Raw genomic sequence first — 40,758 nt, 5'->3', positions numbered from 1 at the left:
CCCACCCCCCCCCCCCCCCCCACCCCCCCCCCCCCCCCCCCCCCCCCCCCCCCCCCCCCCCCCCCCCCCCCCCCCCCCCCGGGCCGGCACGGCGTCTTCCCCCGCCGCGCCGGCCCCGCGAGACGCTGGGTGACCAGCCACGGAGCGCCTGACCGGTCCACCGGTCAGGCGCTCCGTCGCGTTCTGGGCCTGTTGTGGGACCCGTTCTCCCCCACTCCCGGAACTGCGGCGCGGTCCGATGGAAATGCTGCCCGGAGGAGTCGAGAAGGCGCCGAGTCGATTCGGTCGAAATGGTCGCCGAGCTGTGAGGGACACCGCTCGACCGGCTTCCGCGTGCACTTCCGGAATGGCTGCGGGAAGGGCCTAACGTCCCTTTCCGCACAGCAGTCGACCGATGGCTGCGTGGAACCGGAAGGCACCTCCTACACCGTGAACGACAGCACTCCCCACCCGCCCGTGCGGACGACGCGGAGATTCCGCGACCTCCGTGTCATGACGAAGATCAGCATCGCGGTCGGCCTCGCCGTCCTCGTCGCCGTGGTGCTCGGGGTGACCGGCATGCGCGCGCTCGCCGCCTCGGCCGACCGCACCGCTGCCCTCTACGCGCACAACACGGTCGGCTCCGCGCTGGCCCAGGAGATGCGGTACCAGTACACGGCCTACCGCCTCGCCTCGACGAGTCGGGCCAGCGCACCCGTGGAGGCGAAGGCCTCCTACGACTCCCAGCGGGACGCCGCCCGCACCGGGCTGCTGGACGCCGGTGAGCGCATGCGCGACGAGACCGCGCCGACCGACGCCGTCCTCACCGCGCTCGACGCGGTCATGACGAGCATCGACGACTACTTCGCCCTCGCCGACCAGCTCGACTCGCTGTCCGCCGCCGGCCGGGTGGCCGAGTACAACGACCTGCGCGAGACGCGGGTGGGGCCGCTGAGCGGCGAGATCGTCGACCAGCTCGCCGCCCTGTCCGACCTGCAGCAGCAGGCGGCGCGGGCCGGCGCGGACGACGCCGCGGACTCCTACACCTCCACCACCACCGTCCAGGTCGTCCTGCTCGTCGTCGGCAGCCTGCTCGCGCTGCTGGTGGGCGTCGTCGTGGCGCGGTCCACCACCCGCGCGCTGGGGCGCGTCCGTGGGTCCCTCGAGGGCCTGGCCGAGGGTGACCTCACCCGGCCGACCGGCGTCGACCAGCGGGACGACGTCGGGCAGATGGCCGCCGCGCTGGACGCTGCGCGGGAGAACCTGCGTTCCCTCATGGCCTCCGTGGTGGGTTCCGCGGACGCGGTGGCGGCGTCCTCGGAGGAGCTGAGCGCGTCGTCGGCGCAGATCTCGGCGTCGGCGGAGGAGACCTCGGCGCAGTCCGGTGTCGTGGCCGGCGCGGCGGAGGAGGTGTCCCGGAACGTGCAGACGGTGGCGGCCGGTGCCGAGCAGATGGGCGCCTCGATCCGGGAGATCGCGACCAATGCGGCGGAGGCCTCCGACGTGGCGGCGCGGGCGGTGACCGCGGCGGAGACGACCACGGCGACGGTGGCCAAGCTGGGCGAGTCCTCGATCGAGATCGGCAACGTCGTCAAGGTCATCACCAGCATCGCCGAGCAGACCAACCTGCTGGCCCTGAACGCGACCATCGAGGCGGCGCGGGCCGGGGAGGCCGGCAAGGGCTTCGCGGTGGTGGCCAACGAGGTCAAGGAGCTGGCCCAGGAGACGGCCAAGGCGACCGAGGACATCGCCAAGCGGGTGCAGGCCATCCAGGGCGACACGACGGCGGCGGTGGCCGCGATCGGGGAGATCAGCTCGATCGTCGCGCAGATCTCCGACCGGCAGACCACCATCGCCAGCGCGGTGGAGGAGCAGACCGCCACGACCAACGAGATGAGCCGGTCGGTGGTCGAGGCCGCCGGCGGGTCGGGGCAGATCGCGGAGAACATCACCGGGGTCTCCGAGGCCGCCGGGGCCACCACCCAGGCGCTGACCCAGACCCGCACCGCGGTGGACGAGCTCTCGCGCATGGCCGCGGGCCTGCGCACCAGCGTCGCCCGCTTCACCTACTGAGGCAACTCACGGCGACCGGCCCCGGTCGCGCGGCTCCTCCCCGGACCGCGCGACCAGGGCCTTCCCGTGCGCACCCAGACGCGGGTGTCGACATTCTCGGAACGGTCACCGTCGACTCGGCGTCGACAATTCGACAGGCTTCAAGACCGTGCATATCGGAATGGTTTCGACACGGGTCACAAGCGTTGTCGAGCGGGTTCTTGCACCTACTTTTCCGGCTGTAGCGACCGCGGCCGAGGAATGGTGGCGGGCTGCTCGCTCCACTCCCCCACCGTGACAGCAGGAGTCCCCGCCATGTCCCACAGCACGACCTCCGGCCGCCGCGGCGGCTGGTTCGCCGACCGACCCCTCGGCGTGAAGATCGGGGCGGTCGTCGCCCTGCTGGCCGCGGTCGTCCTGGCCACCAACCTGCTGGCCGTCCTGCGCATCTCGGAGCTGCGGCAGAGCCAGGAGACGATCTACGAGGAGAACCTCCTCCCGCTGAACGCGCTCTCCGAGGTCCAGCGGGCGCACGCGGCGTACCGCGCCCGGACGCTGGAGTACGCGGTCTCCTCCCCCGAGCGTCGCGCCGAGCTCCGGGACGAGATGGCGGACAAGGACGCCGACGTGGTCGCCGGCCTGACCGCCTACGAGCCCTACGTCGTCGACGAGGACGCGATGGCGAGCTTCTCCGAAGCCCGGGACGAGTTCGTGGCGCTGGCGACGAGCGACCTCTTCCCTGCCGCCGACCGGGGTGATCTGGCCCGCTTCTCCGCCGTCCAGACCGAGCTGCTGCAGCCGCTGCTGCAGGTCATCGCCGACGAGCTCGAGGCGGAGGGCGTGGCCCAGTCCGCCGAGGCGGCGGCGCGCAACGCCGAGGCGGCCGACGCGGCCGAGTCCGCCGTGACCCTGCTGGTGGTCACCGCTCTGGCGTCGGTGGGCGCCGCGGCGGCGCTGACCGTCTTCGTCGTGCGCCGCATGACCCGGACCGTCCGCTCCGTGCAGCGGACCGCCGAGGCGATGGCCGCCGGTGACCTGACCGTCGCCACCGGCGTGGAGTCCGCCGACGAGCTGGGCCGGATGGCCGCGGCGCTCGACTCCACCCGGGCCGGCCTGAGCGAGGTCCTGGCGGGCGTGGTGGCGTCGGCTGACGCGGTGGCGGCGAGCTCCGAGGAGCTGTCGGCGTCGTCGGCGCAGATCGCCGCGTCGGCGGGGGAGACCTCGGCGCAGTCCGGCGTGGTCGCGAGCGCGGCCGGTGAGGTCTCGCGCAGCGTGGAGACGGTGGCCGCGGGTGCCGAGCAGATGGGCGCCTCCATCCGGGAGATCAGCCAGAACGCGAACGAGGCGGCGAAGGTCGCCGCGGCCGCGGTGAGCGAGGCCGAGGCCACCACCGCGACGATCACCAAGCTCGGCGACTCCTCGCGGGAGATCGGCGACGTGGTGAAGGTGATCACCAGCATCGCCGAGCAGACCAACCTGCTGGCCCTGAACGCGACCATCGAGGCGGCGCGGGCCGGTGAGGCGGGCAAGGGCTTCGCGGTGGTGGCCAACGAGGTCAAGGAGCTGGCCCAGGAGACGGCCAAGGCGACCGAGGACATCGCCAAGCGGGTGGAGGCCATCCAGGGCGACACGACCGGGGCGGTGGCCGCGATCGGGCGGATCAGCGAGGTGATCGGCCGGATCAACGACTTCCAGCTGACCATCGCCAGCGCGGTGGAGGAGCAGACCGCCACGACCAGTGAGATGTCGCGGTCGGTGGCCGAGGCCGCCGGCGGGTCGGGGCAGATCGCGGAGAACATCGGCAGCGTCTCCAGCGCGGCCGAGGCGACCACGCAGGCGCTGACCCAGACCCGCACCGCCGTCGACGAGCTCTCCCGCATGGCCGCCGACCTGCGCACCGGTGTCAGCCGCTTCACCTACTGACCGCACCGCCCACGCGACGAGCGCCCGGCCGGGATCCCCGGTCGGGCGCTCCTCTCGTCTCGAGGGACGGTCGCGCCCGGGCCGTCGGGGAATGGCCGTGAGGAGCCCGACCGAAATGGCGCCGAGTCGACACGGGGAAGACGCCGACCGACCTTTCTCGCGCCATTTCCGGGACACGTGCGGAATTGCTGTACGGGCCGGTGGTGCACCGCCCTACATTCCCGCGCGGCACCATCCGCACCACGCGCCCCGCACGCCACGTCCGTCGTACCGCCCCGAGAAGAGGTCCACCCCGATGACCGCGACCGCACCTCCCGGCCCGCTCGCACCGCCCGGCGAGCCGGCCCGCGCCTGGTGGGGGGACCGCAGCGTCCGGACGAAGATCCTCGCCGCCGTCGCGACCTCGGCCGCGGTCACCGCCGTGGTCGCGGCCATGGGCATCGGGAGCCTGACGGAGGCCGCGGAGAAGGCCCACTCGATGTACGCGGTGAACCTGCGGGGCGTGGAGGCGGCGGCCGACATGGACGCGCTGCTCAACGAGATGCGGGTGGGCGCGCGGGACGCGGTCGTGGCCGCCGACCTGCGCGCCGGAGTCGGTCGCTTCAGCTTCTGAAGAAGGACCCTCCTGCCCCCACCGCCCCGGCGGCGTTCGCCGTCGACATCGCCGAGAGAATGGCATCGATCGGCCATTGTCGACATGTGTCCGAGTTTCTCTCCGAACGACGGTCGTGTGCCTTTTTCGGAGGTGCGACCGAGAATTCGTTGGAATCGGGACCAAGGTCCCTCAAATGGCTCTGAGCGCTGCCGAAAAACGCAAGGCGGGTCGACGGAGACTCGATCCCCCCGACCCCCCGATCCCCCCGACCCCCCCAGCCCCCGCCAGCCCAGGAGACCCCGCATGAGCACCCCCGCCCCGCCCGTTGCCGACCGCCGGTCCGGCGGCTGGTTCGCCGACCGCCCGATCGGCGTCAAGATCGGCGCGGCTCTGGCCGTGCTCGCCGCGGTCGCGGTCGGCATGACCGTCCTCGCGGTCAGCCGGATCAACACCCTCGACGCCGCGTCGACCCGGATCAACGAGAACGTCGTCACCCTGGCGGACCTGTCGAACATCCAGCGCTCCTGGCAGGGCGACCGGTCCCGCTACAACACCTATCCGCTGGCCGACCCGCAGACCCGCGCCGCGCTGCTGGCCGACCTGGCCGAGCGGCGGACGACGATCGACGGGCAGCTGGACGACTACGCCGAGGTGACCGTCAACCGGCAGGCGTTCGAGGTCTTCCGTGGCTACGTCGAGGACTACTACGAGATCGCCGAGAACCAACTGGTCCCGGCCTCGGACGCCGGCGACCTGCGGTCCGCCTCCGCGCTGATCACCGGTCCGCTGCAGGACGCCTCCGACGTGCTGATGGACGAGTACAACGCCATGCAGGAGCGGCGGGTCGCGGCCGGCCAGGCCGACACCGACGAGGCCAGCGCCATCGCCTCGTCCGCCGTCCTCACCCTGTGGCTCGCCCTGGCCGCGGGCGTCGCCGTCTCGGGTGCGCTGACCGTCTTCGTCGTCCGCCGCATCGTGTCCACCGTCGCGTCGGTGCAGCGGTCGGTGGAGGCCCTCGCCGAGGGTGACCTCACCGTCGCACCGGAGGTCAACGGCCGCGACGAGCTGGGCCGGATGGCCGGCGCGCTCACCAGCGCGCAGGCGAACCTGCGAGGGGTGCTGGAGGCGGTGGCCGCCTCGGCGGACGCGGTGGCGGCGTCCTCGGAGGAGCTGAGCGCGTCGTCGGCGCAGATCTCGGCGTCGGCGGAGGAGACCTCGGCGCAGTCCGGTGTCGTGGCCGGCGCGGCGGAGGAGGTGTCCCGGAACGTGCAGACGGTGGCGGCCGGTGCTGAGCAGATGGGCGCCTCGATCCGGGAGATCGCGACCAATGCGGCGGAGGCCTCCGACGTGGCGGCGCGGGCGGTGACCGCGGCGGAGACGACCACGGCGACGGTGGCCAAGCTGGGCGAGTCCTCGATCGAGATCGGCAACGTCGTCAAGGTCATCACCAGCATCGCCGAGCAGACCAACCTGCTGGCCCTGAACGCGACCATCGAGGCGGCGCGGGCCGGGGAGGCGGGCAAGGGCTTCGCGGTGGTGGCCAACGAGGTCAAGGAGCTGGCCCAGGAGACGGCCAAGGCGACCGAGGACATCGCCAAGCGGGTGCAGGCGATCCAGGGCGACACGACCGCGGCGGTGGCCGCGATCGGGGAGATCAGCTCGATCGTCGCGCAGATCTCCGACCGGCAGACCACCATCGCCTCGGCGGTGGAGGAGCAGACCGCCACGACCAACGAGATGAGCCGGTCGGTGGTCGAGGCCGCCGGCGGTGCCGGCGAGATCGCCCAGAACATCACCGGCGTCTCGGGCGCGGCGGAGTCGACCACCCAGGCGCTCACGCAGACCCGCACCGCGGTGGACGAGCTGTCCCGGATGGCGGCCGACCTGCGCACCAGCGTCGCCCGCTTCACCTACTGAGGAGGACCCTCCTGCCCCACCCGCGCGGGCTCGCGGCGGGACCCGGCAGGAGGGCCGAGGGGAGCAACGGAGCGCCCGATCCGTGCACGGTCGGGCGCTCCGCCCCGTCCGGGACCGGCAAGTCGACACCCGGGAGAACGGTCGCCGACCCTTCTCGCGGCCGTCGCGCGACACGGTCCCCGACACGGCTGCCGATGCCACAGGAACTCCTGGGTTCCCTGTGCCCGTACCGGTCCGCGCCGGTCGGAACGGGTTCTCCCGGGCCGTTCCCGGCCGGCGCCTCCTCCCGCTGAGGCGGGAGGGCGCTGCCGGTCTCCGGCGGGCCCGCGCGACGACAGAACAGACGACGGCCGGCGCGTGGGTTCGCCTTGATACCGACCCCATCCGGCCGATGACCCCTCCGAAGCGCCCGCAGCGCCGGAGACGAGAGAGAAGAGCAACGTGGACGGTCTGGACGACATCGTCGAGGAGTTCCTGGTCGAGAGCCACGAGAACCTCGACCAGCTGGACACCGACCTGGTCGCCCTCGAGCAGGAGCCCGACTCCCGCGAGCGGCTGTCGAGCATCTTCCGCACGATCCACACGATCAAGGGGACCAGCGGCTTCCTGGCGTTCCACCGCCTCGAGGAGGTCACCCACGTCGGGGAGAACATGCTCTCCCGGCTGCGGGACGGCGCGCTGGAGCTGACCCCCCAGCGGACCAGCGTCCTGCTCCAGATGGTCGACACCGTGCGCTCCCTGCTGGCGTCGATCGAGGCGACCGGCGGCGAGGGATCGGTCGACGTCTCCGCCGTCGTGGCGGCCATCAGCGCCGCCATGGAGGACGGGCCCGCGCCCGAGCCGGCCCCCGAGGTCGCGGCCGAGTCCGCCCCGGTGGCCGCGGCCGAGGCCGGCGGGACCGAGCGAGCCGCCACCAAGAAGGCCCGCGCGGCGAAGAGCGCGGCGACCGCCGCGGCTCCGGTCGCCGAGGTCGAGCCCGCCGCCGAGGTCGAGCCCGCCGCCGACGTCGCAACCGCCGAGCCCACCGAGGCCGCCGTCCCCGCCCCCGTCGTGGAGGTGCCCGCCCCCGTGGCCCAGACGCCCGTCCCCGCGCCCCGCCCCGCGCCCGAGGCGACCGCCCCGGAGCGGGACGCCGAGGGCGACGCCGCCCCCGCCGCCGACAACGGTGGCGGCCAGGCCCGGCGGGCCGTCGCCGACAGCACCATCCGCGTGGACGTCGACCTGCTCGACGAGCTGATGCTGCTCGTCGGTGAGCTGGTGCTGACCCGCAACCAGATCGTCCAGTACGTCGGCCGCTCCAACGACACCGACCTGGTGCGCGCCTCGCAGCGGCTCAACCTGATCGCCAGCGAGCTGCAGGAGGGCGTCATGAAGACGCGCATGCAGCCGATCGACCACATCTGGTCGAAGCTGCCGCGCGTCGTCCGCGACCTGGGCCTGCAGCTGGAGAAGACCATCCGGCTGGAGATGGAGGGCCGCGAGACCGAGCTGGACAAGACCCTGCTCGAGGCGGTCAAGGACCCGCTGACCCACCTGGTCCGCAACTCCGTCGACCACGGCATCGAGGACGCCGACACCCGGCTCCGGGTCGGCAAGCCGGCCGAGGGCGTGCTCACCCTGCGTGCCCGGCACGAGAGCGGCCAGGTCGTGGTGGAGGTCGCCGACGACGGTGCCGGCATCGACCCGGTCAAGCTCGGCGCCAAGGCCGTCGAGCGCGGGCTGGTCACCCAGGAGGCCCTCAACCGGATGGGCCCGCAGGACGTCCTGCAGCTGATCTTCCTGCCGGGCTTCTCGACGGCGGCGAAGGTCACCAACGTCTCCGGCCGCGGCGTCGGCATGGACGTCGTCAAGACCAACATCGAGGCGATCGGCGGCACCATCGAGGTCGAGTCGGTCCCCGGCAAGGGCACCGTCTGCCGGCTGCGGATCCCGCTGACGCTGGCGATCGTCCCGGCGCTGACCGTCGAGTGCGCGGGGGACCGGTACGCGATCCCGCAGATCAGCCTGCAGGAGCTCGTCTCCCTCGACGCCGAGAAGGCGGCCAACGCCGTCGAGGAGGTCGGCGGCGCCCCGGTCTACCGGCTGCGCGGCGAGCTGCTCCCGCTGGTCCGGCTCACCGACGTCCTCGGGCTGACCTCCGACCGGCACGACGGCCACGTCGTTATCGCCGTCCTCCGCTCCGAGGGCCGGCGCTTCGGCCTCGTCGTCGACCGCGTGATCAACACCGAGGAGATCGTGGTCAAGGCCGTCGGCGGCCAGCTCAAGGCGATCGGCCTCTACTCCGGCGCGACCGTCCTCGGCGACGGCACCGTGGCGCTGATCCTCGACGTCCAGGCCCTCGCCCGCCGGGCGCTGCGCACCGAGACCACCGAGCGCCAGGAGTCCCGCGAGGCGGCGCTGCAGGCCGCGGCGGCCGACTCCGAGCGGCAGCGGATGCTGCTGGCCGCCATCGGCGGTGGCCGCCGGGTGGCGATCCCGCTGGACACGGTCACCCGCCTGGAGCAGGTCCGCCTCGAGTCGGTGGAGCGCGTCGGCAACCGCGAGGTCGTGCAGTACCGCGGCGCGATCCTGCCGATCGTCCGGCTCGACCGGCACCTGGGCGCCTACGGCGAGACCGACAGCGAGGTGCTCGAGGTGATCGTCTACTCCGACCACGGCCGCAGCGTGGCCATCGTGGTCGAGGAGATCCTCGACATCGTCGACGGCGAGGCCGCGGTGCGCAGCGACATCGACGACCTGGGCCTGCTCGGCTCCGCCGTCCTCGGCGACAAGGTCACCGAGCTGCTCGACGTCCGCGCGGCGATCCTCGCCGCCGACCCCGCCTTCTACACCGCGAACGCGACGCCGGACGGCGTCCCCGCGTCCCTCCTGGAGGTCTGAGATGCCCACCGACACCCGGCGCGTCGACACCGCGGCCCCGGCCATCGGCGGCCAGCTGGCCACCTTCTGGCTCGACGGCGACCTCTACGGCGTCGAGGTGGCGCACGTGCAGGAGGTGCTGAAGAGCCAGGGCCTGACCCGCGTCCCGCTGGCGCCGGCCGCCGTCGCCGGCCTGATCAACCTGCGCGGCCAGGTGGTCACCGCCATCGAGCTGCGCGAGCGGCTCGGTCGTCCGCCGCGGCCGGCCGACACCGACGCCGTCGTCATCGTCGTCCGGCTGCACGGCGAGGCGGTCAGCCTGCTCGTCGACGCCATCGCCGACGTCGTGGACGTCGACCCGGCCGACTTCGAGGCCCCGCCGGACACCCTCGACGGGTCCGCGCGGGAGCTGATCCGCGGGGCGTTCAAGCTCGACGGGCAGCTGCTCCTGGCACTCGACGTCCACAAGGCGGTCAGCGCCTGAGAAGGGACCCCGTTCTCCCGTCGGTCTCCGCGGAAACCGACGCACGGCCCGGGCACGGCCGGACTTCCCCGGCGGCCGACGCCTGATCACCCCCGACCCCCGGTCGGGCGGCCCCTCTCCGGAGGGCCGTCCGGCCGGGGGTCGCGGCGTGTCGCGGCTCGTCACGCACAGCCACCGTGTCCTCACCGATCCGCACCGGACACGCAGGTGCTCTGCTGGAGGGGTCGAGCCATCGGGTGACGGTGACGTGGCGCTTCCCCCCGATCACGGTCAGCATGGGTCGACTCGCCTCGGGGGACGGAAAGGGAGGCGCCGCCATGCCGTACTCACTGGTCAGTGCCGCGACACTCGGCTTCGACCTGGTCCGCATCCCGGCCGGCCGGGACGTCGCCGACGCCCTGCTCGCCGGGCTGGCCGCCGACGCCGCCACCCTCGAGCAGCTGGCCGCGGCGCACCCCGCCGCGGGGCGCGACCGCGAGGAGCGCGCGGTGCTGGCCGTCCGCGCCCGCAAGGCCCGCGAGCTGGCCGTGGGCATCCCGCACGTGCGCAACTTCGCCGTCGACCTGCCGGCCGCCGACCGCGCCGCCGTCCTGGTCGACCAGCTGCAGCGCAGCACCATCGGGGACGCCGCGGCCCTGGAGCGGGTCCTGCGCGAGGACGTCCTCGGCCCCGAGCACCCCGCCGTCGCCCTCGTGGACGAGGACACGCTGGCCGCCGCGGCCGACGTCCTGGCTGACGCCGCGATCGGCTCCTGGGCCGCCGCCGTCCTGCCGCCGCTGGTGCGCCGCCAGCTGACCGGGCCGTTCGCCGCGGCGGCTGCCGCAGGCGGAGTCGGCAGCCCGGTGCCCGACCTCGGACCGGCCACCGGCGAGCTCACCGCGCTGCTCGACGAGCTGCGCGGCCTGGACGCCGCCGGCCGCGCGCGGTGGCAGGCGACCGTCGACGCCCGCCGGGCCGAGCGCCGCCCGTGGGCCACGGCGATGCACGAGGCGTCCTGGGCCGCGCACGTCTCCGGGCGCACCCGCACCCTGGCCACCGCCCAGCTGCTCGCCGTCCAGGCCTTCCTCGACGGCGGCTTCGACCCCGCCACGGCCGCAGCCGGGACCTGGAACGCGGTGGCCGGCTGCGTGCAGGGCATCGTCATGGCCGACCTGCTCGGCGCCGACGCCCTCGCCGTCCTGGGGGCGCGATGACACTGCGGTCCTCCGGACCGCACCGCGGCCAGGTGCCGTCCCCGGCCCGCGTTGAGCCCCACCCGTGTCCCGGTCGGGGACCCTCCGGGCCCCGCGACCGGTCCACTCCCGGCCAGGTGCCGTCCCCGGCCGGCGTTGAGCCCCACCCGTGTCCCGGTCGGGGACCCTCCGGGCCCCGCGACCGGTCCACTCCCGGCCAGGTGCTGTCCCCGGCCGGCGTTGAGCCCCACCCGTGTCCCGGTCGGGGACCCTCCGGGCCCCGCGACCGGTCCACTCCCGGCCAGGTGCCGTCCCCGGCCTGACCGAGCGGTCTCCCGATCAGTCCTCGGGGTCGGGGAAGCGGGCGCCGGCGGGGATCTCGCCGTCCTGCTCCACCGCCGCCTCGCGGCCGACGAGGGTGATGTCGCCGTCCCCGCCGACCGAGGCCCCCCTGCCGACGTCGACCCGGTCGTCCAGGACGGCGCGGGTGACGGTCGCCCCGGCCCGCACGCGCGCGCCCGGCAGCAGCACCGAGTCCACCACGGTGGCTCCGGCCTCGACGACGACACCGGGGGAGAGCACCGAGCCGCTCACCCGGCCGGCCACGCGGGTGCCGCCGGAGACGAGGCTGTCCTCCACCTCCGCACCCCGCAGCACCCGGGCGGCGCTGTGCCGGCCGCCGCGGGTGTGCACCGGCCAGCGCGGGTCGTCGAGGTCGAGCGGGGGCTCGGGGGAGAGGAAGTCCTGGTGGGCGGCCCAGTAGGAGGACACCGTGCCCACGTCGCGCCAGTAGCCGCGGAACGGGTGGGCGCGGGCCAGCCCGTCCCGGGTCTGCGCGGGCAGCAGGTGCGTCCCGAGGTCCTCCAGGCCGTCCTCGCCGTGCTCGGCCGCCAGCGCCTCGAGCCGGTCGAGCGTGGGGCCGGGGGAGAAGACGAAGACCTCGTTGGTCGCGGTCGTGGTGGCCGGCTCGTCGGGCTTGTACGCGTAGTCGGTGATCGTGCCGCCGCTGCCCACCTCGACGATCCCGTAGCGCGCGGCGTCGTCCTCGGCGACCTCGGTGGTCACCATCGTCACCTCCGCGCCCGACCCCAGGTGTCCGTCGACGACCTCGCGGTAGTCCAGCTTGTAGACCGCGTCGGCGCTCACGACGACGAGCGCGTCCGGGGCGGCGTCGCGCACCAGGGGCGCGTACCGCCACAGCGAGTTGGCCGTCCCCGACACCCACCCCGCGCGCTCGGTGCCCTGGTAGGGCGGGAGGGTGAGCAGCCCGCCGGCGGTGCGGTCGAGGTCCCACGGCCGGCCGTTGGCCAGGTGCTGCGACAGCGACGTCGGGTGGAACTGCACCGAGACCCACACGTCGGCGATCTGCGAGTGCTGGCAGTTGCTCAGCGGGAAGTCGACGAGCCGGTACACCCCGGCGAAGGGGACGGCGGGTTTCGCGCGCTGCTCGGTCAGCAGCTCCAGGCGGCCACCCGCGCCGCCGGCGAGGACGAGGACCAGGACACGGGGGAGCGCCATGGGTGCGGGCTACCCGTGATCCGGCTCCTCACCCGCGGTCGCTGACGTAGCCGCAGGCGCGGTCCTCCCGCAGGCCGGCCCGGCCCAGCGCCGCGACCACACCCCCGACCAGCACGGCGAGCAGCAGCCAGACGGTGGCGATGGCGAGCAGCACGGGCCGCAGTCTGCCGGTCGCGGCCGACCGCACGGGAACGCGCGGCTGAACTCCGCGCGACCGTCGAGGGTCCTCTCGGCCTGTCTCGCTCCCGCGCTAGAGACGCCTAGACGCCGCTCGACGGGCGCACGTGCCGTGACCCGCCGCGGGCGGCGCGCCACGCCGCGCCGGAACGCCGTCCGACGCCGCGAGGACGTGTGACCCGGCTCACGCGTGTCTCGGCAGGCCGGGCGCGTCGCGGCTCCATCCTCGGCGCCCCGGATCGACAGACGAGGACGCGGAGGCCCCCCATGCTCGACAGCACCGCCCGGTCGACCTGCCCGACAGCCGGACCCTCGTGGGTCCGCCACCCCGTGCCGACGCGGTGGCTGTCCTACGGCGACGACCTGGCCACCGAGCTCGACCTGTCCACGGCGGGGCTGCGGCGCCCGGGCGACACGATCGGGGTGAGCGAGAAGGTGGCCGTCCTGCTGACCGGGCGGGCGATCCCCAGCGAGCGCGTCGTCCCCGGGCGGCTGGCCCGCTTCCTGGCCCGGCACGTGCAGACCGTGGGCAGCAGCTGCGGGCTGTCCATCCCCGAGAAGATGCAGCTGGTCCTGGAGCGGCAGGGCCGGGTGCGGGTGCTCGCCGCCGCGGCGTGCTGTCTGGCGCTGCGGCCGCTGGGTCGGCACGGCTCCTTCTACCGGGTGGCCGGCCCCTTCGCGCGCGACCTCGACGGCATGCGGCCGCCCTACTTCGACCTGCTCTTCCCACCCCTCGACCCGGAGACCGCCCGGCGGCTGGCCCAGCGGCTGGAGGACCGGCTCGGCGTCGGGGTGGCGATCGTCGACGTCAACGACCGCGGCGGCTCGGTGCGGGCGGTCTCCGCCGCCGCGCTGGGCGCCGACGAGCTGCTGAGCGCGCTGCGGGACAACCCGATGGGCCAGGGTGACGAGGGGCTGCCCTTCGTCGTCGTCCGGCGGTCAGCGGCGCAGGACCAGCCCGCGGACGGCGGCACCGAGCTCCCGCAGCTCGCGGCAGCGCAGCAGCCACAGCACCAGCAGGTACACCACCAGGCAGCTCGCCGCGCCGGCCGCCGCGCCGCCCAGGCCGTCCCAGCGCCGCGCGAGGAGCGCCGTCGGTACCGCGGCGCACGCCGCCGCCGCGGCGACCTGGGCGCTGCAGCGGCCCAGGCCGGCCAGTGACACCCCCTCGCCGGCGCTGCGCAGCCGCCACAGCGACAGGCCGGCCACCAGCAGCAGCGACGCCGACGTCGACACCGCCAGCCCGAGGACGCCGAACCGCAGCCCCAGGGTGAGGTCGCCGACCACGTTGACCGCCATGCCCAGCACGCCCAGCGCCACCGGCGTCCGGGAGTCGCCGAGGGACAGGAAGGCCCGGGTCGCCGGCTCGCGGAGGGCCAGGCCGAGCAGGGACGCGGCGTAGCCGGTGACGGCCAGCGCGGTGACCCGGACCGCCTCGGCGTCGAAGGCGCCGCGCTCGAACAGCAGGGCCACGACGGGCTCGGCGGCCACGGTGAGGACCACCACGACCGGGGTCACCAGGATGAGCAGCACACCGCTGCTGCGCCGCAGCAGGTCCTCGAGGGAGCGGGTGCCGCCGGGCCGGGCGGCCGCGGCGAGCGCGGGGTAGAGGGTGGTGGCCACCGTCGCGATGACGAGGGTGTCGGCCAGCCCGACCAGCCGCCACCCGTAGTTGAGCGCGGTGATGGTGCCTTCGCCGACCGCCGAGCCGACCGCGCGGTCGACCAGCGTGTTGACCTGGGAGACCGCGCTGCCCACCAGCAGGGGAGGCACCAGCGCCAGCATCTCGCGGAAGCCGCGGTCGCGGACGTCGAGCGAGGGCCGCAGCGACTGCCCGACGGCCAGCAGCGGCGGCAGCTGGGTCAGCAGGCGCAGCCCGCTGCCGACGACGAAGGCCACCGCCAGCGCCGTCACGCCGTAGACCTGGCCGAACAGCAGCGCGCCCGCGATGAGGACGAGGTTGAACGGGATGCCCTCCGCCGCGGCCCAGCCGAACCGGCGGTGCCCCTGCGCGGCCCCGGCCAGCACGTTGGTGGCGGCGATCAGCGCGGTGGCGCTGACGACCAGCCGGGTGAGGCGGACGGCCTCGTCGGTGGTCGCCGCGTCGAACCCCGGGGCCAGCACCATCACCAGCGGCCGGGCCAGCACCGCCATGACCACCGAGGCGGCCAGCATCACGAGCACGGTCACCGTCAGCGCCACGCGCACGCTGTGGTGCCCGCGTTCGGGTCTCCCGTCGGCGACCGCCCGCGCCACCGTGGGGACGACGGACTTCGCCACGGCCCCCGCCATGAGCGCCAGCACCAGGTTCATCAGGCCCTGGGCGACGAAGTAGGCGTCCAGGGACGAGCCCACCCCGAACACCGCCGCGAGGACGACGTCCCGCACGAACCCGAGGACCTGGCTGCCCAGCGTCAGCCCCGCCACGAGCGCGGTCGACCGGGCCAGGCCTCCTCGACTCACCCGGCGCATCCTGCCGCCCGCCGGGTCCGCAGGCGAGGCGGAACGCCGTCGGCCGCCGGACCGTCGCGCCGGCGGGGGAGGGGAGCGGGCGGTGACCGGCCGCCGGCCCGGAGACGAGTCGACAAATGGCGGGAAATGGTTGGTCAGCGCCATTCATGATCGAGAAAAAAATGTCCGGGAATGTGCCCGGATCCGCTCAAGTGGAGGAGCAGGGCGGCCGACAACTCGGGGGACAGGCACCGTCAACGGACGCCCACCGCACCGGCGCGGTGGCGCGCCCCCGCGCCCAGCGCGGCCTCCGGGCGACTGCCGACACCGACACCGACAGCGCAACCCCGGCGGCCCTCCGCGCCGGGAGACGGAGGACGCATGGACCCGATCCGGGTGATGGTCGTCGACGACTCGGTGGTCGTCCGCAAGATCGTGACCGACGTCCTCTCGCAGGACCCGGCGATCGAGGTGGTCGGCACCGCGGTCAACGGCCGCATCGCCGTCGGGAAGCTCGAGCAACTGAAGCCCGACCTGGTCACCATGGACATCGAGATGCCGGAGATGAACGGCATCGAGGCGGTCCGGGCCATCCGCGCCACGCGGAGCCGGGTGCCGATCATCATGTTCAGCACGCTCACCGAGCGCGGCGCCGCGGCGACCCTGGACGCTCTGTCCGCCGGCGCCAACGAGTACGTCACCAAGCCCGCGAACGTGGGCAGCGTCGCGGCATCGATGGAGAGCGTCCGCGAGCAGCTCATCCCCAAGATCAAGGCCCTCACCGGCCGCCCGGTCACCGCCGGCCCGATCCGCGCCGCCGCGGCGGCCCCGGTCCGCGCCGCGGTCCCGGCCCCTCGGCAGGGTGCGGTCAAGCAGCCCGCCGTCCTCGTCATCGGCTCGTCCACCGGCGGGCCGGAGGCGCTGGCCAAGCTGCTGCCGCAGCTGCCGGCCACGCTGCCGGTGCCGGTCCTGCTGGTGCAGCACATGCCCCCGGTGTTCACCCGCCAGTTCGCCCAGCGGCTGGACCGGCTCTGCCCGCTGCGCGTGGTCGAGGCCGTCGACGGCACCCCGCTGGCGCCCGGCACGGTGCACCTGGCCCCCGGCGACCACCACCTGACCGTCCGCGGCGCCGCCCGTGGTCTGGTCACCGCGCTCGGCCAGGGCCCGGCGGAGAACTTCTGCCGGCCCGCCGTCGACCCGCTGTTCCGGTCGGCGGTCGACGCCTACGACGGCGCGGTCCTCGGCCTGGTGCTGACCGGCATGGGCTCGGACGGCCGGGTCGGTGCCGGGCGCATCCGGGAGGCCGGCGGCTCGGTCGTCGTCCAGGACCAGGCGACCTCCGTCGTCTGGGGCATGCCCGGCGCCGTCGCCTCGGCCGGCCTCGCCGACGAGGTCCTGCCGCTGGACCGGATCGCCGACGCCGTCCTCCGGCGGCTCGCCCCGGCCCGACCGACGACTGCGATCCCGGCGTTCACGGGAGGACGACGATGACCCTGACCGCCACCAGCTTCGACTGGGTCCGCCAGCTGGTGCACCGGGAGAGCGCGATCGTGCTCGCCCCCGGCAAGGAGTACCTGGTGGAGGCCCGGCTGCTGCCGATCGCGCGCCAGATGGGCCTGCCCGACGTCAGCCAGCTGGTCGACACGGTGCGCACCCGACCCAGCCCGGAGAACACCCGGAAGATCGTCGAGGCGCTCACCACCAACGAGACCTCGTGGTTCCGGGACGGCGACCCCTTCACGGCGCTCACCTCGACGGTGCTGCCCGCGCTGCTGGGCGCCCGCGGCCCGGCCGAGCGGCTGCAGATCTGGTCGGCGGCCTGCTCCAGCGGGCAGGAGCCGTACACGATCGCGATGCTGCTCGAGGACGCGCTGCCCAACGCGGCGAGCCGGGTCTCCATCACCGCGACCGACATCTCCCGCGAGATGGTGCAGCGGACCCGGGCCGGCCGGTTCAGCCAGCTCGAGGTCAACCGCGGGCTGCCCGCGCCGATGCTGGTCCGCCACTTCACGCGGGCCGGCACCGAGTGGGAGGTCGCGCCGGCCCTGCGCCGCATGGTGTCGGCCAGCGAGTGCAACCTGGCCGCCCCGCTGCCGCGGATGGGCCCGTTCGACGTGGTCTACCTGCGCAACGTCCTCATCTACTTCGACCTGTCCACCAAGCAGGCGATCCTCCGCCGGGTGCGTGCCCTCATGCGCCCCGACGGCTGGCTCTTCCTCGGCGCCGCAGAGACCACCTTGGGCGTCGACGACTCCTGGGAGCGGGTCGTGATCGGCCGCAGCTCCGCCTACCGCCCACTGAAGGGGGCCTGACGTGCGTGCACTGGTGATCGACGACTCACGCGCCATGCGGCGCATCGTGAGCGGGACGCTCGAGGGCTTCGGCTACGAGACCCGCCAGGCCGGACACGGCCAGGAGGCACTCGACGTGCTGCACGAGGGCTGGGTGCCCGAGCTGTGCACGGTCGACTGGAACATGCCGGTGATGGACGGCCTCCAGTTCGTCTCGGCCATCCGCGCCAACCCCGCCTGGCGGGCGGTGACGCTGATGATGGTCACCTCCGAGGGCGAGCAGTCCCAGATCGTCCGTGCGCTGGCCGCCGGCGCGCACGAGTACGTGCTCAAGCCGTTCACCGCCGACGCCATCCGCGACAAGCTCGCGCTGCTCGGCCTGCTCCCCGAGGAGGTCGTCCTGTGAGCGCGCCCGCGATCACCGAGCTGCTCGACCAGGCGACCGTCCAGGAGATCGCCGACCAGGCGTGGGCCGCCCTCGTCGGCGAGGACGAGGTCCTCGTGCCGCTGCCGGGTGAGCTGCCCGCCGACACGGTCAGCTCCTGGGTCGAGATCGTCGGCCCGTGGACCGGCACGGTCGTGCTGACCTGCGCCCGGACCACCGCCGAGGACCTGGCCCGCGCCCTGCTGCGCGAACACGCCCCCGACGAGCTCGAGGCCGAGGACGTCGACGACGCCCTCGGCGAGCTCGCCAACGTGGTGGGCGGCAACGTCAAGGCCGTCCTCCCCGGACCGTCCGTCCTCGGCCTGCCCGAGGTCGGTGTCGCCCCGAGCCCCGGCTCCCCGGACGACACCTGCCGCGTCGACGCCCAGTGGCGCGGCCAGCCGCTGACCATCTCCGTCCAGGGCACCTCTGCCGCCCTGGACCCCACGGAAGAGAACGGAGTGCCCCTGTGAAGATCCTGGTCGCCGACGACAGCCGCGTCATGCGGCAGATCGTCATCCGCACCCTGCGGCAGGCCGGTTACGACGACCACGACATCGTCGAGGCCGAGGACGGCCGCGACGCCTACGACAAGGTCCAGAGCGAGAGCCCGGACCTGGTCCTGTCGGACTGGAACATGCCGAACATGACCGGGCTGGAGTGCCTCCAGGCGCTGCGCTCGTCCGGCTCCGGCGTCCCCTTCGGCTTCGTCACCTCCGAGGGTTCGGCGGAGATGCGGGAGAAGGCCGCCGACGCCGGCGCGCTGTTCCTCATCGCCAAGCCGTTCACCGAGGAGACCTTCCGCGAGAACCTGGACGGGGTGATCGCGTGACTGCGCCCCTGACCGTCGTCCTGCCGGACGCCAAGGCCGTCAAGGACATGCTCTCCGGCCTGGTCGGCAAGCCGGTCGGCGTCACGCCGGGTGCCCCGGTGACCCCCACCGAGAAGAAGCCGGTCTCGGTCGCGGTCTACGTGTCCCCGTCGATGGACGTCAACGCCCTGTGCGTGATGGACCTGCCGCTGGCGGCCTGGACCGGTGGCGCGCTCGCGCTGCTGCCCCCCGGCGGCGTCCAGGACGCCGTCGAGGAGGACGGTGAGCTGACCATGATGCTCACCGAGGCGCTGCACGAGGTCGTGAACGTGCTGTCGGCGCTGTTCAACGTGCCGGGTGCCCCGCACTCGAAGCTGTACAAGTCCTACGCGCCCGGCGACGAGCTGCCCGGGGACATCGCCGGCATGCTCTCCGCCTTCAACCGGCTCGACCTGGCCGTCGACGTCCCCGGCTACGGCAAGGGTGGCCTGTCGCTCGTGATCCCGTAACACCGCGGTCCTCCGGACCGCACCGCGGCCAGGTGCCGTCCCGACCGGCGTCGAGCCGCATCGTCACGGCATCCCGGACCCCTCCGGGGCCCACTCGCCGCGACACACGCGGCCAGGTGCCGTCCCGACCGGCGTCGAGCCGCATCGTCACGGCATCCCGGACCCCTCCGGGGCCCACTCGCCGCGACACGCCGCCCACGAACGACGGGCCCCGGGCAACCGCTCGGGGCCCGTCGTCGTTGCACGTGGAACATCCGCCTGCAGCGGGGCAGGGGTGGCCCCGTCCCGGGACCCGCCCTGGGCGTGCGAAGGGTGGGGAGGACGGCGTCCTCTCTCAGTGCAGCGCGGGCTGCCGGTCCTCGACCATCGTCGGCAGGCAGGCCCACACGTGCTTGCAGCCCCCGTCGACGTACCAGCCGTGCGCGACCGAGAGCCGGGCCACCAGGTACAGGCCCATGCCGCCCTGCGCGGGGTCCCGGTCGACCGCGGGCGTCGGCATCGTCTCCTGGTCCCGGTCGCTGACGTCGAGCAGCCAGCCGCCGCTGCCCGCGATGACGGTGGCGACCACCGGGGACAGCCCGTGCCGCAGCGCGTTCGAGGCGAGCTCGTCGAATGCCAGGACGAGCCGCTCGGCCGCGTGGTCCTCCTCGTCGGCCGGGAAGCCGACCCCGTCGAGCCGGGAGCGGAGGGCGGCGCGCGCGGACGGCAGCTCGGCGATCGACTGCAGGTCCCAGCGCCAGACCTCGCCCCGCCCGTCCGGGAGCGGGCGCAGCGGCCACGCCAGTCGACCCACGTCCCTCTCCCGTCGCGTCGTCTGCTCCGACGTCCGGAGGGGTGCCCAGCGGGCCTGGGGCTCAATCGTGTCCGGCGGGTTTCGCGGCGGGGTGTGACCGACGCCGCGTGAGTCGCTCACCGCTGCCGGACGCTCACGGCGACCAGGGCGACGTCGTCGTCCGGCGTGCCGTCGACCATGCGGGCCAGCAGCTCGTCGCACAGCCGGTCCAGGGGCAGCCCGGCGAGCTCGGCGAGGTGCCGGCGCAGCCGGGCCACACCCGCGTCCACGTCGGAGTCCCGCCGCTCCACCAGCCCGTCGGTGTAGAGCAGCACCGTCGCACCCGGCCGCAGGGGGACGACGAGCTCCTGGCGGACCGTGTGCGGGTCGACGCCCAGCAGCAGGTCGCCGAGGCTGCCGCCCAGGACGGTCACCGTGCCGTCGTGGTCGACGACCAGCGGTGGCGGGTGGCCGGCGTTGGCGTAGCGCAGCACGGTCCCGCCGCGCTCGATCCGGCCGATCGCGGCGGTGGCCAGCGTGCCGCTGTGCATGTGCGCGATCGCGGCGTCCAGCCCCCGGAGCACCTCCGCCGGCCCGGCGCCGCTGTAGTGGGCGATGCCCCGGAGCAGCCCGCGCAGCTGGCCCATCTCCGCCGCGGCGGCGGTGTCGTGGCCGGCGACGTCACCGATCACCACCACCTGGTGCCCGGCGGGCTGGAGGAAGGCGTCGTACCAGTCCCCGCCCACCTGCGCCGCCTCGGAGGCCGGCACGTACCGGACGACGACGCGGGCGTCCCCGATCGTCGGCGGGTCGGTGAGCAGGCTGCGCTGCAGCGCCTCCGCCAGCTGGGCCTGCCGGTGCTGGCGGTGCACCCGGTCGACCGCCTGGCCGGCCCGGGAGGCCACCTCCCGCGCGGCGGCGAGGTCGTCGGGGTCCAGCGTGCGGCCCGGGTCGAGGTACAGCGTCAGGACGCCGACGGTGCGCTGCTCGGCGCGCAGCGGCAGGACGACGGCGGACCCGAGCCCCAGCGCCCGCAGCAGGTCGCGCGCCGGGCCCGGGGACATGAGCCCGAGGACGGCGTCGACCGACTCGCCGACGGAGCTGCCGGTGCGCAGGGAGTGCGCGACGGGCGACACCTCCGGCATGGTGTCCATCCGCACGCGCGTGTAGCGGGCCATCAGCTCCCGGCGGGCCGGGTCCGCGTGCCAGGACCCGACGTCCCGGGCCCGCCCCTCGCGGTCGACGACGGTGACGATGCAGGCGTCGGCGAGCGCGGGCACGACCAGACGCGCCAGGCTGCCCAGCGCGGAGTCGCCGTCGAGGGCCCCGGAGAGCTCGGCGGTCACCGCGGCGAGCAGCGCCATGCGGGCCCCTGCCCGCTCGGCGGCCCGCTGGGCCCGCTCGGCAGCCTCCTGGGCCACGTGGCGGGCGCTGACGTCCACGACGGCGAGGGCCACGCCGTCCGGCACCGGCCAGGCGTGCAGCGCCAGCCGGCGTCCGGCGGGGCCGGGCGAGGGCAGCTCGCTGCTGACGGCGGTCCCGGTGGTCAGCGCCTCCGCGCAGGCCGCGCTGACCGCGGCGGCGAGGTCCGCGGGGGCGCCGTCCACGGCGACCAGGTCGGCGACCGAGCGCCCCGTCATCCGGGTGATCGGCCGGCCCAGCATGCGCTCGGCGGCGGGGTTGGCGTACGTCACGCGCCCGGCGGGGTCGACGCACCACAGCGCTGCGGGCATGGCGTCGATCACCCCGGCCGCGGTGTCCCCGGACAGGAGCGGCGGTGCAGGAGCGGCGGCGCCGGCTCCGGTGTCCGGTCGCCGGTCCGCCACGGGATCCACCCCTCTTCCACGGCCGGCGCCGGGCGCGCCTCTCCGGAGGCCCCCCGCCCAGCAGGCCGTGGAGGGGTGCCCGGATCGTGGCAGCGACGGCGGTCGCTGCCAAGGAGGCCCGTCGCGGCGGCGTACCCCGATGGGGCACGCCCGCGCCCGGCCTGCCGGGGACCGGATCGCGATGAGGCAGAGTGGGTCCCATGACCAGGGAGAACGCGGCTCCGCCGCCCCCCGACCTGCTGACGCAGGCGGTGGAGGGCATGGACCGGCCGCTGTTGGTCCTGGACGAGGAGTGGCGGTTCCGGTACGTGAACCCCGCGGGGGCCCGGGCGCTGGACCGGACCGTCGGCGAGCTGGTCGGCCGGGACATCTGGACGGTGTTCCCGGAGGCCGTCGGCGGCTCCTTCGAGCAGCTGTACCGGCGGGTGCGCGCGACGGGGGAGTCGGGCACCACGGAGGCCTGGTTCGACCCGCTGGGGAAGTGGTTCCGCGCCGACGCGTTCCTCACCGACGCCGGCCTGGTCGTCTCCTACGACGACGTCACCGAGCGGCGGCGCACCGAGGACGAGCGGGCCGCCGCGGTCGCCGCGCGGGAGGAGTCGGTGCGCTCGGCCACCGTGGCCGCCGCGGAGGCCGAGGTGGCCGGCCGGCACCTGATCCTGCTGGGCGACGTCAACCTGGCGATGACCTCCACCGTCGACGTCGACGAGGCGGTCGACCGCTTCGCGCACCTCGTCGTCCCGCTGCTGGCCGACTGGTGCCTGGTCAGCGTGATCGACCCCGACGGCAACCGCCGCGACGTCGGCCGCGCGCACAGCGACCCGGCGATGGTCGAGGCGATGCACCGCTACGCCGACGCGCGGGTGCGGACCAACGCCCCCAACGCCCCGGTCCCGGTGGCGTTGCGCAGCGCGCGCCCGGTCGTCATCCCGGTGCTCACGGAGGACGACATCGCCGGCATGGTCAGCAGCGCCGAGGCGCGGGCCGCGCTGGCGCCGCTGCGGCCGGCGGCGGTGGCGACGTTCCCGCTGGTCGCCCGCAACGAGATCTTCGGCGCCTTCACCCTGGTCAACGGCCCCGAGCGCGGCCCGCACACCGAGGCCGAGCTGCGGACGGCGGAGATCGCCTCCCGCCGCGCGGCGCTGGCTCTGGACAACGCGCGGCTGTCCGCGGCCAACCAGCAGGTCGCCGAGCGGCTGCAGCGCAGCCTGCTGTCCCCGCCGGTCCAGCCCGACGCCCTGGAGCTGGCCGTCCGCTACCGGCCGGCGACCCGCGGGGTCTCCATCGGCGGCGACTGGTACGACGCGTTCCTGCAGCCGGACGGCGACACGGTGGTCGTCATCGGCGACGTCATGGGCCACGACATCGAGGCAGCCGCGGCCATGGGCCAGGTCAAGACCCTGGTCCGGGCGATCGCGTTCGACCGGCTGGAGGAGCCGGCCGGCGTCATGCGCCGGGTCGACCACGCCCTCGTCGGCCTGGCCGTGCCCACGATGGCCACCGCCCTCGTCTGCCGCGTCGAGCAGACCCCCGCCGAGCGGGAGCAGGGCCTGCGCCGCGCGCGCTGGTCCACCGCCGGTCACCCCGAGCCGATGCTCCTCTTCCCCGACGGCGCGGTCGCCGACCTCTCCACGCCGGTCGGGCCGCCGCTGGGCATCGGCTGGCGGGGGGCGCGCGTCGACGGCACCGCGACCGTCCCGGAGGGCGCCACCCTGCTGCTGTTCACCGACGGGCTCTTCGAGCGCCGCGGCGTGCCGCTCGACGAGGGCCGCGACCAGTTGCGCCGGCTGCTGGCCGGCTCGGCGGGGGAGCCCCTCGACGACCTCTGCGACCGGCTGCTGGCGGGGATGCTCAGCGACGGCGCCGAGGACGACGTGGCGCTGCTCGCCGTCCGTGCCCACCCGTCCTCGTGGGAGAGGCCCCTGGACGCCGCAGCCGAGCGGGGTCAGCCGATGGCCGCCCACCGCGCGTGACCTCCCGCGGTCCGGCCGCCCGGGCTCAGTCCCGGGCGGCGGCCGCCCGGACGGCGTCCGCGATCGCCGCCACGCCCTCGGGGGACCAGACGATCGAGTAGTGGTTGGTGCCGGGCACCTCCCGCGCGGTGATCCCGGACGGCGCCAGCCCGAGGCCGGCCAGCCGCGTCTCGTCGTAGAGGCCGGGGGTCTGGTCCATCAGGCCGCGCGTCGCCCACAGCAGCGTGGCCGGCACGGGCAGGTCGGCGGTGGCCTCGAGCACCCGCTCGTTGAGCAGCACGTCGCCGCCGTCCACCCGGATCGCCTCCGGCACGCACCCGCTGCGCAGCGCGGGCGGCTCGCCCTGCAGGTCGCGGGTCAGGTACGCGGCCACCGCCGGGTCGTCGACCCACGGCCCGACCGCGGGGTGCTGCGCCCAGAAGGCCCGCACCGCCGCGAGGTCCGGGAAGGTCATCGACAACCGCTGCAGGGACGGCCCGAGGACGGCGGCCATCATCGCGTCGACGTCGGCTCCCGGGGGCAGGGGCAAGGCCAGCCCGCCGTCCACCAGGACCAGGCCGTGCACGCGGTCGCGGGCCTGCCCCGCCGCCGCCAGCGCCGCGACGAACGCGCCCATGGAGTGCCCGACCAGCACGGTGGCCTCCGCGCCGGCCTCGGCGTCGGCACCGAAGCCGTCCAGCAGCGCGGTGAGGTCGTCGGCGTGCGCGTCGAGGCCGTACGGGCCCGGCAGCCCGGCCGACCCGGCCCGGCCGCGCAGGTCCGGCGCGAGGACCTCGAACTCGCCGGCCAGCGCGTCGGCGACCCGCGCCCAGGCCATGGCGTTGGCGGTGATGCCGTGCACGAGCACGGCCAGGGGCGCGCCGGGGGCGTCGGCCGGCCAGCGCAGGGCGGTCAGCTCCCCGCCGGCCACGGGGACGGCGATCTCCTGCGGTTCTCTCACGCTGCCACCCTGCCCGGCCCGGGCCGAGGCCGCAGGGCAGGCGGTCCCACCGGCCGCACGGTGGGCTGCGCGGTCGTCGTCAGGCGACCTCGATCGCGAAGGCGACCAGGAAGCCCAGCGTCGTGATCACACCGGTCCAGGTGCGGGTGCGCTCGAACGCCTCCGGGATCATCGTGTCGGCGATCATGGTCAGGATCGCCCCGGCGGCCACGGCGGTGATGACCGCGATCGCCTCGGGCGGCGCCCCGCCCAGCGCGGCGTAGCCGACCAGCGCCGCGAGGCCGCTGGCGACCGCGATCCCGCCCCACACGCTGAACACGTAGCGCGCGGAGCGGCCGTTGGCCTTCATCCCGGCGGCCGAGGACAGCCCCTCGGGCACGTTGGAGATGAACACCGCGGCCAGCACCGAGGCGCTCACCGACCCGCCGCCCAGCAGCCCGAGCCCGAGGACGACGGACTCCGGGACGCCGTCGAGCAGCGCCCCGATCGCGATCGCGGCCCCGCTGCCGGACTGCTCGTCCTCCGAGGGCTGCTGGGTCCCCGACCGCTTGCGGTGCCGGGCGCCGCGCCGGGCCAGCGCCTCGTTGGCCGCCAGGTAGGCCAGCGCGCCACCGACGAACCCGACCGCCGTGGCCGGCAGCCCGCCGGTCTCGGCTGCCTCGGCCATGAGGTCGAAGGCGACGGCGGAGATCAGCACACCGGACCCGAAGGCCATGACCGAGGCGATGACCGTCTGCGGCACCCGCACGAACCAGGCGACCAGCGCGCCGAGCACCAGCGCCCCGCCGCCCAGCAGGCCCCAGAGCCCGGCTTCCAGCCACGTCGGCACGCCCGTCCCCGTTCCTCGGCCCCCTGGTCAGGGGACGCCGGGGACGGGCCTGCCCACGGAGCCGATCGGCCAACCGCGCCGGCCCCGCCCGATCAGGTGTGCGGCGGTCCTCGCCGGTCGGCTCCGGCCGGTGCCCCCGTCACCCGGTCGGGATACGTGGCGGTGAACCGCACCATGCCCCAGATCACCGCGATCGGCAGGACCCAGTCGAGCAGCAGCTCGGCGAGGTGGCTGCCGGGGCCGCCCGTCGCGTCGAGGCCCAGCGCGGTGACCAGGGCGGAGGCCGCGCCCATCGCCGCGATCGCCACCGCCCACGCGGCGCTGAGCACCCGGTTGATCTTCGTGAAGGCCGGGGAGTCCCAGTACTCACGGGGCGTGCTCTGGCGGGCGTACTCCGCGGTGAACGGCAGCACCGGCACGGTCAGCAGCAGGTACAGGCCCAGCGTCACGCCGACCAGCGGCCTGCCCCACTCGTACAGCCACCGGTCGACAACGGGGCCCCCGGCGAACCCCACCACGGCGATGACCCCGAACAGGACCAGCGAGCCGATGTCGAGGATGCGCGGCCCGTGCCGGCGCTGGGCCCGCACCAGGGCGATGCCCGCGATGGCGGCGGCCACCAGCGCGGCCCAGGCCACGCCGTCGGAGGCGAGCCGCTGGGCGACGAAGGCGAAGACGATCCACGGCAGGAAGCCGACGGCCAGGCCGGCGAGCCCCAGCCCGGGCGGCGTGGACCGGGTCGGGTGTGCCGGTGCGGGCGCGGGGGTGGCGGTCATGAGGACCCCGATCGGGACGAGGGTCCGTCCATGCTCGACCGGCGGGCACCGGATGGGCCAGGGCCCTTGGACCGGTCCTCCCCGTGTGCGCTCACCGCGGTTCCCGGGGTCCCGGGACGACGGCACGTGCACACACCGTGCCGACCTGTGGCGCCGGGCCTCAGTCGGGGTGACTGAGCAGGTAGCGGCCGAAGTGCGGCACGGTGAACGCGATCTGCCCGCGCTCGGCCGAGTAGACCAGACCCTTCTTGATCAGCGAGTCGCGCGCGGGGGACAGGGACGCCGGCTTGCGGCCCAGCGACACCGCGACCTCCGACGTCGCCACCGCGGCCCCGTTCGGCCCGCCCAGCTCGGCCATCGCGTGCATGTACTCCCGCTCGGCGGGCGTGGCGCGGTCGTAGCGGGACCCGAAGAACCCGACCGCCAGCTCGGCCTCGGCGACCGGCGCGGCCATCGCGACGTCCGCCGCGGTGATCGGTGAGGCGGCCGCGACGTCCCACGTGACCTTCCCGTAGGCCTGCACGAAGTACGGGTAGCCGTCGGCGGCCGCGTACAGCGCGTCGAGCGCCTCCGCCTCGAAGGTGACCTCCTCCCGCTCGGCCGGGGCGAGCAGCGCCCGGTCGGCGGCGGCCCGGTCGAGCCGGTCGATGCGCAGGTAGCGGAACAGCCGCTCGGAGTAGCTCTTCGACGCCGACAGCACCGCCGGCAGGTGGGGGAGGCCCGCACCGACGACGATCAGCGGCGCGCCCTGCTGCGACAGCTCGTGGCAGGCGGCGCAGATCGCCGAGACGTCGGGGGCCTGGACGTCCTGCATCTCGTCGATGAACAGCGCGACGCCCTTGCCGACGTCGGCGGCGAGCCCCGCGGCGTCGCTGAGCAGCTCGACCAGGTCGATCTCCATGTCCCCGGAGTCGGCCCGCCCGTTGGCCGCGGGGACGTCGATGCCCGGCTGCCAGCGGTCGCGCACCTTGGCGTCCGCCGACTGCCGCTGCGCGAAGGCCTTGAGCACGCCCAGGACGGCGTCCATCGACTCCTGGTCGGGGTGGCGCAGCTCGCGCAGCGCCATGTGCAGCGCGGAGGACACCGGCCGGCGCAGCGACTGGTCCGGGCGCGCCTCGATCTTGCCGGTGCCCCAGCCGCGGCTGATCGCCGCCGACCGCAGCTGGTTGAGCAGCACCGTCTTGCCCACGCCGCGCAGCCCGGTCAGCACCAGGGACCGCTCCGGGCGGCCGTGCGCGATCCGCTCGAGGACGACGTCGAAGGCCGACAGCTCGGTGTCGCGACCGGCGAGCTCCGGCGGGCGCTGACCGGCGCCGGGCGCGTACGGGTTCCGGACGGGGTCCATGTCGAGCACCGTATGGCGTCGTCTAGCCCTCGCCGTAGACGTCGGTAGAAGCGGCTAGGGCGTGTCGCCGTCGGGGTCCTCGACCGCCAGGGCCTGGATCCGCTCCGCCCGGCGCTCGGCCAGCTCGGCGGCCCGGAGGTTCTCCTCCCGGCTGCCGGCCTCCCCGGTGTCGAGCTCGGCCAGCCGCCGGTGCACCGCGGCCATCTCCAGCAGCTTCGAGGCGGCGTTGTAGATGGCGCCCTCCACGGCCTGCCGTTGGGCGTCCAGGAGCGTCTGCGCGCTCCAGGTGTGCCCGACGTGGCAGGTGTAGCTCGCCGTGCTGTCCGGGACCGTCTCGTACATGCCGCCCTGGCACTCGGGGCAGCCCACGGCCGCGGGCGTGCCCAGGTCGGTGACCGCGGTCGGTCCGCCCTCCATGGACCTGCTCCTCTCTCGGGTGGTGGCCGGCGCGGAGGAAGGGAAGGGCCCGCACACGACGTCGGTGACAGCGGCTCCGAGCGCGGCGGCGGCGAGCGACCGGGCCCGGCGGACGGTCGTCAGCGCGGCCCGCGGCATCGCCGAGACCCGGGCCTCGGCCGGGTCCTGGACGAGGACGGTGCCGTCCTGGGCGGCCACGCTCGCCGCGCCCACGGCGCCGTCGTCCAGCGCGCCGGAGAGGACGACGGCCACGACACCGGGGCCGTAGGACTGTGCGGCGGTGCGGAACAGCGGGTCCACGGCCGGCCGCTGCCGGTTCACCCGGGGTCCGCGCGACAGCCGCACCCGGGAGTCGCGGACCAGCAGGTGCCGGTCCGGGGGTGCCACGAGCACCGTCCCCGGGGCCAGCGCGTCCCCGTCCACGGCGTGGCGCGCGGGCAGCGGCCCCCAGTGGGACACCAGCCGGGGCAGGCGGCTGTCGGCGGAGGGTGGCAGGTGCACCACCACGAGGACGGCGGCGGGGAGGTCCGGGGGCAGCGCCGCGACCAGCTCCTGCAGCGGGCCCAGGCCACCGGCGGATGCGCCGACCACCACCAGTCGGTCCATCGCTGCCCACCTCTCCGGTCCCCGCGAGGAGGAGTGTGCCCGCAGGAGCCCGATCGATGCGTGCGACGGTCAGCGATCAGCAGCGGCCGGCCGGGACCCGCCCCGCCGTCGACCGCTCGACCGCAGCCTGCCCCTGTCGATCGCCGTCTGGCCCTGTCTAGGCGACGTGCTAGAGACTCGTAGAGGGCCCGACACGGCCGGATCGTGATCACCCGCCGCTAGCGTGGGCGGCGTGCTGAGGTTCCTCGTCAAGGTCGTCATCATGGCCGCCGTCTTCTACGGCGTCGCCTACCTGCTGGACGGCATCGAGGTGATCCCCAACCCGAACGGTCCGCTCGGGGAGCCCGGCACCTACCTGTGGATCGCCCTGATCTTCGCCGTCGTCAACGCGATCGTCGGGCCGATCCTGCGGCTGCTGTCCCTGCCGTTCGTGCTGCTGACCCTGGGTCTGTTCCTGCTGGTGATCAACGCGGCCCTGCTCGGCATCACCGCGGCGATCACCGACCGCCTGCAGGTCAACGGGTTCGGCAGCGCGATCGTCGGCGGGCTGCTGCTGGCCATCGGGGGCTGGGTGGCCGACCAGTTGACCGAGAAGCGCTGAACTCGCCTCGCGTCGTCGTGACCGGGCGCACACCCTCGGGATAGCGTCAACCGTCATGGCCAGCACCATCGGCACCGCCCCGGCGACCCCGGGAGCGGGCCCCGCGGCCGGCGCGTCACCCGCAGCCGCCCCCAGCGAACTGGCCGCCCTCGAGGCGGCCCGGCAGGAGAAGTCCCGGCTCCTGGAGCGGGCGGCGCGCGGCGCCCTCGACTCCCGGTCGGGGCTACCACCCGGCTGCGGCGCCGACGACGTCCCGGCGCTGCTCCAGCGCTACTACTGGAACGAGCCGGCCGCCGAGGTGCTCGACCACGACCCGGCCGACCTCGCCGCCCTGGCGCTGGCCCACCTGCGCCTGGCGGAGGTCCGCCCGCAGGGTTCGGCGACCGTCGACGTCCAGCGGCTGCCCGACCGCCCCGGCGCCCGGCCCCGTTCGGTGGTGCTGGTCGTCACCGACGACATGCCCTTCCTCGTCGACTCGGTCACCGCCGAGGTGATCCGGCAGGGCTTCCGGCTCGAGCACGTCGTCCACCCGGTGGTGGTGGTCCGCCGCGACCTCACCGGCCGGATCCGGGCCTTCTGCGACAGCGGGGACGCCGCGGCCTGCGGGTCCGACGCGCTGGCCGAGTCGTGGATGGCCGTGGTCCTCGACGGGCCGCTGGACGAGGAGGCCACGGCCGACCTGGTCGCCGGGCTGCGCACCGTGCTGGCCGACGTCCGCGCCGTGGACGAGGACGTCGGCCGCATGCGCGCCCGCGCCCTGGAGCTGGCCGAGCGCCTCGACCGGGCGGCTCCGGCGCCCGACGGCGACCCCGCGGCCGACCCGGCCGAGGCGGCGGCGCTGCTGCGCTGGCTGACCGACGGCAACTTCGTCCTGCTCGGCGCCCGGGACGTCGACCTGCTGCGGGTCCCGGAGCGGACGACGGTCCGTGCCGTGCCCGGCAGCGGGCTGGGCGTGCTGCGCAGCGACGTCGAGACGACCTCCGTCCCCGAGGGGACACCCGGCCCCGCCCTGCTCACCGTCGCCAAGGCCGACACCCGCTCGACGGTCCACCGCCGCGCGTGGCTGGACGTGGTCACGGTGACCCTCCCCGCCGAGGACGGCGGTCCCGCGCGGCAGCACCAGCTCGCCGGGCTGTTCCCCACGGCGGTCGCCGCGCACAGCGTCCGTGACGTGCCCCTGGTGCGCCGCCGGGTGGCCGAGGTGCTGACCCGCTCCGGGGTGCCGGCCGACAGCCACACCGGCATGCAGCTGCTCGACGTCCTGGAGACCTACCCCCGCGACGAGCTGTTCCAGGTCGGCGCCGACGAGCTGGTGCCGGTCGCGCTGGCCGTGCTGCACCTGCAGGAGCGCCGGCAGACCCGGCTGTTCCTGCGCCGCGACCCCGGGGGCCGGTTCTGGTCGGCGATCGTCTACCTGCCCCGGGACCGGTACACGACCGAGGTGCGGCTGGCGATCCAGCAGCTGCTGCTGGAGCGGCTGGGCGGCACGAGCATCGAGTACACGGCGTGGATCACCGAGTCGGTGCTGGCGCGGCTGCACTTCGTCGTCCGCCCGCCGGTGGCCCGCAGCGGCCGGCCGGCGCTGCCCGACGTCGACGTGGACGCGCTGCAGGCGGAGCTGGCCGCCGTCGTCCGGAGCTGGACCGACGACCTGGCCGAGGCGCTGCGGGCCCGCTACGGGGAGGACGCCGAGCGGCGGCTGGCCCGCGTCGCCGACGCCTTCCCGGCCGCCTACCACGAGGACTTCCCCGCGTCGGTCGCCGTCGAGGACCTCGAGCGGCTCGACGCGCTGGCCGAGGGCGAGATCGGGCTGGTACTGCGCCGCGGCTCCTCGACCAGCGAGCCGCGGCTGGCCGTCTACCGGGTGGGGCAGCGGCTGCTGCTCTCCGACGTGCTCCCGATGCTGCAGCACATGGGCGTCGACGTGGTCGACGAACGGCCCTACGAGATCGACCGGATCGGCGCGCCGCTGGCCTGGATCTACGACTTCGGGCTCACCGCCCCCGCCGGCGAGCTGCCCTTCCCCGGCTCGCTGCCGGAACGGTTCACCGACGCGCTCTCGGCGGTGTGGCGCGGCGAGGCCGAGGACGACGGCCTGGGCGCCCTGGTGCTGCTGGCCGGGCTCAACTGGCGCCAGGTCTCCGTCGTCCGTGCCTACGTGCAGTGGCTGCGGCAGGCCGGGCTGCCGTTCGGCCAGCGGTACGTGGAGACGACGCTGGCCGCGCACCCGGACGTCGTCGCCCGGCTGGTCGCGCTGTTCGAGACCCGGTTCTCGCCGGGCCGCGACGCCGGCCGCGAGCGCCGCCAGGAGCAGCTGGTCGAGTCGCTGCGCGCGGCCATCGGCGAGGTCGAGTCCCTCGACGCCGACCGCGTGCTCACCGCGCTGCTCGCCGCCGTGACCGCCACCGTCCGGACGACGTACTACGCGGGCGGGCCGCTGGCGATCAAGCTGCACCCGGCCGGGGTGCCCGACCTGCCCGAGCCCCGGCCCGACCGCGAGGTCTGGGTCAGCTCCCCGCGGGTGGCCGGCGTGCACCTGCGCTTCGGCGCGGTGGCCCGCGGCGGGCTGCGCTGGTCCGACCGGCACGAGGACCTCCGCACCGAGGTCCTGGGGCTGGTCAAGGCGCAGATGGTGAAGAACACCGTCATCGTGCCCACCGGCGCCAAGGGCGGCTTCGTGGTGCGCCGGCCCCCGGCGGAGAGCGCCGGCCGCGACGCGCACCTCGCCGAGGGCCAGGCCTGCTACCGGCTGTTCATCGGCGCGCTGCTGTCGCTGACCGACGACCTGGTCGAGGGCCGCGTCGTCCCGCCCGAGCGCGTGGTGCGCCACGACGGCGACGACCCCTACCTGGTGGTCGCCGCCGACAAGGGGACGGCGACCTTCTCCGACCTGGCCAACGCGGTGGCGCTGGAGCGCGGCTTCTGGCTGGGCGACGCCTTCGCCTCGGGCGGCTCGGTCGGCTACGACCACAAGGCCATGGGCATCACCGCCCGCGGCGCGTGGGAGTCGGTCACCCGCCACTTCCGCGAGCTCGACCTCGACGCGCAGCGCCAGGACTTCACCGTCGTGGGCATCGGCGACATGTCCGGCGACGTGTTCGGCAACGGCATGCTGCTCTCGGAGCACATCCGGCTGGTCGCCGCCTTCGACCACCGGCACGTCTTCGTCGACCCCACGCCGGACGCCGCCGCCTCCTTCGCCGAGCGCCGCCGGCTGTTCGACCTGCCGCGCTCGTCGTGGGCCGATTACGACCCGGCGCTGATCAGTCCCGGCGGCGGGGTCTGGCCGCGGACGGCGAAGTCCATCCCGGTGAGCGAGCCGATGCGGACCGCGCTGGGGCTGCCCGCCGACGTCGAGGTGCTCAGCCCGGTCGAACTCGTCCGCGCCGTCCTGACCGCCCCGGTGGACCTGCTGTTCAACGGCGGGATCGGCACCTACGTCAAGGCGTCGACGGAGAGCTCCCTGGACGTGGGGGACAAGGCCAACGACGCCGTCCGGGTCGACGGCCGCGACCTGCGGGTCCGCGTGGTGGGGGAGGGCGGCAACCTCGGCCTCACCCAGCGCGGCCGGGTCGAGTACGCGCTGGCCGGCGGCAGGGTGAACACCGACGCGATCGACAACTCCGCCGGCGTGGACACCTCCGACCACGAGGTCAACATCAAGATCGCCCTGGGCCGGGTGGTCGAGGCCGGGGAGCTGGACGCCGAGGGCCGGGCGGCCCTGCTCGGCGACATGACCGACGAGGTCGCCGCCGCCGTCCTCACCGACAACCACGCGCAGAACGCGATCCTGGCCGTCGAGGTGACCTCCGCGCGCAGCCTGCTCGACGCCCAGCAGCGCTACCTGCGGGCGCTGGAGCGCAGCGGCCGGCTGGTGCGCAGCGTGGAGGCGCTGCCCGACGACCGCCAGCTCGCGGAGCGGCGGCGGGACGGCCAGGCGCTGACCGGTCCGGAGCTGTCGGTGCTGCTCGCCTACGCCAAGCTGCAGACCGGGGACGCCGTCCTGGCCTCGGACCTGCCCGACGACCCGGCCCTGGAGGACCTGCTGGTCGGGTACTTCCCGGCCGAGCTGCGCCGGCGCTACCCGGAGGCGATCACCGGCCACCCGCTGCGGCGGGAGATCGTCGCCACCGCGCTGACCAACCGGGCGGTGAACGTCGCCGGCGTGACCGGCCTGTACCGGCTGGTGGAGGAGACCGGCGTGCCGCTGGCCGGCGTGGTGCGGGCGCACGTGGTGGCCCGCGCGGTCTTCGGCGTCGACCGGCTCTGGGACGCCACCCGGCCGCTGGACAACCGCGTCCCGGCCGAGACGCAGGTGGAGCTGCGCACCGAGGCCACCCGGCTGGCCGAGCGGGCGACCCGGTGGCTGCTGGCCCTCCCGACGCTCGCCACGGACGAGGGCGCGGTGCCCATCGGGGCGGTGACGGAACGGTTCGCCGCGCCCGTGGCCGCGGTGCGGGCGGGGCTGCCGTCGTGGCTGCTGGGCTCGGAGGCAGCGGCCTACGCCGAGCGGGCGGCGCGGCTGGAGGAGGTCGGCGTGCCCGCGGAGCTCGCCGCCGAGGTGGCCGCCGCCCCGCTGCTGCCCGCCGCGCTCGACCTGGCCGTCGTCGCCGAGCGCACCCGCGCCCCGATCGACCTGGCCGGCCGGGTGCAGCAGTGCCTCGCCGAGCGACTGAGCCTCGTGCCGCTGCGCGAGCGGGTCATCGACCTGCCGCGCGACCGCCGCTGGCCGTCGATGGCCCGGGCGGCGCTGCGCGACGACCTGGCCGCGGAGCAGGCCGCGCTGACCGCCGAGGTGCTCGGCGGACGGCGAGCCGACACCGAGCCCGCCGACGACCTGGTGGCCCGCTGGACGGGCGGCTGGGACGGCACCCAGCAGCGAGCCGCGGCCCAGCTGGTGGACATCGCCGCCGGGGACCGCCACGAGCTCGCCGAGCTGCTGGTCGCCGTCCGCACGCTGCGCGGCCTGCGCCGGCGCACCTGAGAGGGGACGCCTGCCCCGATCGCTCGCGAGCTCGCGACGGGGCCGATAGCCGTGTCTGGCCCTCTCTAGCGCTCCGGCTAGAGAGGGCTAGTCGGTCCCAGACGACGGGGTCGGCTCCCGGTCGCCGCGCAGCGAGAGCACCAGCGCCAGCAGGACCCCGCAGAACAGCGCGATGTCGGCGACGTTGCCGACGAACAGCCCCGCGTAGTCGATGAAGTCGACGACGTGGCCGCGGCCGAACGCCGGCGCGCGCAGCAGCCGGTCGCCGAAGTGGGTCGCCGCACCGCCGAGCAGCAGCCCCAGCGCGATGGCCCAGGCCGTCGAGTGCACCCGCCGCGAGTACCAGGCCAGCGCGACCACCGCCACGCCGGACACGATGGTGAACAGCCAGGTGGCGCCGCTGCCGATGGAGAACGCGGCCCCCGGGTTGTAGAGCAGCCGCAGGCCCAGCAGGTCACCGGCCAGGTCGATCCGCCGGCCGTTCCCGAGCGCGGCCACCGCCCACGCCTTGGTCGCCTGGTCCACGACCAGCACGGCGACGGCGACGCCGAGCACCCACCCGTAGCGGTGATGGGGCTCCCGGCTCGCAGGGGCGGGGCTCACAGGGCCGGACGGCGGTCGCCGAACCGAGTGGCCTGCTCGAACGCGTGGCCCACCTCCAGCACGCGGCGGTCGGCCCGCGGTGCGGCCACCACCTGCAGCCCGACCGGCAGGCCGTCGTCGGTGAACCCGCCGGGCACCGAGAGCGCCGGGCAGCCGGTCGGGGTGATGAGCGTGCAGGCGCGCATCCACTCCAGGTAGTTCTCGAGCGGCCGGCCGGCGATCTCGGTCGGGTACTCCTGCTCGACCGGGAAGGGCAGCACCTGCGTCGTGGGTGCCAGCAGGACGTCGTAGCGGTCGAAGAACCCGACGGTCCGCTCGTACAGCGCGGTGTGCGCGGTCTCGGCGCGGGCGAGGTCGGAGCCGGAGAGCTTCGCGCCCATCTCGGCGTTCCAGCGGATCGACTCCTTCACCTGGTCCGGGTGCTGCCGGGCGAGGTCGGAGTAGGCGGCGTCGAACAGCCAGGCGCGCAGCGTGCCGAAGACGTCGTCGGCGCCGGACAGGTCGGGGCAGTCGGCCTCGACGGTCGCGCCGAGGTCCTCGAAGACCCGCACCGACCCCTCCAGCACCGCGGTGATGGCCGGGTCGACCCGCACCCGGCCGCCGAGGTCGGGCGCCCAGGCCACCCGCAGCCCGTCGAGGCGCTCGGGGAGCGCAGCGGCGAACGGCGCGCCGGGGTCGTCCAGGGCGATCGGCACCCGGCGGTCCGGACCGGCGATCGCGGAGAGGACCAGCGCGACGTCGGCGACGGTGCGGCCCATCGGCCCCTGCACCGACAGCTGCGACCAGCCGATCGACGTCGGCCAGACCGGCACCCGGCCCGGCGTCGGCCGCAGCCCGACGACGTTGCAGAACGCCGCCGGGTTGCGCAGCGAGCCGCCCATGTCGCTGCCCTCGGCGACCGGCACGAAGCCGGCGGCCAGCGCGGCGGCCGCCCCGCCGCTCGAGCCGCCCGCGGACAGGCCGTGCCGGTACGGGTTGTGGGTCACCCCGAACAGCGTGTTGAACGTGTGCGAGCCGGCGGCGAACTCCGGGGTGTTGGTCTTGCCCAGCCGCACCGTGCCGGCCGCCCGCAGCCGGGCGACGACCAGCTCGTCCTGCTCGGGGACGGTGTCGCGGTGCAGCGGTGACCCCCAGGTCGTGCGCATGCCGGCGGTGGCGTGGGTGTCCTTGTGCGCCACGGGCAGGCCGTGCAGCGGGCCGACCTCCTCGCCGGCGGCCAGGGCGGCGTCCGCGGCGTCGGCGGCCGCACGGGCGCCCTCGGCGTCCAGGGTGACGACGGCGTTCACCTGTGGGTCGAGCCGCTCGATCCGGTCCAGGCAGGCGTCGGTCAGCTCGCGCGCCGACAGCTGACGGGAGCGGATCAGCGCGGCCAGCTCCGTCGCGGGGCGCAGGCACAGCTCGTCGGTGGAGGTCGTCACACCGGAAGGCTAGGTGGCAGGCTCCTCGGGGACGACGTCCGGCACCACGTTGGGCCCGGCCTCCGGCGGCCGCGGGCGGTCCTGCGGGTGCAGCCGGACGGCGACCAGCGCGACGTCGTCCTCCGGGCGGCCGTCGACCAGCCGCTCGATCACGTCGTCGAGCAGCTGCTCCAGCGGCCGGTCGGCCAGCTCGGTCAGCGCCTCCCGCAGGCGCACCATGCCGGCGTCGAGGTCGGCGTCGCGCCGCTCCACCAGGCCGTCGGTGAACAGCAGCACCGTCGAGCCCCGGTCGAGCGTCACCACCGACTCCTGCCGGCGCGACCCGGGGTCCACGCCGAGCAGCAGGTCGCCCTTCCACGCGGCCAGCTCGGCCACCGTGCCGTCGGGGTTGATGACCAGCGGCGGCAGGTGTCCGGCGTTGGCCCAGCGCATGCGGGTGACGCCGCGGGCCCGCTCGTCGTCGGTCTGCTCGAAGCGGGCGACGGCGGCGGTGGCCAGCACCCGCGTCTGCAGCACGGCCATCGACGCGTCCAGCCCGCGCAGCACCTCCACCGGCGCGGCGTCGCTGTAGGTCGCGATACCTCGCAGCAGGCCGCGCAGCTGGCCCATCGCCGCGGCCGCCTCCGTGTCGTGCCCGACGACGTCGCCGATGACCAGCATCGTGGCCCCGCCCGGCTGGAGGAACGCGTCGTACCAGTCGCCCCCGACGCGGGCGGCCTCGACGGCCGGCAGGTAGCGGACGGCGATCTGCGCGTGGTCGGGCTCCGGCGGCTCGGTGAGCAGGCTGCGCTGCAACCCCTCGGCGAGCTGCTGCTGCTGGGCGTAGAGGCGCGCGTTGTCCAGGGCGAGTCCGGCCCGGTCGGCGACGTCCTGGGCGACGACGACGTCCTCCGGGGTGGGCGCGTGCCCGTCCGCGTAGAAGAGGGTGAGCAGCCCGACGGTCCGCCCGCGGGCGCGCAGGGGGAGGGCGATCTCGGTGGACGGCGCCAGGACGGCGAGCAGGTCCTTGGCCCGGCCCGGCGGGAGCACGTCGAGGACGTCGTCGCCGGCGAAGGTGACCGCCTCACCGGTGTGCAGCGCGCGGGCGACCGGTGCGGTCACCGGCATGACCTCCATGCGCACCTCGGCGTACCGCTCGAGGACCGGTCGGCTGGCCGGGTCGACGTGCCAGCTGCCCACGTCGCGGGGCCGGCCGTCGGGCTGGATGACGGTGAGCACGCAGAAGTCGCTCAGGGCCGGGACGACCAGGCGCGGGAGGCGAGCGGTCGCGGCCTCGACGTCCAGGGTGCCGGCGAGCTCGGCGCTGGCCTGCGCGAGCAGGGCCAGCCGCTGGGCGGACCGCTCGGCGCGCTCGCGGATCCGGCGCCGCTCGGTGACCTCGGTGAAGTAGACCGACAACCCCTCGGGCGTCGGCCAGGCGCGCAGCTCGTACCAGCCGTCCAGCGGCGGGGGGTAGTAGGCGTCGAAGTTGACCGGCTTCCCGGTGCGGACGGCGCTGCGGTAGCTCTCCTCGAAGATGCTCGAGACGGCCGCGGGGAAGGCCTCCCACAGCACGTGGCCGAGCAGCTCCGCACGGGAGCGGCCCAGCAGCCGCTCGGCCTCGGCGTTCACGTGGGTGAACCGCCAGTGGTGGTCCAGGGAGTAGAAGCCGGCCGGCATCGCCTCGAGCACGCGGGCCACGCGGGCCTGTGCGCTGCGGTCCTCGGTCGTGTCGGAGGCGGCGCCCAGCAGCCGGACGGCGGCCCCGTCCGGCCCGGCCAGTGCGCGGCCCCGGGCCTGCACCCAGCGGGTGTCGCCGTCCGGGCGCACCACGCGGTACTCGGCCTCGAAGTCGCCGACGGTCTCGATCGACGCCTGCAGGGCCTTGGTCACCCGGGGCAGGTCGTCAGGGTGCAGGCGGCGGTTGAAGGCCTCGATCGTGCCGTCGAACTCCGCGGCCGTGTAGCCGAAGGTCGACATCAGCGGCTCGTCCCAGACCAGCTCGCCGCTGCGGAGGTCCCAGTCGAAGGTGGCGACCCGGCCGGCGTCCATCGCCAGGATCCAGCGCACCCGCTGGCGCTCGTGCTCCCCGGCGAGCGCGGTGTACTCGAGCTCGGTGAGCACGGCGGCGGCGAGCTGGGCCAGCGTGGCGACGTCGCTGTCGGACCACGCGCGCGGCTCGTCGGCGAAGACGCAGAGGGTGCCGACGGCCAGCCCCGTCTCGTCGACGAGCGGGACGCCGAGGTAGGAGCCGACGATCCCCGAGGTGACCGGGTCGAGGTCGCGGACCCGCGCGTCGGCGCGGGCGTCGGGGATGACCAGCGGGGCGCGCAGCGCGGCGGCGAGGGCGCACGGCGACTGGTCCAGCGGCGACTCGTGGCCGCGCCCGCCCGGCGGGATCCCGGCGATGCCGGCGACGGTGTGCGCGTCGTCGAGGATGGAGATCTGCGCCGATGGCGCGCCGAGCAGCCGGGTGGCGAGCTCCACGAGCCGGTCCAGGGCCGCGGAGCCGCCGTCGGAGACGCGCAACCGACGCGCGGCGCGGACCCGGGTGGGGTCGCTCCGCAGGAGGAGCGCCGCTCGGGCAGCCTCCAGCCTGCTCACGGCGTCGTCCCGCCGCGGGGATGCCTCCACCGAAACCCTTCCGCCCGGCCGGGGCCAGGGTGCTGCTCGCGCCCACCCGCTTCTCGAGCCTCGCGCGCTTCGACGTTATGCCATGGTACGGCGATCCGGGGCAACAATCTGACGCAGATCACTGTGACAAGCACGGAGTGTGACCGCTCAGCGGGGAACGTGCTCCGCGGGGACGACCAAGGTCAGCGCCGTCCCGCCGTCGTGTTCCACGTGCAACCCCGCCCGGCGCAGCAGCGCGCGCAGCCGGACGACGTCCGTGGGCTCGGCCGTGGTCGTGGCCAGCAGCCGGGCGACCCGGCCCTTGTGCGCCTTGTTGAAGTGGCTGACGACCGCGCGGGTGCCGTCGGGCCGCTCGCTGAGCACGTCCACGGTGACCGCGCCCGGGACCGGCGCGAGCGCGGCGTAGGACCCGCTGCGCAGGTCGACGACGAGCTCCCCGGCCGCGGCCAGCACCGGGCCCAGAGCGGGCTTCCACAGCGCGCGCAGGGTGGGCAGCCCCGGGAGCGACGAGCCGGCCGACAGGCGGTACGCGGGGATCGCGTCGGAGCCGCGGACCAGTCCGAACAGCGCCGAGCCCACCGCCAGCCGCCGGTCGGCGCGCGAGCGCTGGGCCCGGGTCAGCGTCCGGACGTCGAGGGCGTCGTAGAGCACCCCGGTGTAGCGCTCGAGCGCCGGCATGGTCGGGCTGGTGAACAGCGCGGCGTTGCGCGCGATCTCGTCGTCCTGCTTGGCGGACAGCCCGAGCGCGGCGCGGCACGCCGGGACGTCGACGGCGAGCTTCACCAGGGCCTCGGCCAGCTCGACGCGGACCGCGGTGAGCTCGGGGGTCGAGAGGCCGGCCAGGTCGAGCGGGCCGCCGTCCCCGCCGGGGGCCTTCGTCTCCGACGGGGGGAGGAGCACGAGCACGAGTGGTCACGGTACGTGGGGGCGGGCCGGACCGGCGGACGGCGTGGGCAGTTCGGGCCCCGGCACGGTGATCCGGTCGAGGCTCGGCGGATCGCGACACCTCCGACCCGGCACGAGATCACCGGGAAGATCGTCGACAAGGGGCCGGGCGTCGAGTTCCTCGAGGTCGGCGACCTGGTGAGCGTGCCGTTCAACATCGCCTGCGGGCGCTGTCGCAACTGCAAGGAGGGCAAGACCGGGATCTGCCTGGACGTCAACCCCGACCGGCCCGGCTCGGCGTACGGCTACGTCGACATGGGCGGCTGGGCGGGCGGTCAGGCCGAGTACGTGCTGATGCCCTACGCGGACTGGAACTGCCTGAGGTTCCCCGACCGCGACCAGGCGCTGGAGAAGATCCGCGACCTGACGATGCTCTAGGACACCTTCCCGACCGGTTACCACGGCTGCGTGACCGCCGGGGTGGGCATCGGGTCGACGGTCTACATCGCCGGCGCGGGGCCGGTGGGCCTGGCGGCCGCCGCCTCGGCGCAACTGCTCGGTGCCGCCGTCGTCATCGTCGGCGACCTCAACCCCGACCGGCTGGCCCAGGCCCGCAGCTTCGGCTGCGAGACCGTCGACGTCTCCCAGGGCGACCCCAAGGACCAGATCGAGCAGATCCTCGGCGTCCCGGAGGTCGACTGCGGCGTCGACGCGGTCGGCTTCGAGGCCCGCGGCCACGGGGCGGCGCGGGAGTACATCCTCAACCCCGACAACCTGATCCCCGCAGCCTGACAGAAGGACCCGGGAGTTACTACGGCCCCCTGCACGGGGGGGGGGGGGGGGGGGGGGGGGGGGGGGGGGGGGGGGGGGGGGGGGGGGGGGGGGGGCGCCGGGGGGGGGGGGGGGGGGGGGGGGGGGGGGGGGGGGGGGGGGGGGGGGGGGGGGGGGGGGGGCGGGCCGGGGGGGGGGGGGGGCGGGGGGGGGGGGGGCGGGGTGGGGGTGCGGGGG

32 protein-coding genes are annotated in these 40,758 nt (G+C 75.2%); 18 read left to right on the top strand and 14 right to left on the bottom strand.

The genetic code is table 11. From position 1 onward, the window contains the following. The first annotated feature begins 492 nt into the window (after positions 1 to 492). The 7 genes from ACI79D_RS22530 (at position 493) to ACI79D_RS22500 (ending at position 11,002) form a co-directional block, all read left to right on the top strand. Positions 493 to 2,052, top strand: coding sequence for a methyl-accepting chemotaxis protein (locus tag ACI79D_RS22530; protein WP_456920747.1), 1,560 nt, complete (start codon positions 493 to 495; stop codon positions 2,050 to 2,052). Positions 2,053 to 2,346: 294 nt separating this feature from the next. Then, a complete protein-coding gene (locus ACI79D_RS22525; RefSeq protein WP_456920746.1) occupies positions 2,347 to 3,954 on the top strand; it encodes a methyl-accepting chemotaxis protein in 1,608 nt (535 codons plus the stop codon). Between the two features lie 295 nt (positions 3,955 to 4,249). After that, the gene (locus ACI79D_RS22520) at positions 4,250 to 4,567 is read left to right on the top strand and encodes an MCP four helix bundle domain-containing protein (RefSeq protein WP_456920745.1); all 318 of its coding nucleotides are present in this window, start codon (positions 4,250 to 4,252) and stop codon (positions 4,565 to 4,567) included. A gap of 285 nt (positions 4,568 to 4,852) precedes the next feature. After that, positions 4,853 to 6,466: a methyl-accepting chemotaxis protein gene (locus ACI79D_RS22515; RefSeq protein ID WP_456920744.1), complete on the top strand. Its 1,614-nt coding sequence runs from the start codon at positions 4,853 to 4,855 to the stop codon at positions 6,464 to 6,466. A gap of 441 nt (positions 6,467 to 6,907) precedes the next feature. Beyond that, complete coding sequence (locus ACI79D_RS22510; RefSeq protein WP_456920743.1) at positions 6,908 to 9,346, top strand: chemotaxis protein CheA; 2,439 nt, start codon at positions 6,908 to 6,910, stop codon at positions 9,344 to 9,346. Position 9,347: 1 nt separating this feature from the next. After that, positions 9,348 to 9,809, top strand: coding sequence for a chemotaxis protein CheW (locus tag ACI79D_RS22505; protein ID WP_456920742.1), 462 nt, complete (start codon positions 9,348 to 9,350; stop codon positions 9,807 to 9,809). A gap of 317 nt (positions 9,810 to 10,126) precedes the next feature. After that, positions 10,127 to 11,002 carry a hypothetical protein gene (locus tag ACI79D_RS22500; protein ID WP_456920740.1) on the top strand — a complete coding sequence of 292 codons (876 nt, stop codon included), beginning with the start codon at positions 10,127 to 10,129 and terminating at the stop codon, positions 11,000 to 11,002. Positions 11,003 to 11,320: 318 nt separating this feature from the next. Here the strand turns inward: ACI79D_RS22500 and ACI79D_RS22495 are convergent, their stop codons facing one another. The 3 genes from ACI79D_RS22495 to murJ form a co-directional block, all read right to left on the bottom strand. Next, positions 11,321 to 12,499, bottom strand: coding sequence for a glucose-1-phosphate adenylyltransferase family protein (locus tag ACI79D_RS22495; protein WP_456920739.1), 1,179 nt, complete (start codon positions 12,497 to 12,499; stop codon positions 11,321 to 11,323). A 28-nt stretch (positions 12,500 to 12,527) separates the two neighbouring features. Further along, positions 12,528 to 12,653, bottom strand: a complete 126-nt coding sequence (locus ACI79D_RS22490; RefSeq protein WP_456920738.1) for a hypothetical protein — start codon at positions 12,651 to 12,653, stop codon at positions 12,528 to 12,530. 962 nt (positions 12,654 to 13,615) lie between these two features. Beyond that, positions 13,616 to 15,139 (bottom strand): murein biosynthesis integral membrane protein MurJ, encoded by a 1,524-nt coding sequence (gene murJ, locus ACI79D_RS22485; RefSeq protein ID WP_456920737.1) that lies wholly within the window; start codon positions 15,137 to 15,139, stop codon positions 13,616 to 13,618. A gap of 369 nt (positions 15,140 to 15,508) precedes the next feature. Here murJ and ACI79D_RS22480 point away from each other — a divergent pair, with 369 nt between their 5' ends. Genes ACI79D_RS22480 through ACI79D_RS22455 form a run of 6 tightly spaced genes read left to right on the top strand, consistent with a single transcriptional unit; the run spans position 15,509 to position 19,162 of the window. After that, positions 15,509 to 16,618 carry a protein-glutamate methylesterase/protein-glutamine glutaminase gene (locus ACI79D_RS22480; protein ID WP_456920736.1) on the top strand — a complete coding sequence of 370 codons (1,110 nt, stop codon included), beginning with the start codon at positions 15,509 to 15,511 and terminating at the stop codon, positions 16,616 to 16,618. Beyond that, the gene (locus tag ACI79D_RS22475) at positions 16,615 to 17,439 is read left to right on the top strand and encodes a CheR family methyltransferase (protein WP_456920735.1); all 825 of its coding nucleotides are present in this window, start codon (positions 16,615 to 16,617) and stop codon (positions 17,437 to 17,439) included. The genes ACI79D_RS22480 and ACI79D_RS22475 overlap by 4 nt, the downstream gene beginning before the upstream one ends. Position 17,440: 1 nt before the next feature. Further along, positions 17,441 to 17,824 (top strand): response regulator, encoded by a 384-nt coding sequence (locus ACI79D_RS22470; RefSeq protein WP_456920734.1) that lies wholly within the window; start codon positions 17,441 to 17,443, stop codon positions 17,822 to 17,824. Further along, positions 17,821 to 18,315 (top strand): chemotaxis protein CheX, encoded by a 495-nt coding sequence (locus tag ACI79D_RS22465; protein ID WP_456920733.1) that lies wholly within the window; start codon positions 17,821 to 17,823, stop codon positions 18,313 to 18,315. Before ACI79D_RS22470 ends, ACI79D_RS22465 begins: the two co-directional genes overlap by 4 nt. Then, on the top strand, positions 18,312 to 18,674 hold the full coding sequence (locus ACI79D_RS22460) for a response regulator (protein ID WP_456920731.1): 363 nt from the start codon (positions 18,312 to 18,314) through the stop codon (positions 18,672 to 18,674). Before ACI79D_RS22465 ends, ACI79D_RS22460 begins: the two co-directional genes overlap by 4 nt. Continuing rightward, the gene (locus ACI79D_RS22455) at positions 18,671 to 19,162 is read left to right on the top strand and encodes a hypothetical protein (protein ID WP_456920730.1); all 492 of its coding nucleotides are present in this window, start codon (positions 18,671 to 18,673) and stop codon (positions 19,160 to 19,162) included. Before ACI79D_RS22460 ends, ACI79D_RS22455 begins: the two co-directional genes overlap by 4 nt. Positions 19,163 to 19,496: 334 nt before the next feature. On the opposite strand, the gene ACI79D_RS22450 is transcribed toward ACI79D_RS22455, so the two are convergent. Then, positions 19,497 to 19,955, bottom strand: a complete 459-nt coding sequence (locus tag ACI79D_RS22450) for an ATP-binding protein (protein ID WP_456920729.1) — start codon at positions 19,953 to 19,955, stop codon at positions 19,497 to 19,499. A gap of 116 nt (positions 19,956 to 20,071) precedes the next feature. After that, complete coding sequence (locus ACI79D_RS22445) at positions 20,072 to 21,760, bottom strand: SpoIIE family protein phosphatase (protein ID WP_456920728.1); 1,689 nt, start codon at positions 21,758 to 21,760, stop codon at positions 20,072 to 20,074. Positions 21,761 to 21,960: 200 nt separating this feature from the next. On the opposite strand from ACI79D_RS22445, the gene ACI79D_RS22440 reads away from it, so the two are divergent. Then, complete coding sequence (locus ACI79D_RS22440; protein WP_456920727.1) at positions 21,961 to 23,733, top strand: SpoIIE family protein phosphatase; 1,773 nt, start codon at positions 21,961 to 21,963, stop codon at positions 23,731 to 23,733. 25 nt (positions 23,734 to 23,758) lie between these two features. On the opposite strand, the gene ACI79D_RS22435 is transcribed toward ACI79D_RS22440, so the two are convergent. The 5 genes from ACI79D_RS22435 to ACI79D_RS22415 all read right to left on the bottom strand — a co-directional run bounded on the left by ACI79D_RS22435 (position 23,759) and on the right by ACI79D_RS22415 (position 28,646). After that, entirely contained in the window at positions 23,759 to 24,673 is a 915-nt protein-coding gene (locus tag ACI79D_RS22435; RefSeq protein WP_456920726.1) for an alpha/beta fold hydrolase, read from the bottom strand. 79 nt (positions 24,674 to 24,752) lie between these two features. Next, on the bottom strand, positions 24,753 to 25,502 hold the full coding sequence (locus ACI79D_RS22430; RefSeq protein WP_456920725.1) for a ZIP family metal transporter: 750 nt from the start codon (positions 25,500 to 25,502) through the stop codon (positions 24,753 to 24,755). Between the two features lie 92 nt (positions 25,503 to 25,594). Then, positions 25,595 to 26,278, bottom strand: a complete 684-nt coding sequence (locus ACI79D_RS22425) for a hypothetical protein (RefSeq protein ID WP_456920724.1) — start codon at positions 26,276 to 26,278, stop codon at positions 25,595 to 25,597. 160 nt (positions 26,279 to 26,438) lie between these two features. Continuing rightward, positions 26,439 to 27,623 carry an AAA family ATPase gene (locus tag ACI79D_RS22420; protein ID WP_456920723.1) on the bottom strand — a complete coding sequence of 395 codons (1,185 nt, stop codon included), beginning with the start codon at positions 27,621 to 27,623 and terminating at the stop codon, positions 26,439 to 26,441. Between the two features lie 54 nt (positions 27,624 to 27,677). Next, positions 27,678 to 28,646 (bottom strand): chemotaxis protein CheB, encoded by a 969-nt coding sequence (locus tag ACI79D_RS22415; RefSeq protein ID WP_456920722.1) that lies wholly within the window; start codon positions 28,644 to 28,646, stop codon positions 27,678 to 27,680. Positions 28,647 to 28,878: 232 nt separating this feature from the next. On the opposite strand from ACI79D_RS22415, the gene ACI79D_RS22410 reads away from it, so the two are divergent. Further along, entirely contained in the window at positions 28,879 to 29,247 is a 369-nt protein-coding gene (locus ACI79D_RS22410) for a phage holin family protein (protein WP_456920721.1), read from the top strand. Positions 29,248 to 29,302: 55 nt separating this feature from the next. Continuing rightward, on the top strand, positions 29,303 to 34,231 hold the full coding sequence (locus ACI79D_RS22405; protein ID WP_456920720.1) for an NAD-glutamate dehydrogenase: 4,929 nt from the start codon (positions 29,303 to 29,305) through the stop codon (positions 34,229 to 34,231). 87 nt (positions 34,232 to 34,318) lie between these two features. On the opposite strand, the gene ACI79D_RS22400 is transcribed toward ACI79D_RS22405, so the two are convergent. The 4 genes from ACI79D_RS22400 to yaaA form a co-directional block, all read right to left on the bottom strand. Continuing rightward, a complete protein-coding gene (locus tag ACI79D_RS22400) occupies positions 34,319 to 34,834 on the bottom strand; it encodes a signal peptidase II (RefSeq protein ID WP_456920719.1) in 516 nt (171 codons plus the stop codon). Beyond that, positions 34,831 to 36,252, bottom strand: a complete 1,422-nt coding sequence (locus ACI79D_RS22395) for an amidase (protein ID WP_456920718.1) — start codon at positions 36,250 to 36,252, stop codon at positions 34,831 to 34,833. The genes ACI79D_RS22400 and ACI79D_RS22395 overlap by 4 nt, the downstream gene beginning before the upstream one ends. Positions 36,253 to 36,261: 9 nt before the next feature. Continuing rightward, positions 36,262 to 38,835: a SpoIIE family protein phosphatase gene (locus ACI79D_RS22390; protein WP_456920717.1), complete on the bottom strand. Its 2,574-nt coding sequence runs from the start codon at positions 38,833 to 38,835 to the stop codon at positions 36,262 to 36,264. 177 nt (positions 38,836 to 39,012) lie between these two features. Further along, positions 39,013 to 39,771, bottom strand: a complete 759-nt coding sequence (gene yaaA, locus ACI79D_RS22385) for a peroxide stress protein YaaA (protein WP_456920716.1) — start codon at positions 39,769 to 39,771, stop codon at positions 39,013 to 39,015. A 15-nt stretch (positions 39,772 to 39,786) separates the two neighbouring features. Between yaaA and ACI79D_RS22380 the strand changes: the two genes are divergently transcribed. Both ACI79D_RS22380 and ACI79D_RS22375 read left to right on the top strand, forming a co-directional pair. Beyond that, entirely contained in the window at positions 39,787 to 40,188 is a 402-nt protein-coding gene (locus tag ACI79D_RS22380) for an alcohol dehydrogenase catalytic domain-containing protein (protein ID WP_456920715.1), read from the top strand. A 30-nt stretch (positions 40,189 to 40,218) separates the two neighbouring features. Continuing rightward, positions 40,219 to 40,542, top strand: coding sequence for a zinc-binding dehydrogenase (locus ACI79D_RS22375; RefSeq protein WP_456920714.1), 324 nt, complete (start codon positions 40,219 to 40,221; stop codon positions 40,540 to 40,542). Positions 40,543 to 40,758: the final 216 nt, after the last annotated feature.

It is taken from the genome of Geodermatophilus sp. SYSU D00708 (assembly GCF_054050115.1).
Note: the sequence above shows the minus strand (reverse complement) of the source record. Positions and strands in the feature narration are given on the sequence as shown.

What these genes read in the sequence shown, in the direction of transcription:
- ACI79D_RS22530 (WP_456920747.1), top strand. Translation starts at nt 493, where the DNA reads ATGACGAAGATCAGCATCGCGGTCGGCCTCGCCGTCCTCGTCGCCGTG.
- ACI79D_RS22525 (WP_456920746.1), top strand. Translation starts at nt 2,347, where the DNA reads ATGTCCCACAGCACGACCTCCGGCCGCCGCGGCGGCTGGTTCGCCGAC.
- ACI79D_RS22520 (WP_456920745.1), top strand. Translation starts at nt 4,250, where the DNA reads ATGACCGCGACCGCACCTCCCGGCCCGCTCGCACCGCCCGGCGAGCCG.
- ACI79D_RS22515 (WP_456920744.1), top strand. Translation starts at nt 4,853, where the DNA reads ATGAGCACCCCCGCCCCGCCCGTTGCCGACCGCCGGTCCGGCGGCTGG.
- ACI79D_RS22505 (WP_456920742.1), top strand. Translation starts at nt 9,348, where the DNA reads ATGCCCACCGACACCCGGCGCGTCGACACCGCGGCCCCGGCCATCGGC.
- ACI79D_RS22500 (WP_456920740.1), top strand. Translation starts at nt 10,127, where the DNA reads ATGCCGTACTCACTGGTCAGTGCCGCGACACTCGGCTTCGACCTGGTC.
- ACI79D_RS22495 (WP_456920739.1), bottom strand. Translation starts at nt 12,499, where the DNA reads ATGGCGCTCCCCCGTGTCCTGGTCCTCGTCCTCGCCGGCGGCGCGGGT.
- ACI79D_RS22480 (WP_456920736.1), top strand. Translation starts at nt 15,509, where the DNA reads ATGGACCCGATCCGGGTGATGGTCGTCGACGACTCGGTGGTCGTCCGC.
- ACI79D_RS22475 (WP_456920735.1), top strand. Translation starts at nt 16,615, where the DNA reads ATGACCCTGACCGCCACCAGCTTCGACTGGGTCCGCCAGCTGGTGCAC.
- ACI79D_RS22440 (WP_456920727.1), top strand. Translation starts at nt 21,961, where the DNA reads ATGACCAGGGAGAACGCGGCTCCGCCGCCCCCCGACCTGCTGACGCAG.
- ACI79D_RS22425 (WP_456920724.1), bottom strand. Translation starts at nt 26,278, where the DNA reads ATGACCGCCACCCCCGCGCCCGCACCGGCACACCCGACCCGGTCCACG.
- ACI79D_RS22420 (WP_456920723.1), bottom strand. Translation starts at nt 27,623, where the DNA reads ATGGACCCCGTCCGGAACCCGTACGCGCCCGGCGCCGGTCAGCGCCCG.
- ACI79D_RS22415 (WP_456920722.1), bottom strand. Translation starts at nt 28,646, where the DNA reads ATGGACCGACTGGTGGTGGTCGGCGCATCCGCCGGTGGCCTGGGCCCG.
- ACI79D_RS22405 (WP_456920720.1), top strand. Translation starts at nt 29,303, where the DNA reads ATGGCCAGCACCATCGGCACCGCCCCGGCGACCCCGGGAGCGGGCCCC.